General features: G+C 35.4%; 57 protein-coding genes (1 of these 57 running past the window's edge). 53 read left to right on the forward strand and 4 right to left on the reverse strand.

Annotation, left to right across the window (positions count from 1 at the left end; genetic code table 11):
* Positions 1 to 289 precede the first annotated feature (289 nt).
* The 4 genes from T513_RS0102740 (at position 290) to T513_RS0102755 (ending at position 2,354) form a co-directional block, all read left to right on the forward strand.
* Positions 290 to 688: an aldo/keto reductase gene (locus T513_RS0102740; RefSeq protein ID WP_051654362.1), complete on the forward strand. Its 399-nt coding sequence runs from the start codon at positions 290 to 292 to the stop codon at positions 686 to 688.
* A gap of 79 nt (positions 689 to 767) precedes the next feature.
* Positions 768 to 1,388 (forward strand): TetR/AcrR family transcriptional regulator, encoded by a 621-nt coding sequence (locus tag T513_RS0102745; RefSeq protein WP_031588812.1) that lies wholly within the window; start codon positions 768 to 770, stop codon positions 1,386 to 1,388.
* Between the two features lie 15 nt (positions 1,389 to 1,403).
* Positions 1,404 to 1,943 carry a flavin reductase family protein gene (locus tag T513_RS0102750; protein ID WP_031588813.1) on the forward strand — a complete coding sequence of 180 codons (540 nt, stop codon included), beginning with the start codon at positions 1,404 to 1,406 and terminating at the stop codon, positions 1,941 to 1,943.
* An 81-nt stretch (positions 1,944 to 2,024) separates the two neighbouring features.
* On the forward strand, positions 2,025 to 2,354 hold the full coding sequence (locus T513_RS0102755; RefSeq protein WP_031588814.1) for a putative quinol monooxygenase: 330 nt from the start codon (positions 2,025 to 2,027) through the stop codon (positions 2,352 to 2,354).
* 23 nt (positions 2,355 to 2,377) lie between these two features.
* Here T513_RS0102755 and T513_RS0102760 read toward each other — a convergent pair whose 3' ends face one another.
* On the reverse strand, positions 2,378 to 3,259 hold the full coding sequence (locus T513_RS0102760) for a LysR family transcriptional regulator (protein ID WP_031588815.1): 882 nt from the start codon (positions 3,257 to 3,259) through the stop codon (positions 2,378 to 2,380).
* 110 nt (positions 3,260 to 3,369) lie between these two features.
* Between T513_RS0102760 and T513_RS0102765 the strand changes: the two genes are divergently transcribed.
* The 28 genes from T513_RS0102765 to T513_RS0102910 all read left to right on the forward strand — a co-directional run bounded on the left by T513_RS0102765 (position 3,370) and on the right by T513_RS0102910 (position 29,353).
* Entirely contained in the window at positions 3,370 to 4,371 is a 1,002-nt protein-coding gene (locus tag T513_RS0102765) for an alpha/beta hydrolase (protein ID WP_029072902.1), read from the forward strand.
* The gene (locus T513_RS0102770) at positions 4,371 to 4,715 is read left to right on the forward strand and encodes a cyclophilin-like fold protein (RefSeq protein WP_031588816.1); all 345 of its coding nucleotides are present in this window, start codon (positions 4,371 to 4,373) and stop codon (positions 4,713 to 4,715) included. The genes T513_RS0102765 and T513_RS0102770 overlap by 1 nt, the downstream gene beginning before the upstream one ends.
* A 589-nt stretch (positions 4,716 to 5,304) precedes the next feature.
* The gene (locus T513_RS0102780) at positions 5,305 to 5,904 is read left to right on the forward strand and encodes a DUF1349 domain-containing protein (protein WP_031588817.1); all 600 of its coding nucleotides are present in this window, start codon (positions 5,305 to 5,307) and stop codon (positions 5,902 to 5,904) included.
* 485 nt (positions 5,905 to 6,389) lie between these two features.
* The gene (locus tag T513_RS0102785; RefSeq protein ID WP_199849427.1) at positions 6,390 to 6,638 is read left to right on the forward strand and encodes a hypothetical protein; all 249 of its coding nucleotides are present in this window, start codon (positions 6,390 to 6,392) and stop codon (positions 6,636 to 6,638) included.
* Positions 6,639 to 6,746: 108 nt separating this feature from the next.
* Complete coding sequence (locus tag T513_RS0102790; RefSeq protein ID WP_201783584.1) at positions 6,747 to 7,349, forward strand: hypothetical protein; 603 nt, start codon at positions 6,747 to 6,749, stop codon at positions 7,347 to 7,349.
* A gap of 90 nt (positions 7,350 to 7,439) precedes the next feature.
* Complete coding sequence (locus tag T513_RS0102795) at positions 7,440 to 7,799, forward strand: DUF1304 domain-containing protein (RefSeq protein WP_031588820.1); 360 nt, start codon at positions 7,440 to 7,442, stop codon at positions 7,797 to 7,799.
* Between the two features lie 108 nt (positions 7,800 to 7,907).
* The gene (locus tag T513_RS0102800) at positions 7,908 to 8,342 is read left to right on the forward strand and encodes an LbetaH domain-containing protein (RefSeq protein WP_080703096.1); all 435 of its coding nucleotides are present in this window, start codon (positions 7,908 to 7,910) and stop codon (positions 8,340 to 8,342) included.
* Between the two features lie 2 nt (positions 8,343 to 8,344).
* Entirely contained in the window at positions 8,345 to 8,884 is a 540-nt protein-coding gene (locus T513_RS0102805; protein WP_051654364.1) for an LbetaH domain-containing protein, read from the forward strand.
* Between the two features lie 99 nt (positions 8,885 to 8,983).
* On the forward strand, positions 8,984 to 9,802 hold the full coding sequence (locus T513_RS0102810) for a 4Fe-4S binding protein (protein ID WP_031588823.1): 819 nt from the start codon (positions 8,984 to 8,986) through the stop codon (positions 9,800 to 9,802).
* A 152-nt stretch (positions 9,803 to 9,954) separates the two neighbouring features.
* Positions 9,955 to 10,242, forward strand: coding sequence for a co-chaperone GroES (locus T513_RS0102815; protein ID WP_031588824.1), 288 nt, complete (start codon positions 9,955 to 9,957; stop codon positions 10,240 to 10,242).
* Between the two features lie 18 nt (positions 10,243 to 10,260).
* The gene (groL, locus tag T513_RS0102820) at positions 10,261 to 11,871 is read left to right on the forward strand and encodes a chaperonin GroEL (RefSeq protein WP_031588825.1); all 1,611 of its coding nucleotides are present in this window, start codon (positions 10,261 to 10,263) and stop codon (positions 11,869 to 11,871) included.
* A 143-nt stretch (positions 11,872 to 12,014) separates the two neighbouring features.
* Entirely contained in the window at positions 12,015 to 12,239 is a 225-nt protein-coding gene (locus tag T513_RS0102825) for a hypothetical protein (RefSeq protein ID WP_029070575.1), read from the forward strand.
* Positions 12,227 to 12,967 carry an ATP-binding cassette domain-containing protein gene (locus T513_RS0102830; RefSeq protein WP_031588826.1) on the forward strand — a complete coding sequence of 247 codons (741 nt, stop codon included), beginning with the start codon at positions 12,227 to 12,229 and terminating at the stop codon, positions 12,965 to 12,967. The genes T513_RS0102825 and T513_RS0102830 overlap by 13 nt, the downstream gene beginning before the upstream one ends.
* A 139-nt stretch (positions 12,968 to 13,106) precedes the next feature.
* Complete coding sequence (locus T513_RS0102835; protein WP_155266060.1) at positions 13,107 to 14,231, forward strand: hypothetical protein; 1,125 nt, start codon at positions 13,107 to 13,109, stop codon at positions 14,229 to 14,231.
* Positions 14,228 to 14,485 carry a hypothetical protein gene (locus tag T513_RS0102840; RefSeq protein WP_031588828.1) on the forward strand — a complete coding sequence of 86 codons (258 nt, stop codon included), beginning with the start codon at positions 14,228 to 14,230 and terminating at the stop codon, positions 14,483 to 14,485. Before T513_RS0102835 ends, T513_RS0102840 begins: the two co-directional genes overlap by 4 nt.
* Before the next feature lie 329 nt (positions 14,486 to 14,814).
* Positions 14,815 to 15,612 (forward strand): ATP-grasp fold amidoligase family protein, encoded by a 798-nt coding sequence (locus T513_RS0102850; protein ID WP_051654365.1) that lies wholly within the window; start codon positions 14,815 to 14,817, stop codon positions 15,610 to 15,612.
* Positions 15,613 to 15,943: 331 nt separating this feature from the next.
* Positions 15,944 to 16,453 carry an antiterminator LoaP gene (gene loaP / locus T513_RS0102855; protein WP_031588831.1) on the forward strand — a complete coding sequence of 170 codons (510 nt, stop codon included), beginning with the start codon at positions 15,944 to 15,946 and terminating at the stop codon, positions 16,451 to 16,453.
* 12 nt (positions 16,454 to 16,465) lie between these two features.
* Positions 16,466 to 18,409, forward strand: a complete 1,944-nt coding sequence (locus T513_RS0102860) for a polysaccharide biosynthesis protein (RefSeq protein WP_274518081.1) — start codon at positions 16,466 to 16,468, stop codon at positions 18,407 to 18,409.
* On the forward strand, positions 18,402 to 19,613 hold the full coding sequence (locus tag T513_RS0102865) for a DegT/DnrJ/EryC1/StrS family aminotransferase (protein WP_031588834.1): 1,212 nt from the start codon (positions 18,402 to 18,404) through the stop codon (positions 19,611 to 19,613). Before T513_RS0102860 ends, T513_RS0102865 begins: the two co-directional genes overlap by 8 nt.
* A gap of 11 nt (positions 19,614 to 19,624) precedes the next feature.
* Entirely contained in the window at positions 19,625 to 21,241 is a 1,617-nt protein-coding gene (locus tag T513_RS12555) for a sugar transferase (RefSeq protein ID WP_031588835.1), read from the forward strand.
* A gap of 1 nt (position 21,242) precedes the next feature.
* On the forward strand, positions 21,243 to 22,145 hold the full coding sequence (locus T513_RS0102875; RefSeq protein ID WP_031588836.1) for an ATP-grasp fold amidoligase family protein: 903 nt from the start codon (positions 21,243 to 21,245) through the stop codon (positions 22,143 to 22,145).
* A complete protein-coding gene (locus T513_RS0102880; RefSeq protein WP_162176415.1) occupies positions 22,114 to 23,163 on the forward strand; it encodes a glycosyltransferase family 4 protein in 1,050 nt (349 codons plus the stop codon). The genes T513_RS0102875 and T513_RS0102880 overlap by 32 nt, the downstream gene beginning before the upstream one ends.
* Positions 23,164 to 23,168: 5 nt before the next feature.
* Positions 23,169 to 24,245 (forward strand): glycosyltransferase family 1 protein, encoded by a 1,077-nt coding sequence (locus T513_RS0102885; RefSeq protein WP_051654366.1) that lies wholly within the window; start codon positions 23,169 to 23,171, stop codon positions 24,243 to 24,245.
* Entirely contained in the window at positions 24,242 to 25,315 is a 1,074-nt protein-coding gene (locus tag T513_RS0102890; RefSeq protein ID WP_031588839.1) for an EpsG family protein, read from the forward strand. Before T513_RS0102885 ends, T513_RS0102890 begins: the two co-directional genes overlap by 4 nt.
* 9 nt (positions 25,316 to 25,324) lie before the next feature.
* Complete coding sequence (locus T513_RS0102895) at positions 25,325 to 26,455, forward strand: glycosyltransferase (protein ID WP_031588840.1); 1,131 nt, start codon at positions 25,325 to 25,327, stop codon at positions 26,453 to 26,455.
* Positions 26,440 to 27,966, forward strand: coding sequence for a lipopolysaccharide biosynthesis protein (locus T513_RS0102900; RefSeq protein WP_031588842.1), 1,527 nt, complete (start codon positions 26,440 to 26,442; stop codon positions 27,964 to 27,966). Before T513_RS0102895 ends, T513_RS0102900 begins: the two co-directional genes overlap by 16 nt.
* A 12-nt stretch (positions 27,967 to 27,978) precedes the next feature.
* Complete coding sequence (locus T513_RS11675; RefSeq protein WP_051654367.1) at positions 27,979 to 28,776, forward strand: DUF2334 domain-containing protein; 798 nt, start codon at positions 27,979 to 27,981, stop codon at positions 28,774 to 28,776.
* Entirely contained in the window at positions 28,760 to 29,353 is a 594-nt protein-coding gene (locus T513_RS0102910; protein ID WP_031588846.1) for a YveK family protein, read from the forward strand. Before T513_RS11675 ends, T513_RS0102910 begins: the two co-directional genes overlap by 17 nt.
* Before the next feature lie 13 nt (positions 29,354 to 29,366).
* Here T513_RS0102910 and T513_RS0102915 read toward each other — a convergent pair whose 3' ends face one another.
* Both T513_RS0102915 and T513_RS0102920 read right to left on the reverse strand, forming a co-directional pair.
* Positions 29,367 to 30,449: a GDP-mannose 4,6-dehydratase gene (locus T513_RS0102915; protein ID WP_031588847.1), complete on the reverse strand. Its 1,083-nt coding sequence runs from the start codon at positions 30,447 to 30,449 to the stop codon at positions 29,367 to 29,369.
* Positions 30,450 to 30,458: 9 nt separating this feature from the next.
* On the reverse strand, positions 30,459 to 31,925 hold the full coding sequence (locus T513_RS0102920; RefSeq protein ID WP_031588849.1) for a nucleotide sugar dehydrogenase: 1,467 nt from the start codon (positions 31,923 to 31,925) through the stop codon (positions 30,459 to 30,461).
* A 223-nt stretch (positions 31,926 to 32,148) separates the two neighbouring features.
* Between T513_RS0102920 and T513_RS0102925 the strand changes: the two genes are divergently transcribed.
* From T513_RS0102925 to T513_RS11400, 16 genes are all read left to right on the forward strand, one after another.
* A complete protein-coding gene (locus tag T513_RS0102925) occupies positions 32,149 to 33,519 on the forward strand; it encodes a Wadjet anti-phage system protein JetA family protein (RefSeq protein ID WP_029070595.1) in 1,371 nt (456 codons plus the stop codon).
* A complete protein-coding gene (locus T513_RS0102930) occupies positions 33,519 to 34,136 on the forward strand; it encodes a DUF4194 domain-containing protein (RefSeq protein WP_031588850.1) in 618 nt (205 codons plus the stop codon). The genes T513_RS0102925 and T513_RS0102930 overlap by 1 nt, the downstream gene beginning before the upstream one ends.
* Positions 34,105 to 37,359, forward strand: a complete 3,255-nt coding sequence (locus T513_RS0102935; RefSeq protein WP_031588852.1) for an SbcC/MukB-like Walker B domain-containing protein — start codon at positions 34,105 to 34,107, stop codon at positions 37,357 to 37,359. The genes T513_RS0102930 and T513_RS0102935 overlap by 32 nt, the downstream gene beginning before the upstream one ends.
* A 98-nt stretch (positions 37,360 to 37,457) precedes the next feature.
* Positions 37,458 to 38,543, forward strand: a complete 1,086-nt coding sequence (locus tag T513_RS0102940) for a glycerol dehydrogenase (RefSeq protein ID WP_031588854.1) — start codon at positions 37,458 to 37,460, stop codon at positions 38,541 to 38,543.
* Between the two features lie 56 nt (positions 38,544 to 38,599).
* Positions 38,600 to 39,151 (forward strand): GNAT family N-acetyltransferase, encoded by a 552-nt coding sequence (locus tag T513_RS0102945; protein WP_031588855.1) that lies wholly within the window; start codon positions 38,600 to 38,602, stop codon positions 39,149 to 39,151.
* 58 nt (positions 39,152 to 39,209) lie between these two features.
* Positions 39,210 to 39,677, forward strand: coding sequence for a GNAT family N-acetyltransferase (locus T513_RS0102950; RefSeq protein WP_035876495.1), 468 nt, complete (start codon positions 39,210 to 39,212; stop codon positions 39,675 to 39,677).
* 444 nt (positions 39,678 to 40,121) lie between these two features.
* A complete protein-coding gene (locus T513_RS0102955; RefSeq protein ID WP_155266061.1) occupies positions 40,122 to 40,610 on the forward strand; it encodes an LCP family protein in 489 nt (162 codons plus the stop codon).
* Between the two features lie 80 nt (positions 40,611 to 40,690).
* Positions 40,691 to 41,686, forward strand: a complete 996-nt coding sequence (locus T513_RS11910) for an Ig-like domain-containing protein (protein ID WP_155266062.1) — start codon at positions 40,691 to 40,693, stop codon at positions 41,684 to 41,686.
* 492 nt (positions 41,687 to 42,178) lie between these two features.
* Positions 42,179 to 42,919: a YveK family protein gene (locus T513_RS0102970; protein WP_031588861.1), complete on the forward strand. Its 741-nt coding sequence runs from the start codon at positions 42,179 to 42,181 to the stop codon at positions 42,917 to 42,919.
* Positions 42,919 to 43,602, forward strand: coding sequence for a CpsD/CapB family tyrosine-protein kinase (locus tag T513_RS0102975; RefSeq protein ID WP_035876497.1), 684 nt, complete (start codon positions 42,919 to 42,921; stop codon positions 43,600 to 43,602). The genes T513_RS0102970 and T513_RS0102975 overlap by 1 nt, the downstream gene beginning before the upstream one ends.
* Entirely contained in the window at positions 43,571 to 44,563 is a 993-nt protein-coding gene (locus T513_RS0102980; protein WP_031588864.1) for an LCP family protein, read from the forward strand. Before T513_RS0102975 ends, T513_RS0102980 begins: the two co-directional genes overlap by 32 nt.
* A 12-nt stretch (positions 44,564 to 44,575) precedes the next feature.
* A complete protein-coding gene (locus T513_RS0102985; protein ID WP_031588865.1) occupies positions 44,576 to 45,067 on the forward strand; it encodes a hypothetical protein in 492 nt (163 codons plus the stop codon).
* Between the two features lie 75 nt (positions 45,068 to 45,142).
* Positions 45,143 to 45,928 carry a CpsB/CapC family capsule biosynthesis tyrosine phosphatase gene (locus tag T513_RS0102990; protein ID WP_051654368.1) on the forward strand — a complete coding sequence of 262 codons (786 nt, stop codon included), beginning with the start codon at positions 45,143 to 45,145 and terminating at the stop codon, positions 45,926 to 45,928.
* Between the two features lie 91 nt (positions 45,929 to 46,019).
* Positions 46,020 to 46,802, forward strand: a complete 783-nt coding sequence (locus tag T513_RS0102995) for an AraC family transcriptional regulator (protein ID WP_051654369.1) — start codon at positions 46,020 to 46,022, stop codon at positions 46,800 to 46,802.
* Positions 46,803 to 46,859: 57 nt separating this feature from the next.
* Positions 46,860 to 48,134: an alpha/beta hydrolase gene (locus T513_RS0103000; protein ID WP_031588869.1), complete on the forward strand. Its 1,275-nt coding sequence runs from the start codon at positions 46,860 to 46,862 to the stop codon at positions 48,132 to 48,134.
* Positions 48,135 to 48,390: 256 nt separating this feature from the next.
* Entirely contained in the window at positions 48,391 to 50,187 is a 1,797-nt protein-coding gene (locus T513_RS11400) for an HAD hydrolase-like protein (RefSeq protein ID WP_035876498.1), read from the forward strand.
* A gap of 11 nt (positions 50,188 to 50,198) precedes the next feature.
* Here the strand turns inward: T513_RS11400 and T513_RS0103010 are convergent, their stop codons facing one another.
* Positions 50,199 to 50,729 carry an NUDIX hydrolase gene (locus tag T513_RS0103010; protein ID WP_029070608.1) on the reverse strand — a complete coding sequence of 177 codons (531 nt, stop codon included), beginning with the start codon at positions 50,727 to 50,729 and terminating at the stop codon, positions 50,199 to 50,201.
* A gap of 222 nt (positions 50,730 to 50,951) precedes the next feature.
* On the opposite strand from T513_RS0103010, the gene T513_RS0103015 reads away from it, so the two are divergent.
* The 5 genes from T513_RS0103015 to recD2 form a co-directional block, all read left to right on the forward strand.
* Positions 50,952 to 51,920 (forward strand): RluA family pseudouridine synthase, encoded by a 969-nt coding sequence (locus T513_RS0103015; protein WP_029070609.1) that lies wholly within the window; start codon positions 50,952 to 50,954, stop codon positions 51,918 to 51,920.
* Between the two features lie 162 nt (positions 51,921 to 52,082).
* Positions 52,083 to 53,003, forward strand: coding sequence for an ROK family protein (locus T513_RS0103020; RefSeq protein ID WP_029070611.1), 921 nt, complete (start codon positions 52,083 to 52,085; stop codon positions 53,001 to 53,003).
* Positions 53,004 to 53,079: 76 nt separating this feature from the next.
* Complete coding sequence (locus T513_RS0103025) at positions 53,080 to 55,695, forward strand: cation-translocating P-type ATPase (protein WP_031588873.1); 2,616 nt, start codon at positions 53,080 to 53,082, stop codon at positions 55,693 to 55,695.
* Between the two features lie 84 nt (positions 55,696 to 55,779).
* Positions 55,780 to 56,913, forward strand: coding sequence for a tRNA 2-thiouridine(34) synthase MnmA (mnmA, locus tag T513_RS0103030; protein ID WP_029070613.1), 1,134 nt, complete (start codon positions 55,780 to 55,782; stop codon positions 56,911 to 56,913).
* Positions 56,913 to 57,671: the 5' end (the start) of an SF1B family DNA helicase RecD2 gene (gene recD2 / locus T513_RS0103035; protein WP_029070614.1), read on the forward strand. Its footprint extends 1,443 nt past the window's final position; the window shows 759 of its 2,202 coding nt (coding positions 1–759); its start codon is at positions 56,913 to 56,915; the stop codon falls past the right edge of the window. Before mnmA ends, recD2 begins: the two co-directional genes overlap by 1 nt.

Genomic DNA, 57,671 nt, shown 5'->3' on the forward strand with positions numbered 1-57,671 from the left:
TAAGTGATGATTTGAAAAGTTTTGATATTGATAAATGTAATGGAAGATTTGAAAACTTCTATAGACTTCATAATTTAGAAGTAGACAGATTAACTGGCAAGAATAATTTAAGCAGTATCTCAATTTAAAAAGAGAATATATAAATAGGTTTTGACACGAGCCTTATGCTATCGCTAATGGATGCAATGGTATCTTTGGTAGTGAAAGTCTTATAGAAACTCATTAGTCTCATATGCTTTCGAGTATATTTGGAAGTGAATGTATATAAGAACCCAACGTGCTTTAGCCGTTGGAGTGTCAGTGCAAAAACAATCATATCTACTTCTTTGCTTATATGGTATTAGAACAAGGTGCCTTATCAGGAAAATATGATACCAAGCATCCATTCCCAGCAGGATCACAAAGAGCTGAGGTCTATAATCCAGTACTAGATAAACTTGAAATCATGAATAAAAAACTAAAAGAAATCGCTGATGAATTACATGTATCAAGTGCTCAGATTCCTGTTGCTTATGCAATAAAAAAAGGAACTATTCCTATTGTTGGGGTTACAAAAGTTAATCATGTAGATGATGTTTTATCTACATTAAATATCAAATTAACAGATAAACATATTAAAGAACTAGAAAATACAGCAGACCATCTTAACCTTAATCTTATTCGTATGTGGGAGAAAAAGATGGATTAATTTTTTATATTTAGATTGACACATTGTCAACTAATAGCTGCTTTGGTACAATGGTAATATATAGATAAAGGAGTATATCATGGCAGTTGAATTAAAAGAAACAATTGATAAGAGAAGAGAAGAAATCATGGATGCTTGCGATAAGCTTTATGAAGAAAAAGGTTTTCAGGATATTACTATTAAAGATATAAGTGCTGAAACAAACTTTTCAAGACCTTCAATCTATAACTACTTCCGTAGTAAGGAAGAAATATTTCTAGGATTGCTTACTAGAGAGTATGGAGAATGGAATCACAGTCTTTTAGAAATAGCTGAAGGCACTAAGACTTTAAATAAAGATGGACTTGCAAAAGCTATAGCGAAGTCATTAGAAAAAAGAAAAACCATGCTGAAGATTTCAGCGATGAACCTTTATGAAATAGAAGAAAATAGTCGCTATGAGTTACTTGTAGAATATAAAAAGGTATTCAAGGAATCATTAGAAATATTTGAAACCTGTCTAAAAAAATATATAAGTGATTTTTCTAAAAGTAAACGCGAACGGATCAGATATGCATTCTTCCCTTACATGTATGGCGTTTATCCTTATGTATATCCTTCCAAGAAACAAAAGGATGCAATGGATGAAGTTGAATTAGAGTATTCTTCAGTCACAATCTATCAGTTGACATACCAGTTTTTAAAATTAATGTTTGAATAACAGGAGAAATAAACTATGAAAAAGAATATTGGTGCACAGTTAGCCTTATATCCAGCTCCCGTCATTGTGGTAGGAGCTATGGTGGATGGAAAGCCTAACTGGACATTGGTTGCCCATGCGGGCACTGTGGCACATAGTCATCTGATGGTATCGATGGTACAGTCACACTATACGAATAAAGGAATCAAGGACAATAAATTGTTTTCAGTTAATATCGTTGATGAATCATGGCTTAAAAAAGCTGACAAGATGGGAGTTATCAGTGGAAATAAGGAAGATAAATCAGAGATGTTTTCTTATACATTAACAACACAAGGAACACCACTTATTAATGATGCAAAGATTTCTATTGAATGTGAATTAGATCATAATTACGAATTAGAACATTTTGATAACTTCATTGGAAAAATTCTTTCTACTTATGTAGATGAATCTATTCTTAATGAAAAAGGAAAGATTGATTATCATATCTTCAAACCAGTATTATTTGAATTTCCTACCTATGAATATTTTGTTACTGGAGAAAAGGTTGGCGATTGTGCAAAGATGAATTAATTAAGGAAAAGAGACATGGAAAAAAAGGAAAAGTATAGACATAACTATGATGAAAGAAACATATGAAATAGGAGGAAGACTATGAGTATTACTGTGAATTTACGTTACAAAGGTAAAAATGGTGTCGCCATGAAATTTGTGCAGGAAATGATTTCAAGCGGAACGGTTGAAGCTATTAGAAAAGAGAAGGGGAATCTTAAATATGAGTATTTCCAGTCAATCGATGATGCGGAGACAGTCTTGCTGATTGATAGCTGGCAGGATCAGGAATCTATTGATATTCATCATGCTTCACCAATGATGAAAACCATTATGGATTTAAGAGAAAAATATGATCTTCATATGAGTGTTGAACGTTATAAATCAGACGATTCAATGCCAGAAACAGATCATCAATTTATAAGAAAATAAAAGCTGGCTATACATCTGTATAGTCAGCTTTTTTTAAAGTTTTCAGTAATCTGTTTTAAGAAGAGTTCAGCGATAGGTGAAAAAGTCTGATATTTCTTCCATACAAGGTAAAGATTTGTTTCAAGTTGAGGATCAAGCGGACGAAAAACTAATCCACTTCCTGGTGATGTATCTATCAGCTTATCAAAAGTAAGAAGATAACCAAGATGCTCTTTTGCAAAAAGTGAGGCATTATAAGAAAGCTTGAAAGATCCTTCAAGATGAAGCTTATCCATCTTATCTTTTGCCCATCTAGGAATATCATTGATCCATGCCTGCCCTGAACAGAAAAGAGGAAGAGAAATAAGGTCATCGACATGAATCGTTTTCTTTTTTGATAATGGAACATCATCAGGCATCACAACACCCCATTTATCAGAGTAAGGGAAAATCAGAGATTCATATTTTGTTGTATCAGGAAGTTCTGCTAATACGACAAAGTCTAAGAGACCTTTATCTAGCTTTTCAAGCACCTGTTCACTATCTCCGCTTGAAATAGAATATTTAAGAGAAGGATACTGCTTTTTTAATGAACTGATCTCACGTGCAAGATATCGAATCTGATAAGATTCCGCTAAACCAAAATAAAGTTCACCACCGGTAATATCATCAAGTGAAATAAATTCATTTTTGATACGATCAGCCATTAGTACAAGATCTTCAGCACGTTTTTTTAAAAGGATGCCTTCATCAGTGAGTTTTATGCTAAAAGAATGTCTAGTAAAAAGCTTTTTTCCTAGTTCCTCTTCTAAAGATTTCAATTGTTTAGATAAAGCTGGTTGACTTATATGTAAAATTTCAGCAGCTCTTGTCATATTTTCTTCTCTTGCAACTTCAAGAAAGTATCTGAGTGTTCTTATTTCCATGGCATTCTCCTATGATATAACTAATAGTTATTTTATGATATTAATTATAACTATTAGTAAAGCTGTTTACAAGATGATAAAGTAATATTGAAAAAAAGGAGGTAGTTACTATGATTAAAAAAGAAGAACTTCAACTTACAAGTGAATGGGATAAAACATTTAAGAAGAGCGAAAAGGTCAATCATTCTAAAGTGACATTCGTGAACCGTTATGGAATCACATTGGCAGCTGATATGTATTGTCCTAAAGACGCCCAAGGGAAACTTCCTGCCATTGCGGTAAGCGGTCCATTTGGCGCTGTAAAGGAACAGTGTTCAGGATTATATGCACAAAATATGGCAGAAAGAGGATTTATCACTATTGCATTCGATCCTTCCTTTACTGGAGAAAGTGGGGGAACGCCAAGATATATGGCTTCACCTGATATCAATACTGAAGATTTCATGGCCGCTGTTGATTTCTTATCACTTCATGAACAAGTCGATCCAGATCGTATTGGCATCATCGGTATCTGTGGATGGGGTGGCATGGCTATCAATACCGCAGCCCTTGATACAAGAATCAAGGCCACTGTTGCCTCTACAATGTATGATATGACTAGAGTCAATGCCAATGGATATTTTGATTCAGAAGACAGTGAAGAAGCACGCTATGAAAAGAAGAAAGCTATGTGTGCACAGCGTCTAGAAGATTTAAAGAATAATAACTATTCATTAGCCGGTGGAGTTGTCGAAACAATAACAGAAGATATGCCTTTCTTTGTAAAGGACTATCATGCTTACTATAAAACAGAAAGAGGATACCATCCACGTTCTCTAAATTCCAATGGTGGATGGAACATCATTGGCTGTGAATCATTTATGAATCAGCCTATCTTAAAATACAGTCATGAAATAAGAAGTGCGGTATTGCTTATTCATGGAGAAAAAGCTCATTCATGTTACTTCAGTAAAGATGCTTATGCCAACATGATTAAAGATAGTAATTATGCGGATAATAAAGAATTGATGATCATTCCAGAAGCTGTCCATACTGATTTATATGATGGTGGAGATAAAGACTATATTCCATTTGATAAGTTAGAAAGCTTCTTTAGAGAATATCTAAAATAATGAAATTGTATATTAATAATAGTCCCCAACAAGTAGAATGGGAACATAATGAAAGTGTAGAAGCATTATGTCAACGCATTAAAGAAAAGCCAATCACTATTCAAATGAGAAAATATGGGACTTTTGAACAGGTAGGAACAATTGGAAATCTTCCTGCAGATGATCACTATATTTCAACATTGCCTGGTGATATTGTCTTATATAATCATAATCAGATAGTCATATTCTATGATGAACATGCCTATCACTACACAAGATTAGGAAGAATAATTGGTAAGTCAAAAGAGGAACTCTATCAATTATTAGGAAAAGAAGATATCCTGTTAACTATATATATAAATTAAGACACTGTATAAAACAGTGTCTTTTCTTTATGGAGGGGAATAACTTGAATAGAAATTTTATTATGATATGATTTTATAATGAAACAGGAGAAGATTATGATTGAAACAGACGCAAAAGATGTATTTGCCTATTTGCATGAACCAGAAGTGAATTGCTTTATGAGTATGAAACTTGATACATTGGAAGATGCGGTTAATGAATTAAAGAGATGAAGTGGTGAAACTGAATTTCATTTGGCTATAGTATTAAAGGAAACAGGGAAGGTCATTGAAGAAATTGAAGCTTATCTAGAACCAGATGACGACAAAAATAGTGATACTTTTAGCCCTTGTTGGATGTTAAATAAGAATTATCAAGGAAAAGGTTGCTTTTCTTGATTACTTGTCTACTAAAAAAGAGCAAGACGTATTTATGCATATACAGAAGATTATAATGTCGCAAGTCAACGTCTATGCAAGAAATTAGGTATGCGTAAAGAAGGAGAATTCAAGGAATTCATTTCCTTTGTTAAAAATCCAGATGGCACACCACATTATGAAAACACATTTCAGTTTGCGATACTAAAGAAAGAATGGGAGAAAAGATAATATGTTAGAAAAAATGAAGTGGACAAGAGAACCAAAAGAGTATTCTATTTCACCAGATAGAATAGAAATAGTAACAGAACCACATACTGATTTATGGCAGAGAACCTACTATCATTTTAGAAATGACAATGCCCCAGTTCTCCAGATGGAAACAGATGAAAAGTATTTTTCATTTATTGTGAAAACACATTTTGAAGAAAGTCATCATCGTTTTGATCAGTGTGGTATTGTCATGTATCTTGATTCAGAAAACTGGCTAAAAGGTTCTATTGAATATGAAAATGATTCATTCCAGCATCTAGGTTCAGTCGTCACTAATCATGGCTATTCAGATTGGGCAACAACGACAATTGATGCCAATATCAAAGAAATGTGGTATCGCTTTAGTCGAAGAGAAGATGACTACTGTATTGAATGCTCAACTGACGGTATTCACTTTTCACAGATGCGTGTATGCCATATGTGGGAAGGTGGCAGTACTATTCGCTTTGGGGTTTATGCATGCAGTCCAGAAGATTCAAGCTTTAAAGCGGTATTTACTGATATGCAAATAACTGAGTGTGCCTGGAAGGCACATGATGGGCAAAAGCCTGATGAATAAACATCATCTGATTTATAATCAGGTGATTTTTTATATATTGAATATATATCTTTTTAAAAAATAATAATTGTATTAAAATATATATAGTATTTATGTTCTATGACGTAACACTTATTTGCAGTATCAACATTTTTAAAGGGGAGGAATTTATAATTATACATTTTGATAAAAGTAGTGTTATTAAAATAGTACTGTATGCAATTGAAATTGCGTTACTAACATGGATTGTAAGTGATAAAACACTTACATCTAAATTAGGTATAGTAGGTAAATTTGTATTATATTTCTTAGTGCTTTATTTTGGTACACAGCTCAATCGTCGATTGTTTAAGAAAAAATATCATTAACCACTGTAGATCATAATTGCCCTCAGCAGTTTTAGTATTATTTAAAATTTAAATTGATTATTAAATGTTTCTATTGGATATCTTTAAATTCTTGTGAGAAGATGAGTATGTCAAAAATAAACACAAAGGAGAAATAAAATGACAGAATTAGAAAAATTAGTAGCAAGAGAAGAATTAAAGACACTGGTAGATAACTATGCTACTGAATCAGATAGAAACAATCAGGATTATTATGTGAATGTATTTACTGAAGATTGTCATGTAAGAGTCTGTTTCAATAATGAGTTAGGAATGGATTTAACAAATGTACATGATCTTATTAAAGCATACAAAGGATTTGGTGCTGCTAAAGAATCATTCCATATGAATGCCATTATAGGAAAGTAATTCAAGTCGTTGTTGAAGCATGAAAGTAGATGATGATTTTTCTATTATTTCTTCAATGGTAAAAGAACTCCTTTAGAAGATGCTATAATGATAAAAAGGAGTGATAACGTGAACACATTAAAAGCAGTACATACTGATATATCATGCGAGGATAATATCATCAGAGTAGTAAAATCAGAAAAAATCAATGAGTATGATGAAAATACTTATGCTAGAGTATGTGATCTTCATTTCCATGATGGAGTTATTGAAGTCGATATGTTAAGTAGACTATTGCCAGATGCCCCAGATTTTGCAAGAGGATTTATCGGAATTGCATTTAGAATCAATGAAGATGATACACAATTTGAATCTTTCTATATTCGACCAACCAATAGTGTCAATATGACAGATGATCATGTAAGAATTGCACATGGATGTCAGTATTTCTCTTATCCTAAGTATACCTTCGCTTATTTTAGAGAAAACAATATTACGAAATATGAGGCACCTATTCATAATGGACTGGATCAGTGGGTCCATCTTAAAGCAGTAATAAAAGGAGCACATGCTTCATTTTATCTTAACAATGAAGACACACCGACATTAGAAGTAAACGACATGTTCCATGGAAAAGAGGCAACAGGTGATATTGGTTTCTTTGTAGATATTGGTACAGAAGGGTTCTTTAAGAATCTTTGTGTAAACAATAAAAGAATTGATCTGTCATGAAATATCTGGTTTTCCTTATTTGAAAGACCTGATTTTTGATTATCTCTTTTTTCCTGTTGTATAATCTCTTTATAGAAAAGAGAGGATATTATGTCAATTATCATAAAAATATTAGCGACACTTGTCGCATTAGAATTCCTTTATATCATGTATCTAGAAACATTTGCGACAGTTTCTAAGAAAACATCGGAAGTGTTTGGAATGAGACAGGAGGAACTACAGCGTAAATCGGTTAATACTTTATTTAAGAATCAAGGCATTTACAATGGCCTGATTGCGGTATTGATTATCTTAGCTACATGGGTATTTGTAAGCAAGATGGCAGTAATGGTATTAATGGGATATATTATTCTTGTTGCGCTTTATGGAGGAATGACAAGTCATCCTAAGATTATTATCATGCAGGGTGGGTTAGCAATTTTAACATTAATTTTAAGCTTTATTTTATAATTCGCTTTGATGTTCAATAAAAGTAGTATAAAATAGCTATAGGAATATTTCTTGTAGGAGACTATGTCTCCTTTTTGGAAATATTCTTTTTTTATTGGGGAGGATAATATGAACAAGTATATTAAAAGTGATTTAATGAGATATTATGGAAAATATGATTTATTGACATGTATAAGAGGCTATTTTAGAAACAGTACTTTTAGATTTCAATGTGCATTAAGGCTGTGTCAATCAAAAGGGATGATGAAACTGCTTGGATATTTTTTATGGGCAATAAATTGTACAAAAAAGACGATTCAGATTTCTCGTCATACAAAAATAGGTTATGGCCTCTTTATTGGATATGGGGGTCTAATCATGATTAATTCCTCCGCTGTTATTGGAGATAATTGTAACTTATCGCAATTTGTGACGGTTGGCAGCAATCATAAGAAGGCGGCTACTATCGGTGATAATGTATATATTGGACCAAATGTATGCATAGTGGAAGATGTTCACATTGGCAATAATGTCTCAATTGGAGCATGGATGGATGGTGGATAAACTTGATCAATAATAAAAAAGAATTAAAAGAATGGCTGCGTTATGAACGTAATCGTTATTATATTAATCATTCTTTTCTTTCCATTTTTCTTCATTTAGCAGGAAGTGAAAAACATATAATCTGGGCTTTTCAAAGAAGATTGCGTATAAGCGAATATTATCATAATACACATAAGCCTATAAGAGAATGTATAAGCCATCTGTTACTGAATCATTATCGCAATAAATATGGATTACGAATTGGTCTTAATGTCTGCAATAAAGGATTACGCATTAAACATTTAGGATCCATTCTCATTAATGGAAATGCACGTATTGGCAAAGATGTCACTCTTCATATTCATACTGCAATTGTTGCTAAAGGAAATAGTGATGAAGTGCCTATCATTGGACATCGTTGTGTGATCGGAGTAGGAGCTACCATCGTGGGAGGCATCAGACTTGCGGATGGCGTTATGGTAGGTGCCAATGCTTTAGTATGTAAAGATGAATTACATGAAGATGTCACTATTGTTGGAAATCCAGCAAGACGAATTGTGTAAGTAAAGTAGTTTACAGCTCTGTTTTTATATTTGTCTAAACTGTTTATATCGAACTTCAAAAAGAAATATGATACGATAAAAATCAGTGGGGGAAATTATATGAAAAAATATCGTTTTTCAATATTGATGCTGATCATATTTGAAACAATTGCCATTTCCTTATGGCTTACTAAGAACAATCTTTTTTATCTTGTAAACTTTAGTTACATTGGCTGTGCTATCTCGTTAGGAATATTTCTATTTACAAGAAACTATAAACATGCAAGACGCGTCGTTCAGCTTCTTGTAGGTCTATATATGCTCATTTATTTAGGACTAATATCTCATGAAAATATGCAGATAGAAGGATTCTGGTATTACCTGTTTACAGGTGTATTTGAAGCAGCCACAATCCATTATGCGGTCGCTAAGATATTTGGTCCGCTGATTTTTGGAAGAGGCTGGTGCGGTTATGCCTGCTGGAGTGCCATGGTCTTTGATCTGTTGCCATATAAGGTACCGCAATCTCCAAGAAAAAAGATTGGATGGATCAGATATATCATGTTTGCATTATCTTTTCTCTTTGTGTCATTCTTGTTTTTAACACATGTCTCACACATTGAGAAAATCATGTTTTATGCTTTCATCATTGGCAATATCTTCTACTATGTTGTAGGTATCACTTTAGCATTTCTATTTAAAGATAACAGAGCCTTCTGCAAATACATCTGTCCAATCACCGTTTTTATGAAACCAATGAGTTATTTCTCATTATTTAGAATTACATGTGATCATGATAAATGTATTTCATGTGGAAAATGTAGAAGAGTATGCCCAATGGAAGTAGATATGCTTGATGATTCAAGAAAAAGAAAAAATGGGACAGAATGTATCTTATGCAATGAATGTGTTAGGAATTGTCCAAAAAAAGCACTATAAAAAGAAGCGTTTTAACGCTTCTTTTTATGTTTTATCAAAATAAATTCATTTTGACCCTTGATTTTCACTAACAACTGAGTACAATAACAATTGTGTTAGCACTCTACATGTTTAAGTGCTAACGGAGATATTTTCAGTTAGGAGGAATGCATATGAATATTAAGCCATTAGGCAATCGTGTTGTTTTAAAACAAACAAAAGTAGAGGAAAAAACATCTTCTGGAATCATTCTGACAGGAAATGCTCAAGAGAAGCCACAATATTTAGAGGTTGTAGCTGTTGGTCCTGGCATAAATGATGCCAATGGGAACAAGATTCCTGTAGAGGTGTCAGTTGGACAGAAAGTGATCTGTCAGAAGTATTCAGGTTCAACTGTGAAGATGGATGATGAAGAATATACAATCATTAATGCGGAAGACATTCTTGCGATTATTGAATAATATTGGAGGCGTATAGTTATGGCAAAAAGTATTAAATACGGTGCAGATGCAAGAAAATCATTAGAACAGGGCGTTAATAAATTAGCAGATACAGTAAGAGTAACCCTTGGCCCTAAAGGACGAAATGTGGTCTTGTCACAGTCCTATGGTTCACCACTTATTACTAATGATGGTGTGACTATCGCAAAAGATGTAGAGTTAGAAGACCCATTTGAAAATATGGGAGCAGCTGTCGTTAAAGAAGTAGCTACTAAGACGAATGATGTTGCTGGTGATGGTACAACCACAGCAACAGTGTTAGCACAATCTATGATCAATGAAGGAATGAAGAACTTGGCAGCAGGTGCTAATCCAATTGTTCTTCGTAAAGGTATGAAGAAAGCCACTGATTGTGCTATTGAATCAATTATTAAGATGAGTCAGCCAGTCAATGGTAAAGACCAGATTGCTAAAGTGGCCTCTATTTCTGCAGAAAATGAAGAAGTAGGAGAAATGGTCGCTGATGCTATGGAGAAAGTGTCTAACGATGGTGTCATCACTGTTGAAGAATCAAAAACCATGAAAACAGAATTGGATCTTGTCGAAGGTATGCAATTTGATCATGGATATTTATCTCCTTATATGTCAACAGATATGGACAAGATGGTTGCTGAACTAGATAATCCTTACATCTTAATGACAGATAAGAAAATCACCAATATTCAAGATATCTTACCGATGTTAGAAGAAGTCGTAAAATCAGGTTCTTCTATGTTAATCATCGCTGATGATGTAGAAGGAGAAGCCTTAACAACATTAATTGTCAATAAGTTACGTGGTACATTCAATGTTGTGGCAGTAAAAGCACCAGGCTTTGGTGATAAACGTAAAGATATGCTAGAAGATATTGCAACATTGACAGGTGGAACAGTCATTACTTCTGATTTAGGATATGAATTAAAAGATATGACTATTGAACAATTAGGTCGTGCTAAGAGCATCAAGGTTACTAAAGATACAACAACAATCGTTGATGGCTTAGGTGATAAAGATAAACTAGAAGCACGTATTGCTCATATTAAGTCACAGATTCAATCAACAACATCTTCATTTGATAAAGAAAAATTACAGGAAAGACTTGCCAAATTAGCTGGTGGAGTCGCTGTGATCCGTGCTGGTGCAGCTACTGAAACAGAAATGAAAGAAGCAAAACTTCGTCTAGAAGATGCCTTGAACGCCACTCGTGCAGCTGTAGAAGAAGGTATTATCGCTGGTGGAGGAACTGCCTATGTACATGCTATTAAAGATGTCCTGACTCTTTCTTCTACTCTTGAAGGAGACGAAAAGACCGGTGCTAAGATCATTGCTAAAGCAATGGAAGCGCCACTTTACCACATTGTAGAGAATGCTGGACTAGAAGGCTCAGTCATTGTCAATAAAGTAAAAGAATCAGATAATAAGATCGGTTTTGATGCCTACAATGAAGAATTTGTAGATATGGTAGCAAAAGGCATTATCGATCCAGTTAAAGTCACACGTACTGCATTACAGAACGCTTCATCAATTGCGAGCACATTGTTGACAACTGAATCCGTAGTAGCTGAAAAAGAAGCCCCAAAACCTCCTGTTAATAATATGAATATGTACTAATATAGATAATCCCAGCTTGATGCTGGGGTTTATTTTTTTCATTAAAACAAATGACCGCTTATCCGTTTTTCTTACCGTTAAGAGAAATAATATAGATAAATAACTATATAGATAATACAATGCTTGTGAAAGGAGATTTTATTATGAACAGATTAGAAACAAGTTTAGCATTATACCAATGTCAGCTTAACAAGAAGTACGAAGATACAGTAGAAAACAAATGGTTCTGGTGCGTCTTTGCAATTGTGGTTCTTGTGGCAGTAGCAGCTTATGCTTTCTATTGTACAAGTAAAGGCTACAATTTTACTGGTAAAGTGAAACTTCATTGGCCTAAGATCTGGGAAATGGGTATCGGATGTTCACGTTAAACAAGGGCGCATTAGACGCCCTTCATATTTCACATCTTACAAAATCCTATAAGGATCATAAAGTGATCGATGATCTTTCTTTTACATTCAATAAGAGAGGTATCACTATTATTGTTGGAGTAAATGGAAGTGGAAAAACAACACTTTTTAATTTAATCAATGATTTAGTAGATAAAGATGAAGGAACAATAACTTTATCCTCATTATCAGATGAAGATAAAAAAAAGGAATGCTTCTATATTCCATCTGACTTCTATCTGCCAGAGTATATGACAGGAAAAGAATATGTGGATTTTATTTTATCTCGTTATCCTTATTCCAATAAAGAAAATGTCAATTGGCTTATTCATCTTCTAGATTTTGATGAAGCCTATCACAAGCTTATTGAAACCTATTCTTATGGAATGAAAAAGAAAATACAGATTATCGCTGCAATAGCATCCAATACACACTACATTTTTGCAGATGAAGTTTTTAATGGGCTGGATTTTGAAACAGTGCTTCTTTTAGAAGAATTGTTTCAAAAGCTTTCAAATAAAAGAGCATTTGTGCTTATTACACATGAGATGCATCTTATTCAAAGATTTGATTGTGATTGTTACATGATGAAAGAAGGGAAACTTTATCATGTAGAAGATGATCCATTAAAGATGATAGAAGAAATTAAAGAAGAAAAAACATATCAGAAAAAAAGAGAACTTATTGATGAACACGTTATGTCTTTATAAGTTTTATTTTAAAGACTCCTTTCAAGGTATTTTATCCCATCCTTTTTTACGAAAGAAATATATACGTATAATTCTTTCGCTAGGATTTATTTTCCTCTATTTCTTCTATTTCTATATAAATGTAAAACAGGTCAATATTGTGAAAAATATTGCAGACTCTACAACTTTAAATCAATTGATGATTGCTAAAAGACAGACGCTTTCAAGTCTCTATAACTTGACAGGCTTATTAGCTGGTCTCATATTTTTGCTATTGGAATCAGGAGTACATTTAAATGAGAAGTCTCTCTATTTTACAAAAGCACTGCCATTTAGTAAAAAAGACATTATAAATAGTGAGAGACTCTTTTATTTAACATTGGCACTCATTTTATTTGAGCTCTATGTTTTTATCATAATACCCATGCTCGTTCTGATAACGACAAGACTCATAACCGCAATGATTATTGTGATAAGCGCACATTTCTTTTTTATTGGAATATTTCAGATGCTGCGTTTTATCTATTCCTGTCTTCATCATCGATGGGGGAGACGCATCTATCGCTTGATCTTGATTATTGTTTTCTACTTTCATTTTGTAGATATAAGATACAAGATCGATAGCTATATTGCCAATAAGCCCATTAATTTACTAGCAATCATGATGATATCAATGATAGTGGGAATAGCCCTTTTTCTCATGAGCTGGAGTATGCAGAAGGATCTTAATCTTTATATGAGAAGTGAATATAAGTTTATCCCTGCTTGTAGTCACTCTGTATATTTGTTGGCCCTTATTCGAACAAGATTCTTTAAGATTGTCTGCATTCTTGTTGCTGTTCTTTCTTTCTATTGTCATTTTGTTATTAAAGACAATGAAGGATTAAATTTCCTTCTCCCGTTCTTATCATTGATATTCTTGTATTATGGCAATACAACACTGTCATTAAGACGCATGTTTACACACTATAGAATCAAGCCCTTATATGAATTATTCTGGTTGACTCTGTTTATTTGTATTGCAGGAATACCTTCATTATTTGTTGGCATAATGACACACCATAACGTACAGGTATTTCTTTACGGTTTCAATCTTTCCTTATCCGCATTAATTTTAGGTATCCTTTTGCCTAAACGAATAAGCAATATGAATGAACTCATAACTTCTATAGTGATCATCTTATTGATGATGATCTACTTGCTCGCAAATACATATGTGCTATGCGCTATTCTTATGATCTTATGGATTATTGCATATTATACTTTGAAGGAGGCAACACAATGAAATATATGAAACAATTAAGCATCGCGTTAACAGTCTATCTGATTGTTTTCGTTCTAGATTTTATTCGCACATTATTTACTATTCAGCACTCAGGTGTTGTCTACACAATGTTGGGTATGCGCATTACTACAAAAATGACAGCACATTCTTTAGAGAATGTATTTTTATTGACATATAAGAGTGCATTAACTCTTATTGTATTTGTTGCAGTGTGGATGGGCGTGTATTTCTTGATAAATAGAAAACATGCTTAATCTTATTCTAGAGATTATAGTAGAAATCATAATCTCCATCTTATTGCATGAATCACTTCACTATCTTATTGCCCGTATGTTAAAGCTCAATCCTCAAGTCAAAATGCATAACCTTATTCCGTCCATTACATATAAAAACACCCACGAAGATATAAAAAACCTACTTGTCGGAGCAGCACCACTTTTGATGGTTACATTGATTTTTATCCTTCCTAATAATAAGTGGTTCGTATTTAAGGTCATGTGCTTTTGTCAGATCTTTAATATATTGCCCATATGCGCAGATGGTGAAGTTATTCTTTTATCCATTATTAATCTATTAAAAAAACATGAAAAAAAGTAAAGTAATTATTGGTATTGTTGTTTTCATTTTAACGTTGACACTGATTAATAGCTATGTCCAAAAATCAGAGAATGCCATTGCCTACAATGATCATACACCACGTATGATCAAGACATCTCCAAGTGATATCATGAAACGCATCAGAGAAAAAAAGCAGGGCATCTACTATTTTGGATTTCCTGAATGTCCATGGTGTATCGAATTGTTGCCGACGCAGTTTGTATTAAAATGTAATCATAATTCCGGATGTGGAATGTATATATGCAAAGATAAATCCAAGATGAATGTGAAGAAAGTCAAGCGAGCACTAAGAAAAGGGTTAAATCAGGACTACTATCTTACATGTAGAGAGTGGCCTTATAAGAATGTAAAAAGAAAGATTGTCTGTGAACAGTTTATGGGAGATTCCCTGATTGACTATAAGATTCAATGTATAAATGGTCATGTTGATCATTTCATGGTCTGTTATGGAAGAACAGAAACAAAGCTTCCTGATTTTTATTATTTTGATAAGGACTGGAATTTTCTTCCATATAATCCTTATCTGACGGAGCTCGTAGATTTTGAAACCATCAAGCCAAAACATATAGACGAAATGATTCGTATTGCAGAAATATTAGGGAAGGAATCACCTGCAATGAGGGTCGATCTTTATGAAATCAATGATCATGTCTACTTTGGGGAAATGACACTCTTTAATCACGGTGGCTTTGATGCAGAACTACCCTATGAAATAGATTTAATGTTAGGGAAGAAGCTACAGTTGCCTGAAAAAAAGAAATAATTCCATATTTTGAAAATAACAAAAGAAGTCAAATCTTCGATTAAATATTTATTTAATTGAAATATGTATATAGGAAAATGACTTTTTTATAATTTTAATAAGTTATCATAATAAAAATAATAAATAAAACTTAAAATCCTATCATTTTGATGGTTTGTGAATAAAAAAGACCTGTGATAGGATGTGAAAGCAACCGTTTTATAAGGTATTGCTTTTAAACAGATCCAAATGACTAATCGTCGCACTGTCGCGTTTTTCAAAAGATCATTCATAATCATTCAGTTCGCTTTTTATAGCGAACAGGCGAAGCACGTCTTAAGGGGGGATTTATATGTATGATAACTGGTATGTAATGCAGGTGAAGGTTGGAAAAGAGGAAAAGGTTGCTAATAAATGTCTTTCTTTAATTTCAAGAAATCTACTTCATGATTGTATTGTTTTAAAGTATCAATATAAAAAGCGTTATTTAGGTAGTTGGCATATCCTGGAAAAGATATTATTTCCAGGATATGTTTTTATTATTGCGGATGATATTGAAGAACTTTATGTCAAACTTGAAGAGATTCCTGAGTTTACCAGGCTTCTCAAGAAGAAAGACCTTCTTCCTATTCCTAAAGAAGAAGTCAATTATTTAATAGAGTATTCTAAGAATAATGTGGTAGAGATGTCCTATGGCTATATTAGTGATAATCACTTGAATATCTTCAAGGGACCATTAAAGGGACATGAAAAACAGATCAAGAAGGTAGATCGTCATAAACGATTGGCTTATCTTGATGTGGATCTTCTTCATACTACATCAAAAGTAAAAATGGGATTAGAGATAATCTATAAAAATTAAAGGGGTGTGTGTGTGTTAAAACAGCTTAAGAATAATAAAGTCTTTTTATTGTTACTGATATATGATATCGTTGTCGTTAATTTATCTTATTTTATTGCCTTAATGTTACGATTTGATTTAAGTTATTCACTTATTGAGCCAATCTATTTAAAGACATGGCTACACTTTGTTCCCATTTATACAATATTTTCCATAGTTGTTTTTATTTACTTGAATTTATATAAAAGTATCTGGCGTTTTGCGAGCTATATGGAACTTGTAAGAGTAGTAGGAGCCACGGTGGTGACTTCTTTTTTTCATATTACAATGACAATAATGTTATTGAATAGAATGCCTATTTCTTATTATCTAATAGGAGGTCTCTTGCAGTTCTTATTCATGATCAGCATTCGTTTTTCTTATCGCTTTATCTTACTTATACGTTCACGTACAAGTAAGCCAAGTCATCGAGTCATGCTCGTAGGAGCAGGGGATGCGGGAATGATGATCTTAAGAGATATCAGAAGAGCTAAGGAAGTCAATGAACGTGTTGTGTGCATCATCGATGATGATGAACGCAAGTGGGATAAATATCTTGAAGATGTGCCCATCGTAGGGGGACGAAATGATATTGTTGCCAATGTTGAAGCGTATGACGTTGATAAGATCTATATTGCCTTACCTAGTGCGAATGCAAAAGAACGAAAAGAAGTTCTAGAAATATGCAAGGATACTGATTGTGAAATTAAGGTGCTTCCAGGCATGTATCAGTTAGTAAGCGGAGAAGTGAGAGTAAGTCATATGAAGAAAGTCTCAATTGAAGATCTTCTTGGTAGAGAACCAATCGATGCTGATCTAAGTGAAGTTTTCTCTTTTATTAATGAAAAGACTGTCCTCGTTACTGGTGGAGGAGGATCCATTGGATCAGAACTCTGTCGCCAGATCGCTAAAAATAATCCTAAGAAGCTGATTATTTTTGATATGTATGAAAATAATGTTTATGATCTTCAGCAGGAATTGAAATATCATTATCCTGAACTTGATTTTATTGTAGAAATTGGATCTGTGCGAGATTCCAGAAGACTCTGGGATCTTTTTAAGACATATCGTCCCGATATCGTCTACCACGCAGCTGCCCATAAGCATGTTCCATTGATGGAAGTGAGCCCTAATGAAGCCATCAAGAACAATGCGATTGGGACTTACAAGACAGCCTATGCAGCAATGATGAATGGCTGTAAGAGATTTGTACTAATAAGTACTGATAAGGCTGTTAACCCAACCAATATCATGGGAGCTTCAAAGCGACTTTGCGAGATGATCATTCAAGCCTTTGATGCAAAAATCAAGCGCAATGAAGTGCATCAGATTCCTGAACTGTTTACACATTTTCAGGAAGATTTTGATGTCACTATTGAAGATGACTATGATCACATAGAAACAGAATTTGTAGCTGTAAGATTTGGAAACGTTCTTGGATCCAACGGTTCAGTTGTACCATTGTTTAAAAAACAATTGGAAGCAGGTGGACCACTCACCGTCACTGATCCAAGAATGATACGTTACTTTATGACAATACCTGAAGCGGTATCGCTTGTCTTACTGGCTGGAACATTTGCCAAGGGAGGAGAAATCTTCGTATTGGATATGGGTTCACCAGTTAAGATAGATGACTTAGCGAAAAACTTAATTCGCTTTTCAGGATTCAAGCCCAATGTGGATATCAAGATTGTCTACACCGGATTAAGACCGGGAGAAAAGCTTTATGAAGAAAAGCTGATGGCCGAAGAAGGTCTACAAAAGACAGAAAACAATCTTATTTTTATTGGCAATCCTATTCCATTTGATATTGATGGCTTCCTAAAACAATTGGAAACCATGATGAAAAAAGCATATGAGAATGACAGCAATATAAGGGAATATGTGGCTACGATGGTTAACACATATCATCCACGAAAGGAAACAGACAATGTATAACAAAAATAAATCACCACTCAATGAAAAAGTCTATCTGTCTTCTCCCACCATGCATGATCTTGAAATGCAATACATGGAAGAAGCCTATAAGACCAATTGGATGTCAACTGTAGGAGAAAATATCAATACGTTAGAAAATCAGATTTCAAAAATGACGGATCATTACGCTGTTGCATTATCATCAGGTACAGCAGCCTTGCATATGGCTATGAAACTAGCAACAGAACGTGCCTATGGAAAAGGGGAAACATTAAGAGGACATCGTGTCTTCTGTTCTGACTTGACCTTTGATGCATCCATCAATCCGATTCTTTATGAAGGCGGTATTCCCGTCTTTATCGATGTCGAAAAAGACAGCTGGAACATGGATCCTGACGCATTAAGAAAAGCCTTTGATACTTATCCAGAAGTTAAGATTGTCGCACTTGTGCATCTTTATGGTACACCTGCCAATATGGGAGAAATCATGAATATCATTAATGAACATGATGCTATTCTTATCGAAGATGCAGCCGAATCCATGGGAGCAACCTATAAAGGAAAGCAGACAGGAACATTTGGTCATTATGGATGCTACTCTTTTAATGGCAATAAGATCATCACTGGTTCATCAGGAGGTGTCCTTATCTGTAAAGATGAAGAAGATGCCAATAAAGCAAGAAAATGGAGTACACAGTCACGTGAAAATGCGCCCTGGTATCAGCATGAGGAACTCGGCTACAACTATCGTATGTCCAACGTCATTGCCGGCGTTGTAAGAGGGCAGATGAATTACTTGCAAGAACACATCAATCAAAAAAAGGATATCTATGAAAGATATAAAGAAGGATTAAGTGATCTTCCCGTGACACTAAATCCACTCATAAAAGAAGGACAGGCCAACAATTGGCTGACTTGTCTTCTGATCGATGAAGAGGCCATGTGCCCACAGATAAGAGATGATCATAATGTCCTTTATAAAAGCGAAAAGAACAAGACATGTCCACATGAAATACTTGATGCATTAAATGAAATTAATGCAGAAGGAAGACCTATCTGGAAACCAATGCACATGCAGCCATTGTTCCACCGTTATCCATTTATTACATGTACACATCTTGGAGAAGATCTTTTTAGAAGAGGACTCTGTCTTCCTTCTGACAATAAAATGACACCTGAAGTACAAGATTACATCATTGATGTCATACGCGCCTGCTTTGAATAGGGGGTGCTTTTTTGTCTCGTAAGAAAAAATACGCACTTGCATTAGGCCTTCTTGCCATTGTAGGTGTTCACTCACTAAAAAAACAAGCTCAGCGTACTAGCTATCAAGCAAAAGAGATTGAGCCGATTCCATTAAGAAAACAAGGATTCTATGAAAGACGCACTAAGCGTCTTTTTGATATCACCGCTTCTCTTCTTGCCCTTATCATCTTTTCACCACTCTATCTTCTTGTAGCTCTACTGGTAAGATGCAAGCTAGGATCTCCTGTTCTCTTTACACAAGAACGACCAGGATTAATTGATAAAGAAGGAAAAGAAACCATCTTCAAGATGTATAAATTCCGTACCATGACTGATGAACGAGATGAACAGGGACAATTATTAAGCGATGAAAAACGACTAACAAAGTTTGGAAAATGGCTACGTTCAACTTCACTAGATGAACTTCCTGAAGTCTTCAATATCTTAAATGGCACCATGTCAGTAGTAGGACCACGCCCACAGCTTGTCAGAGATATGGTCTTTATGAGCAAACAGGACCGTATTCGTCATAGCGCTAAACCCGGTCTTTCAGGATTGGCACAGGTCAATGGAAGAAATGCGATCAGCTGGGAAGATAAGCTTTCATGGGATCGACGCTATGTCGAAAAGGTGAGCTTTCTAGGTGATCTAAAGATCATCCTTTTAACAGTAAAGAAAGCCTTCATTAAACAAGAAGGCATCTCCATGGACAATCATGCGACCGCATTGGATTATGGAGATTATCTTCTTGAAAGTGGTCAAATAGAAGAAATGGATTATGACATCAAACAATTTGAAGCCAAGAAAATTCAAAAAAACAATGTCAGAAAAGGCATAGAAGGATTGGTCTCTATTATTATGCCATCATACAATACAGCCACTTTAATCAAGTCTTCTATTCAGTCCGTCCTTGATCAGACTTATCGTAATTGGGAACTTATCATCGTAGATGATTGTTCCACTGACCATACTCAAGATGTATTGAAAGACATTCATGATCCACGTATTACCATTATTTACAATAAAACCAATGAAGGGGCAGCGATGTCTCGCAATAAGGCCTTACGTCTAGCTAAAGGACAGTGGATGGCCTTTTTAGATTCAGATGATCTTTGGCATAAAGATAAGCTCGAAAAGCAGCTTTCATTTATGAACAAGAACAATTACAGCTTCTCTTATACCAACTATGAAGAAATCAATCATCGTGGAGGCAAGATGAATGTTGAAGTGAAAGGGCCAAAACGTATCACCATGAGAGGGATGTATCGCTATTGCTGGATGGGATGTTTAACGGTTATGTATGATGCCAACAAGGTGGGCGTCATTCAAATTGAAGATATCAAGAAAAACAACGATTATGCCATGTGGCTAAAAGTATCTCAAAAATGTGATTGTTTTCATCTAGATGAAACACTTGCCTCTTATCGAAGAGGCCGTCTTGACAGTATTTCTTCTAGTTCACTTTTAACATTAATAACATGGCATTATCGTCTTTTCCGCATTGCTGAAAAGAAAAATCCAGTTATGAGTCTATTGTGTACATTACGCAATATGATATTTGGATTCTACAAGAAAAAACGATATGTCAAGAAAGGGGAAAGGACATAGAATGGAACGTGATTCACTGCTTTATAAATTAAGAAGAAAGACACAGGTAGCTGCCAGATATGTCTTATCAGATGAAACCTTATCAAAGATCTATTACCGTCTTGTCTTAGGCAAGACGCTTCATCTTAAAGATCCAAAGACATTCAATGAAAAGATTCAATGGCTCAAATTGTATTATTATCCAAATGATAAAAATGTGATCAAAGCTACAGATAAATACACTGTAAGAGACTACATCAAAGAGAAAGGATATGGCCGCATTCTCAATAAACTCATTGGTGTATGGGATGATGTCAATGACATCAATTGGGAACAGCTGCCTAGTCAGTTTGTACTAAAATGTACGCATGGCTGTGCCTACAACATCGTTGTTTCAAACAAAGAAGAAGCAAATGAAAAGAAGATCAAGAAACAATTAAGAAAATGGCAAAAAGAAGACTTTGGCAACTTTAATATTGAAATACATTATTCAAAAATAAAAAGCCACAGAATCATCTGTGAAGAATTCTTAGGAGACGTCATCACAGATTATAAATTCTTCTGCTTTAATGGAGAACCACAATTTATATATGTATCCACAGATCTTATTCATGATCGACAGGCACAATTAGGCTTTTTCACTCTTGATGGAGAAAAGATTCCTTTAAAAAGAGATGACTACGCTGATATTGAACAAATGGAAAAACCATCCTTCTTCAACGATATATATATCGCTGCAAAAGATCTCAGTCAGGATTTTCCATTTGTACGTGTTGATTTCTTTATTGCCAACAATACCTTCTATTTTGCAGAACTTACCTTTACACCAGGAGCAGGCATGATGCCATTTAATCCTGATTTATATGATCAAGAGTGGGGGGAGATGCTTCATATTGAACATCTCATCAACAATGAAGACGCATAAGAAGGTGCTGATCATCGGACATTTTGCCCAAGGGCAAAATATGTGCGATGGTCAGACAGTAAAGACATTGACGCTTTATGAAGAATTAAAAAAGAAGTCTTCATGGACTATCAATATTGTAGATACCTATATGAAAAAGAATCCAATAAGACTTCTTTTTACATCATTAAAAGCAATATTGACGCATAAGCAGATTATTGTTCTTTTATCAGGAAATGGCATGTCCTTTTATTTTCCTTTGCTTTATTTTTTTACAAAAGTATTCAAGAAGGAGATCTATCATGATGTCATTGGTGGAAATCTTGATCAGTATGTCAAAGACAACCCAAAGTTTAAGAAGTACCTTAACAGTTTTGAAGTAAACTGGGTAGAAACCCATCTTTTAAAAAAGAAATTAGAAGATGTGGGTGTAACTAATTGTGTAGTTATCCCTAATTTTAAAAGACTGCCCATCACTCAAATTGAAGTGGCCTATCATCCGCTCTTTAAATTCGTACTCTTTTCAAGAGTCATGAAAGAAAAGGGGGTAGAAGAAGCGATTGAAGCTGTTCAACTTATTAACCTTAAAAATAAGGTCTGCCAATTGGATATTTATGGACCCATCGATGAACAATATAAAGAACGCTTTGATTTCGTTATGAAACATGCTCCAGAAGAAGTGAGCTATAAAGGTGTTGTCAATTTCAATGAAAGTGTTTCTACATTAAAACATTATGATGCTCTTCTTTTTCCTACAACATGGAAAGGAGAAGGCTTCCCAGGAACACTTATTGATGCCTTTTCATCCGGGCTTCCCGTTATAGCTTCAAGATGGGCAAGCAATGAGGAAATAGTGGTTCACGGACAAAATGGATGGCTTTATCCTAAAGAAGACATCATGACATTAAGACAGGCAATGCTTACTTTTATGTATGATACAGAAATCTTAACAATGAAAAAACACGCACGTGAAAGTGCGCAGCTCTATCAGCCAGATCGTTATATTCAGATGATCATAGATACACTAGAAAGGAGATGATTATATTGAAACGTTTACTTTGCATTGTCAGTTCACTCGATATGGGAGGAGCTGAAACATTTCTTATGAAAATCAATAGAAGTCTTCCTTCTTCTTATCGTATGGACTTTATCGTCTCTACTAACGAAGGCGTCTATGAAGAAGAAGTAAAAAAACTAGGAGGACGCATTTTTAGAATTCCACTTCGTACCTCTTCTCCAATAAAAAGCTATAAGGCGCTCAAGAAGATTGTCAGTGATCACCATTATGATTACGTACTCAAACTATGCGATACGCCCATTGGCTACTTCGATCTTTTAGCATGCAAGAAAGGTGGTGCAACACATTTATGTGTACGCTCCTGCAATGCGAGCAGTCAGGATTCATTTTTAAGAAAAACCATCAACAACATATTAAGAAAACCTTTCAATCGCATTGCGACTACCAAGATTGCACCTTCTTCATTAGCAGGTGAATATACGTTTGGCAAGAATGAAGATTTCCATCTTCTTCATAATGGATTAGCATTAGAACAATACCGATTTAATAAAGAAGAAAGAGAACGTGTAAGAAAAGAGTGGAATATAGAAAACACATTCGTCATTGGTCATATCGGAAGATTCTCTCATCAGAAGAATCATGACTATCTTCTAGATATCTTTGAAGAAGTCAGAAAAGAAAAAAACGCCAGACTGATGCTTATAGGGGAAGGCGAGCTTCTCTATGATATAAAAGAACGAGTCCAGCATTACAAAGATGAAGTCATCTTCTGCGGTCTACAAAAAAATATTCCATCGCTTCTTTCAGCGATGGATCTTTTTGTATTTCCTTCATTTTATGAAGGTATGCCAAACACCGTCATAGAAGCACAAGCCAACGGCTTGCCTTGTCTTATTTCTGACACCATCACAAAGGAAGTGCTTCTTACTGATTTGATAGAGATGGTTTCTATTGAAGAGTCACCATCTTTATGGAAAGACAAGATAAAAATGAATAGGGAAAGAGAACGTACACATTATGTGGAGGAACTAAAAGAAAAAGGCTATGACATTGAAGATGTAGTAAAGACATTTATCTCACTTATTTTTGAAGAGGAACTATGACAGTCTACTTTATCTTCTTCTTGATCATGAGCCTTATTTGGTTAGCTCTATTCCCCTATATGGAAATAACGTACAATTCTGTCTCTAAATTACAAAAGCAGGTCTTCTGCTTTATAGTTGCGATTCTTTTGATTCTATTGGCTGGAGTTAGAAAGACAAACATGGGGGCAGATACAACCGTCTATCTTCAGGCATTAAAGTACTATCAATCGCTTCCTAGAAATACGATTCTTAGTGCTCCGCTTGTTTATCCCTATGACTTTGAACCGGGCTTTTTCCTATTAACAAAAATAGCAGCCCTATATTCCTTTTCACCAACGTTCTTTCTTTTTGTCATAGCAGCACTTATCTATATACCACTTTGTATATTTATAAGTCATTATTCTGAAAATCCTTACATCAGCATTCTTGTTTATTTTGCATTTGGCTTCTTTGGCTATAGTCTAGGTATCTTTAGACAGCTGATTGCGATTTCTTTTAGCCTGATGGCTTTTCACTTTATTCATAAAAAGCAGCTGCTTCCTTATATAGTAAGCATCCTGTTTGCATCATTGTTTCACACATCTGCATTGATCTTATTGCCATTTTATTTCTTATCAAGATTAAATCCAGAAAAAAAACATCTCTTCATCATTCTGTCAATAGAAGCAATTCTTTTGGTATTAGGAAGACCGCTCGCTCTTTTTATCATTAACAGTCTTCCTTTATATGCTAAATACATTGGCGGTAAATATGACACCTCCGATACGAGCTATACCATGTTAATGATCTACAATCTTATTCTGATTATTTCTTTCTTTATCAAAGATAAAGAAAAGAATCTACAATATGCAAGAAATGCCTTATTGATTGCGATCATCATACTTTGTCTAAGCTATTCAATCACCATTTTAGGAAGAGCAGTACTCTATTACAGCATATTCCTAATTCTGCTTATTCCTGTCATTATTGATCGCATCATCGTCAATAACAAATTGTATTTTTATGGCATCTGTATTTTGTCATTAATATATTTCTTCTATTACATTACAAAAGGATCAATCATTGATCCTTATCGATTCTTTTTTTAAGGAGGGTTTATGATTAAACTCATGCATTTTATTCACGGATTCAATACCGGAGGAGCAGAGACACTCGTCAAGAACTATATGACACATATCGATCATTCTGTTTTTGATGTCACTGTCTTATGTATTGAACATTTTCCCGATTCTCCCTACGAAGACTATCTTAAAAGGCAGGGGATAAAGGTCATCTATCTTTGTGATAATATCAAGCACTTTGATAGTCGTCGTCTAGATCATCGTATCCTCAATCATATAGAAATCTATCTTCAAGTAAGAAAACTTATTAGAGAGGTTTCTCCTGATATTATTCATTTTCATCTGGCTTTACAAAAATATATCCGTTTCGCCAAGCCAAAAAAGAATACAATCATGTTCTACACGCAACATTTTGATTTCTCAAGAATGATTGAAGATCGTATCCAGATGACACATCTCAAATGGGTCATCAGCCACTATCCTACTGAAATTATCGCCTTGCATAGTCAAATGAAAAAAGAGATGTCTCATCTCATCTCTCCTCAATATATTGAGGTATTAAACAACGGTATTGATATTGATCAATATCAAAATCTTCCTTCAAAAGTAGAGAAGAGAAAAGCTCTTCATATTGATGAGAATGCACTTCTTATCGTTCATGTAGGACGCTTTGATAAGATCAAAAATCATGATTTCCTTCTTGATGTCTTTAATGATATTAAGAAGAAGCGTCCGTCAGCTTCTCTTCTTCTGATTGGTTCAGGAACAGAGGAAAAGGCGATTCTTGATAAGGTGAAAAGACTTCATCTAAAAGATGATGTCCACATCTTATCTAACAGAGATGATGTCAATGAATGTCTTCAGATGGCCGATGGGGCAATCTTCCCATCATTTTCAGAAGGTATGCCTATTTCACTTGTAGAAATGCAGGCAGCGGGTTTACCGATTGTCACGTCAGATGTGATTTCAGAAGAGATCAAGGTCTCTAATCTGATTACTTTTCTTCCTTTAGGAAATGCAGCACAATGGGCTGATACATTGATTGATCATATCGAAAGAAGAGAAGAAGTCATCTATGATCACTTGGAAGAATGGGATATTAAAGAGAGCGTAAGAAAGCTTGAACGATTATATTTAGAAAGGTATGAAACATGGAATCACGAATAAAGAATACAAAAAGAAATCTTGTCAGTGGTTTTTTAAGACAGGGTGCCAATATCTTATTGCCGTTCTTGACAAGGACGATGGTACTTTATCTTCTTGGGGCAAAATACCAGGGGTTAAGCAGTCTCTTTCATTCCATTCTTCATGTCCTCAATCTTGCGGATTTAGGTTTTACGACAGCGATTGTCTTTGTGCTCTATAAGCCTGTCGCTTTAGATGATCATGAAAGCATCTGCGCTATTTTAGCTTATTTAAGAAAGATCTATTGGATCATCGGTGCAGTCTTCCTGCTTGGTGGCTTGTTTGTCATGCCGTTCTTGCCAAGTCTTATTTCAGGAAGCTATCCACAAGATCTGAATATTTATTTATTATTTTTTATCTATCTTATTGATACAAGTCTTTCTTATATGCTTTTTGGCTACAAGAGTGTCCTATTAACCGCCATGCAAAGAGATGATGTTGTTAACAACATCTATACTTTCTCATCAACATTGTTGAGGATTGCACAGGTGATTATTCTCTTTATTGCCAAAGACTATATGTTATTTGTGGCATTGATGCCGCTTTGTACATTGTTAAATAACTTTTTGACGCAATACTTTGCCAATAAGTTATTTCCCCATCTTAAGCCGTTAGGACAAATTGATAAGACCACAAAAGAAAAGATCATGCGACAGGTTAAGGGAATCGTTGTCGATCGCATTGGCGATACAGCCCGCAACAGCATGGATTCTATTTTTCTTTCTGCTTATCTTGGTTTAACGACAGTGGCAATCTACGATAACTACTACTATATCTATAGTGCGCTCTATGGCATCACATTAATGATCATCAATGCGATGCAGGCCTCTGTGGGAAACAGTATTGTGAAAGAGAGCGTTGAGAAGAACTATCGTGATCTGTTTAAGTTTACATTTATCTTTGAATGGATCTGCGGCTGGATGGCTATATGCATGTGCTGTCTCTATCAGCCCTTTATGGCCTTGTGGCTTCGTGATGCAAAGATGATTTTTCCAAATTACATCATGGTTATGTTCTGTCTTTATTTTTATCTTATCACCATGAACAATACACGTAATCTTTATACCTCGGGAGCAGGCCTCTATTGGGAGATGCGTGTCTGGTATATCATTGAAGCTATCGGTAATATCGTACTTAATGCGACACTGGGTTATTTCTATGGTGTTACCGGTATTATTCTTGCGACGATCATTACGATCGTGCTCTTTAATTTTATTGCCCGCAATGCGGTATTGTTTGCGCATTATTTTAAGTGCAGTTCACGTGAGTTCTATGTTAAGCATGGAACCTATGCACTGGTCACGATTGTAAATGGGGGCATTACTTACTTTTTGACACGTCTTGTCCCAGTTGATGGTTTTATTGGTTTCATCATTATGATTGTACTTTGTGCCATCATCCCACATCTTCTTTATTATCTTGCTTATCGTAAAAGTGATAGTTATCAGGAGATGGTTGCTTTTGTAAAGACAGTCATCAAGGTGAAACATTAAGGAGGTACAGATTTGAAAAAAATACTTGTAAGATTTGATGATCTTTGTCCCACAATGAACAAAGAACAATGGGAAAAAGCGAAAGTCCTGTTAAAACAATATGATGTCAAGCCACTATTAGGGGTTGTACCAGAATGTCGAGATCCAGAGCTGCTTATTGATAAGGAAGATCTCCATTTCTGGGAAGAAATGAGATCCCTTCAAAAAGAAGGCTACACCCTTGCGATGCACGGCTGCTTTCATGAATGCATCCACCAAGGAAAGACCCTCGTGAGTGGACCAGGGTATTCAGAATTTGCAGGACGCAGCTACGAAGATCAATACGCAACCATAAAGAAAGGCAAAGAAATCCTAGAAGAACATGGCATACACACCACCATCTTCTTTGCTCCTCGCCATAGCTATGATCTTAATACATTGAAAGCTTTAGCAGCCAATGGCTTTACTCACATCTCCGATGGGAAAAGCCATACGGTGTGGAATAGGGAAGGGATCCTATGTGTACCATGTCGCTCAAGCGGATGCCCCGCCATTCGTTTTAACGGATACTATACAGCTGTCTTTCACGCCCATGAATGGGTGCGTGAAGACAAGGCTTTTGCCTATAAGGAATTTGTGTCTTTGTTAGAAAATCATCATCAGGATATCGTTGATTTTAATGAATTTGCATCACGTAAAGAAGGTCATCCATTTGTTCAGATGATAAGTGAAAAAGCATTTATTTTTTATGAAAACCATATTCGTCCAAAGCTCAGTGCTTTGCATGTCTTAATAAAGAGAAGGGGGAGAAAAAATGGAAGAAAGACTTGATCTGCGACAGCTTATTTCATATTTATTTTCATATTGGTATATATTATTAATTTCATTGATATTGGGAGTAACAGGAGGAATTGTCTATCATAAATTTCTGACATCACCGCAATATCAGTCAACAGCTACCGTTTATATTAGAAGCAATCAGAAAGAGATTTCCTATGATGATCTACAGCTAAGCAATAGTCTAGCTTCCGATTATCAGCATATTTTTACCGCTAGTCCTAATTTAAAGGCGGTGATGTCTTCATTGCATCTTTCTTATGATGAAGATGAATTATTAGAAATGATCAATGTAGAACATCCAGCCGACACACGTATTCTTAAGATTACAGTGACTTCCTCTGATAATGAAGAAGCAAAAAAAATAGCGGATGCTCTTGCGGAGGAAGGAATGAAGAGTATTCGTAAACTTGACGGACAAGTTCCTTATCTTGTTCAGCAGGGGAAAGTATCTCATATCAATGTGGGAGCATCGCTAATGGAACATGTCACTCTCTTTGTCATTGGTGTTGTTGGTCTATGTGCGTTGCTTATCGTATTTAAATTCTTTATGAAAAAACCAGGCGAGTAGCCTGGTTTTTTTATTATTCATAGAAGTCTTTATACCACTTGGCAAATGCCCGAAGACCTTCTCTAAGTGTTGTCTTTGGCTTGAAGTGGAAATCTCTTTCTAATGCGGATGTATCCGCATAAGTAATTGGTACATCTCCTGGCTGCATAGCGACAAGTTCTTTATGTGCTTCAAAGTCATAGTCTTCAGGAAGCACTTTAGCACGTATGAGTTCTTCTTGAAGAATAGAGACGAAATCCAATAGATTTTCTGGATGAGAGTTTCCGATGTTATAAATAGAATAAGGTGGAAGAGGAAGACCATCTTCACCGTTCTTTCTTTCTGGTGCACCTTGCATGATACGCTGTACTCCTTCAACGATATCATCTACAAAAGTGAAGTCACGCTTACAGTTTCCATAGTTGAAGATCTTGATTGTTTCACCTTTTAATAGCTTATTCGTAAATCCAAAATAAGCCATATCAGGACGACCTGCAGGACCATAGACCGTAAAGAATCTTAAGCCGGTGCATGGAATATTGTATAGCTTAGCGTAGGCATGAGCCATAAGTTCATTGCTTTTCTTTGTAGCTGCATACAAAGAAACAGGATTATCAACTTGATCATCAGTGCTATATGGTACTTTCTTGTTTGTACCATAGACACTTGAAGAAGAGGCGTAGACAAGATGTTCTACGCCTTTCTTATTATTGTCATAAGAATGACGACAAGCTTCAAGAATATTAGAGAAACCAATCAGATTTGATGAAATATAGGCATCAGGGTTAGTGATAGAATAACGTACACCAGCCTGTGCAGCTAAATTCACTACAATATCTGGTTCATGATCTTTAAAGATAGTATTGATTAACTGTGCATCTGATAAATCTCCTTTAATGAAAGTGTATGAAGAAGAAGGATGTAAAGAAGCTTCTTTTTCAATTTCTTTAAGACGCCAGTTTTTAATGTTTACATCGTAGTAATCATTTAAGTTATCTAATCCTACTATATGAATAGAAGAAATTGTTTTTAATAAAGAAAGAACAAGGTTGCTGCCAATAAAGCCAGCTGAACCTGTTACGAGAACAGTCTTTCCATTTAATTCTATATGTTCCATAAAAACCTCCTAGTCTCTTCTAAATAGATCTCGTGTGTAGACTTTGTCTTTTACATCATCAAGACATGAATTGTATCTATTGGCAATGATGGCCTGTGAAATGCGTTTGAATTCATCTAGATCATTGATAACCTTGCTGCCAAAGAAAGTTGAATGATCAGGAAGAGTTGGTTCATAGATAACGACTGTTGCCCCTTTAGCCTTGATTCTCTTCATAACTCCCTGAATAGAAGATTGTCTAAAGTTATCAGAGTTAGATTTCATTGTTAAACGATATACCCCAATGATAACCTCTTTTTCTTTACTTTCATCATAGCTGCTGTTGGCTTCATAGGCACCTGCGATTTCAAGAACACGATCCGCAATGAAATCTTTTCTTGTCTTATTAGAAGCAACAATGGCTTCAATCATGTTCTGAGGAACATTTTCAAAGTTTGCTAACAATTGCTTAGTATCTTTTGGTAAGCAGTATCCACCATATCCAAATGAAGGGTTGTTGTAATGTGAACCGATACGAGGATCAAGACAGACACCGTTGATGATCTCTTGAGTATTTAAGTTCTTGCTTTCTGCATAAGTATCTAATTCATTGAAGTAGGAAACACGTAGTGCTAAATAAGTATTTGCAAAAAGCTTAACGGCTTCCGCTTCAGTGAAGCCCATAAATAATGTATCGATGTTTTCTTTTAAAGCACCTTCATTTAATAATTCCGCAAAGATTTCAGCTTCTTTTCTGCTTGATTCATCGCATCCTACAATAATACGAGAAGGATAAAGGTTATCATAAAGAGCCTTTGATTCTCTTAAGAATTCAGGTGAGAAGATAATACGATCAGTGTGGAATTTTTCTCTAACAGTGTTTGTATATCCAACTGGAATGGTAGATTTAATAATCATTGTCGCATGAGGATTAACTTTTAATACTAAAGAAATAACATCTTCTACAGCTGATGTATTAAAGAAGTTTTTCTTTGAATCATAGTTTGTAGGTGCTGCAATGACCACAAAGTCAGCTTTGCGATAAGCTTCTTCTCCATCAAGAGTTGCATGAAGATCTAATTCTTTTTCTTTAAGATATTTTTCAATATAGTCATCTTGAATAGGTGATTGATGATTATTGATCATATCTACTTTCTCTTTAACAATATCAACAGCTTCTACATGATGATGCTGAGATAAAAGCGTAGCGATGGATAATCCTACATATCCTGTACCCGCAACAGCGATATTATAGTGTTTATTAATTGTTTTCTTGACTGATCTTTTTTCTTCAAAAAGATCAGTGATATCAAAATGAAGCTGTTCAGATAGTTTTTCAAGCTGTTCAATTGAAGGAACATAGTCCATCTTTTCTGCACGGCTGATCATAGCACGGTTGATGCCAGTTGCTTCTGAAAGCATTTTTTGTGTAAAGTTTAGTTCTTTTCTTTTTGAGATAAGCGTCTCACTTAGGCGCTTCTGGGATAAAGTTTTCATTACAGTCCTCCTTATGTTATTTTAAATAACATTTCATAGAAAATATTATACATTATATTTAAATTAAAATCAATTTTAGGATATAAAAATAAGCTGCTTCATTACAAATGTTATTTAAAATAACAAATATAAAGTTTTAGACATAAAGTATGAAAAAAGCCATAGAATAAGGATGAAAACTTTTGTATAATAGAAATCACGTTTAGAAAAGAGGTGTTATGCGATGAATTTCTGGAATCTATTTGATACCTTTGATAATGAGAAATTCTTTAATCCCTTAACAGGAGAAAACCGTACAATCTATTTTCAGATCATTCAGGCTTTAATAGCGATGGCTAATAGTAGAGAAGATCTTTATGAACAGGATGCTAAAAACAAGATATTTGATTATCAGTCTCTTCTTGAAGAAGAAGCAATGGGAAGCACACCTAATGATATATTAAAATATTTTGAAGAATGTGGATGGATCCGAAGAGAACAGTCAAGAAACGGATTAGAATACTATGTTCGTATCACATCTGAGTGTCGTATCCTGATGGATGGATTGATGAGTGTAAGAAGAGGGGCTGACAACAGTAAAGGCCATATCTTTGCCATGTATGAAATTGTCAGAGCGGCAAGCGATGATACATTTGGCTACCGTCGATTAGAACCTTACAAGCAGATTCTAGAGCCATTGGAAATGCATAAGAATGCCTTGAAAAATGAACTTATTGATTTACGTGATAATATCCTTGCATTAATCAAGAAGCTTCTTGATACCAATGAGCTTTCTCATATGGGACATCTTTTAAGTAAAGAAGAAATGATCAAGGATTTCTTTAACAACTACTTTAGATTAAAGAATGATGGGAATGTATTGGCTTTTATTCCTGTCATCATCAACTATTGTAGAAAGCTAGAATATGAAGATGATGCCTTAATAGAAAAGATGGTCTATGATGCACCACGTGAAGATCATGTCAACCAGGAAACAATTCGTTTAAGACTCAGCAGCATTATAAGCTTTTTGGATTATAGCTATGAAGATAATATGAACATCATTGAAAACCGTATTGATGAATATTATGTACTTGCTAATCAGCGTATACGTATGCGTTTGACTTATCATGATAGTCTTCATCCAGCTATAGAACGTTTCTTCCAGATTGTAAACAACCATCCTGATCTAATGGAAGAAAGTGTAGAGAATATTAATAAGAAATGTATCAATATTGTCAATCAGTCTTTTATAGCAAGACAGTCATTTGATTTAAAGAAGAAAAGAGATATGCATAAAGGACGAGTAATGCCAATTAAGCCCATTGTTATTGATGAAGATACAATCAAGAAAGAACAGGAACTATTATCTCGATCAATAAATAGAGCCTACTCTAAACATAATGTCGCAAAATATATGGATGGATGGCATATTAAGGAGAAGGTACATATCAATAAGGACATGATCAAGAATAAGAAAGATGTCTTAACCTTGATTGCTGCACTGATGTATGTAAACAATGAAGATTTCCCATATGAAATCAATATTACCGATCAAAGATTAGTGACTGATTTTTGTGAAATGCCAGATATGATTATAAGGAGAAGAAAATAATGATAGTAGATGAAGAGATGTATAAAGTTGCTATTAGAAAACTATTAGGTTCAACTTTTATCATGCGAAGAAAAGATAAGAAGGTCTATGACTACATTATGGATAATGAACATCGAGAATTCATTATGTCTAGACTAGAAGAAATCGGCTATGGATTAGAGTGGAATGAAGAAGATGAAATTGTTTCATTAATCGATCTCTCTTTACAAAATGGAGAAGAGACTCCTTATAATTTCCATCGTTTTTCTCCTCATACCATCTATATGCTTTTTGTATTGATGCTTATTTATGAAGAAAAGAAAGCCAATTGGGTAGAACGTATTATCGTAAACTTTGAAGAAGTACAAGATCGACTTCAGTCATTGCATCTTGACATTACGCCATCTGAAAAAAGAAATGCCTATAAGCAGTTTAGACGCTATAATTTGATTTCAGTTAAAGATAGAGATCTTCGTCTTAATGTAGAAGAAGGAGGAACACTAGAAATCTATCCTTCTATTATGTTTTGTATGAAAGAAGAACAGTTTGCATTGGTTTTAAAAGATCTAGAAGAAAAAATAAAGGAAAGGGAAGAAGGTGAAGACAATGATTACAATGACGAGAACATGGCTGATTAACTGGTATGGATTTGAAAACAGCATTGATCGTGTCGGATTAATGACCGATATTACCGGAAACAATGGATCAGGAAAATCTGCCTGGCTTGATGCGATCAAGTATGCCTACATCGGTGATACTGGATTCAACAGTTCATCTGATGCGAAAGGTACAGGCTCGAAAAAAAGAACAATTGATTCTTATGTAAGAAAGCTTATCAATGCATCAAGAAATGAATATGGCAGACCGGTTTCTCAATATAATGAAGTCTATGCCTACATCATGCTTGAATGGTATGATGATCTCAATGATCAATATTTAATTACCGGATGTATTATCAAAGATGATGCAGCTAACACTACAGAAACAAGATGGTTCAATATTGAAAATATGTCACTCGATGATATTCATCCATTAAGTGAAGACAATATTCCTTACACTTTTCAGCAGTTTAGAAAAGTCAATGACATCAGCTATGCGCCTAATAAAGATGAAGCATTCAATGAAGCAATGTCACTATTGGGATTAAAGATTTCTACTTACAATGAAGGAAGAAAGAATTATTTAAGAAAACTTAAATCCATTTTGACTTATGATCCAAAAGAAGTAGGAAAGATCAGTGATTTCATTAAGAACTATGTTCTTGATGATGAAAAGAAAGTTGATATTTCTAAATTAAAGAAAACCAAGGAAGACATTGATGAACTTAATCGTACATTAACACGTTTAGATGAAGAAATCAGTTTTATCAAAAAGATCATTGATCAATATGATCAGTATCATCATTATGATCATATTCTTCTTCTTGATGAAATCAAGAATGCCTACAAGCGAGTTGTAGAAGCAAAGAACACTATTGAGGATATCAATAATCAAATTGAAGAAAATAAAGAAAAAAGAGCAATTTGTGAAAAAGAAAATGAATCCTTAAATGATGAAATACTTCTTCTTGCTCAAGAAATAGAAGGATTAGATGAAACATTGGATGAATGGGATGTCACTAAGTCACTTCATCATTATAAAGATAGAGAATCACAGCTTGAAGAAAAGAGAAGACAGCTTCAATTTAAAAAGCGTGATCTAGAAGAGCTGATGGGACAGCTTAGCTATATTGAAAAGAAGATCAATACATTTAGTGAAGAGAATCATCTAGATGCACTTGATCATAAGATCATTTCTCAAATAAAGACAAAGAAAAAAGAAGCAATCTTTAACTTGCGTCGTATTGTTGAAGAGTGTGCTTCTATCAATAATGCGAAAATACCACTTCTTGAACAAAAGAAAAGAAATGTTCATACACAAAGTGTGGAAGAAAAGGATATTATTGAAGCCTTATCAAAGAATAAGTTTGTCTACCATGAAGCAAAAGAGAATCTGGCTTTAATTAAAGATATCAAGGATGTCTTTAAAAAGAAAAATATTGATTCACCAGTAGAAATGGTCTGCAAGTATGTTACTGAAATAGATGAAGAGTGGAGAGCGGTTATTGAAAACTATCTTGGATGGAGAAGATATGATATCATCGTTGATCCTTCTTATCTTGATATTGCTCAACAGGTAAGAAACAAGGGAAATTATCCTCATGCAAGATTGGTCAATACGTATCAGCTAAAAGATTTTGAATGTGTAGAACAGTCATTGATGGAAAAGCTTTCTGTCAGCAATATTCATGCTGCTCGTTATCTTAAGTTCCTTCTTGGAAAGATTGTCGCTATTGAAGATGACAATGTAAAAGAATATCCACGAGGCATGAAAAAAGATGGGACTGCCAGTCTTAATATGACAATCTTCTCTTTAGATTTTCATCATGTGAACGATTATGTCTTTGGAGAAAGTGCGTTATCTTTAAATATAGAGAAACATGAAAAACATTTGAATGAATTGATGGCATGTCTTTCTTCATTAGAAAAGAATCAGCAGTACGCTCAGGATTTCAAGAATGATTTCCAGGCAATGCTTTCTATTTTGCATGATCAGTATGATTTTGATATTGATCTTCATATAGAAGAAAACAATGAGGCATTGCTTGCATGTCAAAGTCATGTTGAAGAACTGACAAGACAGATGCATGAAAATATTGATTTTGAAAACATCCGTCATCAAAGAGAATTAGCTCTTGAAAAGAAGAAGAACAATGAACAAAAAGTAGCGAATAATCGCTATGAGATGGACAATATTGATCGACAGATCAAGAAGCTGAAGAGTGTGCTTGATACACGTAAAAAAGAAGTAGAAGAAGCAAAGCTGGCATTAGAGGATGCAAGAGAGAAAAATGAGATTACTGCCAATGAGGCTATTAATCAATATGAAGATTATCTTTCTTCTCATAAAGAAGGCAATGTTCTTCCTGAAAGCAAGGCAAAATCTCTTCATAAGAAAAGAGAACAGCTGGTTGCAGGCATTATGGGATTACAGGGAGAATTTGGTGGAAAGTATTATTCTGAAGCCACTATTGTCAATACGTTAGAAGCAGAGAAGATGTTCCGTCATCGTTATAATGATATTCAGATGGGCAATATTGAAATGATCAAGACAGATTTGATTGAAAAGAAATCTCATTATCGTGAAAACTTCAAGAATGAGTTTGCCTTAAAGATCCTTAAGTTCTGTAATGATGCCATGATGGAATTAAAACGACTTAATAAGGAATTAAGTGAAACAGGCTATGATACACAGTATGTCTTTGATGTACATTTTAAAGATGATTCATCAGATTATGCATCAATCATTCGTTTTGGTAAGACATTAAGTGAAGGTCTGCTTACTTTTACATCAGGTAATGTCAATATTGAAGAATTAGATCAGGAAATGGATCAGATTGTAGATGATATCATCAATTCTGATGATATTGATGACTACGCTGATTATCGTAACTACTTGTCTTATGATATTCTCTTCAGCAATGATACAATCAAGCAGGGAAGCTTATCTAAGCAGATTGGCAGCAACTCGGGTGCCGAACTGCAGATTCCTTATACTTTGATCTTAATTTCAGCTTTATTGATGATCTATAATCATCGTGATAATTCATCACGTATTCTCTTTATTGATGAACCATTTGAAAAACTTAGTCCTGATAATGTCATGAAGATGGTAAGATTCTTCAAGGAAAAGAAACTGCAGTGTTTCTTCTGTTCAGCAAGCAATCTTGGCGATATTGGACAGGAAGCAGATGTGATTTTACAGGCTATAAAATATGGAAAAGACAATAGCATGAAACTATTGCCATATCATTTTAAATAGGAATCTTCGGATTCCTTTTTTCAATATGTAATAATTTTAATACAAAGCTTCTATTGTGAACTATAATATAGATATCGCAAAAAGAAAGGGTGATACATATGAAATTATTGCGTGCAATGAGAGAACCTCTTAAATATGTACAAGGAAGAGATGCGACTTATCATTTTTATGATGAAATGCACTATATGGGACATAGATGGCTGTTTATCTGTTCCAACAGTGGATATAAGGCTTGCCATGATGCATTAGAAACAAGCTTTAGGGATCATGATGACTATCGTCGCTATGAAGTATTTGGTGGTCTTTCAAGCAAAAGTGAAATTGAAAAAATGAAATCCATCGTTGAAGAAGACCATATTGACGTTGTCGTTGCAGTTGGTGGGGGATCAGCTGTCGATACAGCGAAAGCAACTGCTTATTATACAGGTAAACATATTGTCATTATTCCAACTGTAGCAGCAACTGATGCCCCATGTACTGGTCTGTCAGTAATTTATAATGATGATGGCAGCTTCAATCAGTATTTATTCTATCCAACTAACCCTGATGCGGTGATGGTAGATAGCCAGGTGATTGCCAATGCCCCAGTGCGCTTTTTGATTGCTGGTATGGGAGATGCCTTAGGTACTTATTTTGAAGGTCGTGCATCTTATCGTACTGAATCGTCAAGTCTTGAAGGAACAGGTATTACAAGAACCGGAATGGCGATTGCGAAAACTTGTTATGACACATTGCGAGAATATGGCTTACAGGCTGTTCGCTCTTGTGAGGAACATGTGGTGACACCAGCTTTGGATGCTATTATTGAAGCGAATGTCTATATGTCAGGAGTAGGTGCGGACAATGTCAATTGTGCAGCAGCACATTCATTCTATAACGGTGTGACTTCACTTGGTGGACATAGTGCTGATCACGGATGCTGCGTGGCTTTTGGGACTCTTGTACAGCTGATTCTTGAAGGTGCTTCAAAAGAAGAATTTTATGAAGTGCAGAACTTCTGTAAAGAAGTAGGTCTTCCTACTACTTTATTGAAACTAGGCATCACGAATCATGAAGATGTGCGCACTATTGCTAAAAATGCATGCGTTGAAGGAGAAACGATTCATAATCTTGCAGGTGATGTCACTCCTGATGAACTTTATGATGCTATTATCTTAGCAGATGCCTTAGGACAAGAACTCTAAAGATTGACTTCCTCTTTCTTGTTGATTAAACTTGAAAACAATAAGGGGGAGAATATATGCATATTAGAGATGCCAAAATTGAAGATGCAAAACGTCTTATTGAAATCTATAACTACTATATTAAAAATACAGCCATCACATTTGAATATGATGAAGTGAGTGAAGATGAGTTTATTGATCGTATGAAGGAGATCATGTCTTTTTATCCTTATCTTGTCATTGAAGATGAAGGTCAAGTTCAAGGATATGCTTATGCTCATGCCTTCTATCCTCGTGCCGCCTATTCATGGTCATGTGAGCTAAGCATCTATCTTGATCACCACGCTAAAGGGAAAGGCTATGGACGTAAGCTTTATGAAGAGATAGAGAAGGCATTATTTAAAATGGGGATGACCAACCTTTATGCTTGCATTAGCGTTCCTGAAGTTGAAGATGAGACATTAACTAACAACAGTGCACAGTTCCATGCACATTTAGGATTTCATAAAGTAGGTACATTTAAAAACTGTGGCTACAAGTTTGATCGCTGGTATCATATGATCTGGATGGAAAAAATCATTAATGAACATGTTATTCATCCATCAATTAAAGCGTATAAAGATATATAATCCATTTTTCACAGTGATTTTACTTCCTTTTTCTATAATGAAGAAGAGGAGTGAAATTATGATTGCGATAAAGCAATTGACAATTGAGAATGTAGATGAACTACTTAAGATGAGAAAACTCTCATTATCGCAGGTCTTTGAAGAAGAAAAGAAAGAGATGAGCGATGAGGAATGGTCAAGTCTTGAGAAAGAGACGAGACTGTATTATTTAGAAGAGCTTGTAGCCAATAGACATATTGCAGTGGCAGCTTATGAGGGTGAAGAGTTATTAGGATGGGGCGGTATGTGTCTTCATCGAGAAATGCCTTCACCTGATAATATGAGTGGTCAAAGTGGATATCTTATGAATATCTATACAAAAAAACAACACCGTGGAAAAGGTGTTGGTAAAGCCATCTGTCGTCATCTTATTCGTCTTGCAAAAAAGATTGGTATTGATAAGATCTATCTTGAAAGTACAGAAGAAGGTAAGCATCTTTATCGTAGGCTGGGCTTTCAGGATACGGAAGACTATATGAAACTATAAAGCAGGGAGAATTATCTCCTTGCTTTTTTGTGTTCAATAAAAATATAAAACAAAAGTGAGAAAATAAAGAAAAATGCAGATAAGATGCTATAACAAAAAAAGAAATAGTCAAATATTGGGGAAGTTTCAGTTACGAACGATATAATGATAAGAATAATTAAAAGAATGCTGTTTAACGTAAGAATTCGTTGTATTAATCTGTTCATTGTTCTTTTCTCCTTGTATGTATCTTATTCTATCATCTGTAAAGATACTTACAATATTTATACATTTAAAATAATGTTTTGAAGAGACATCTGAATAGTAGCATTATTTTAATGTGTTATTGTCAATAAACTTTTAAAAAAGTAAAATTTGTAATAAAATTAACATGGGATTGACTAATAAATGACATTAAGTTGATTCACGCACACAATATGGATTTTAAGGGTGTGGATTCATCAGTTGAAACAAAAAAGTATTTTGATGATGAATATCCCAATTGCACATTATGGATCAATGGATCTTGATTCACTTGAAATGTTGCAGGATATTGTTGGTACATTGCAAGTAAAAGTGCCAAATGATTCACTTGCAAAAGTAAGCGGGATGAAAAAAAGTGACGTTGTTACGATTACCAAAGACAATGTTGAAGAATTTGTTAGAACTAGAGATACAGACAAAGATTATTATGCACAGAATCGACCTGCTCGTCAGCAGGTATACAATGAAGCTTTCTATGCGAAGATTAAATCGATGCTTGAAGATGATTTTGAAGAAACTGTTACTAAATTATATGGATTTGTATCGCGTATTGTTACCAATGTATCCTATCAGGATATTGTTGCTTTTGGTAATATGATGCTCGAATATAAATACTCATCTGATCAAAATTATGTCTTGCCAGGAAAGAATGGCAAGGATAGTGATTATGATGCATATTACCTTGACTAATCATCTCTAAAAGATATGATTGTCAAAAAATAAACTAAAGGAGGTTATCATTTGATGAAAAAAAGAAAACAGGAAGGAGAGTGCTGAGCTTTTTGCTCACGCTGGCAATGGTTGTCGGGCTATTGTCGGGGATGAGACTGACTGCAATTGCAGCAGAAAACAGTACAGATTACACCCTCACCATCCCGTCCACGCTGACGGTTGCGAACAGCGGCTGGAACGCCACGGACGGCATCAGTGCCACGGGTTCACTGGCCGACGGCAAGAAGCTGACCGTGACCGCAAGCTCCGAAAATAGCTGGGCGCTCAAGTCCGGCGACAACTCCGTGGGCTACAACCTGGCGACTGCCACGGGCACTTACAGCGGCAGCGCAACACCCGCCTCTTGGGAGTTCACCGAGCTTTCCAATACCGCAGCGACCAAGCCCATGGGCATCATCGTGGAGGATTACACCAACAAGCCCGCTGGCACCTATCAGGACACCGTGACCTTTACGGCGAAGGTGGAAAACACGGGTATTCCCGTATCCAGCGTTACCATCAACAACGCCCCAACGGAAGCCCTTTTCGTCAATTCTACGGGAACGCTCACGGCAACCGTTTCGCCAAATGACGCGACGGATAAGACCGTCACATGGTCGAGCAGCGACCCCGACTATGTGAGTATCAACGAGACAACAGGCGAATACACGATCATGGGAAAAAAAGGCTACGGCTCGGCTACTATCACTGCAACGGCAGGTGATAAAACAGCTACCTGCACCATAACAGGAAAGGTTCACCATACCTCACTGCAAGCCGGAGATATAATCCGTGTAGGAGAAACGATTTATACTGGCGGTAGCTGGTCTGTTAATATTAAGCCAGTTACGAGCTTTGGGACTTATGCCGGAGTAATCACATTGGTTGAAGATGAAACAAATGGTAAATTATACTATAAATTTAGTCGTGGAAGTAATAACTCTATGCCAAACTGGACAAGCTTTAGAGTAACAGATAATACTGACGGGCTTTATATAGTAAGTGGTACAGGTACAGGTTCAGATAGGTTTGTATTTGGAGTCCATACGAAATAACACCATTTTATTATTGAGCCCAAAATGTCCATTTTGTAAACAGCCTGAAAAGCAAGGAGAAATTATCTCCTTGCTTTTTTGCGTTCAGTAAAATAATAAATGATGATAACAGCTATAAAATAGCTGGCAGAAGCTATGCTGTAATAAAAGAAGAAAATGTCAAATAAATCAGATGTGTTCATTAAAATAGCAATGCTGATGAAAAAAACAGTACGAAACAGTTTGCAATAAGAATACGATGCAGAACTCTATTCATGATTCACGCTCCTTTGTTTTATTCTAACAGTTATATGATGTTGACAAGACTTATGCTCTTGAACAAAAAGAGATACTGTTTTTATAATTATAAGATTATTCACGTACTACCGTTCGGTAGCTTTTTTCCATTTTTTTTAATTTGATCTTCTTTTAAAAAGTAATTTTTATGTTATAATATTTTTATATTTTACAAAAAATGCCGTTTATCAGTATTTTGGTTATAGGAGGGGTAGTGTGAATTCAGCAAATGAATCACTTAAACAGTTTAACGATGATGTCTATGAGATTGATCTTAAAGCTTTGTTTATAAAGATCAAGACATTATGGTACTTTGTCGTTGTATGTGCATTAGCAGGAGGTATCTTAGGATTATCTTATTTTACATTTTTGTCAACACCACATTATCAGTCTAGTTCGATGGTGTATTTAAGAAGCTCGGATAAAAAGATTTCATTGGAATCTTTACAGTTGAGTTCTAACTTAACATCAGATTATGAAATTATTTTTACATCGAGACCTAATCTTGAGGCAGTTATTAATAAGCTTTCATTAAAGTATACAACAAAGCAGCTTAATAATATGATAAAGATTGAAAATCCTCAGGAAACACGTATTTTAAAGATTTCTGTTACTTCTGATAGTGCTACAGAAGCGATGAAAATCTGTAATGCTCTTGTAGAAGAAGGAATGGATGACATTCGTGAGATTGATTCACAGGAACCATATCGTATTGAAAAAGCAATTGTTAATAATGAAAGAGTAGGACTTAGTCTTTTGAAATCAACTGCTTTAGGTGGCTTAATTGGTATGCTGCTTTGTTTAGGATATATTACATTGCGTTTTGTACTTGATGATGCATTTACGAGTGTTGAAGATGTGGAAGCAACACTTGATCTTCCAGTATTAGCGGTTGTAGTAGACGATAAAGCATTGCATTATGTCAAGAAATCTGGAAAGAAGAGAGGTAAGAAATAATGGAAGAGAAAAATTTTATTGAAATTGAAACACAGATCATTACAACTCATTCTTCTTCTCTTGAATCATTTAAGAAGCTAAGAACAAATTTAATGTATACGGATAATCTGAAAGTGATTTCATTGACATCTTCTATTCCTGATGAGGGAAAGACTGTTATTGCCTTTAATTTAGCATATGCTTTTGCTCAGATGGGCAAGAAGGTCTGTCTTGTGGATTGTGATTTAAGAAGATCATCTTTAAAAGAGTATCTAATGCTTACTAAGCATCATGATGGTGTTTCTGAACTTTTAACTAATCAAGGAAAAGATGGTCTAAACAGTACTAATATCGATAATCTCTATATCATGTTGGCAGGTAAGACACCGCCAAATCCATCAGAGATTCTTTCGTCTTCTCATTTTACAGATATGATTGAATCTTTAAGAGAACAGTTTGATTATGTGATTATCGATACACCACCTGTAGCGGCTGGATCTGATGCAACTGTTGTATCACGCGCAGTTGATGGAACTGTATTCGTTTTAAGAAATGAATTCACTTCAAAGAAGGTTGCCAAGCGTGCAATTGGTGAATTAACAAATAACGGAGGAAGAGTTGTAGGGGTTGTCCTGAGTCGAGTAAAAGCTTCTTCCCAGGATTATGGCCGCTATGGCTACTATGGATATTATGGATATTATTAAAGAACAGAAACGAAAAAAGTTTGCGTTCTTTCTTATCGGATTATTGTCAGTCGCATTGTGTATTGGACTTGTTGCAACTTATCATAAAGGTGAAAGTACTAAGGTTAATAAGGATTCTGATTATCGTCATATTAGTTATCATGGAAAGAGCTATAAGTACAATACGTCAATCATTTCAATTCTTTTGTTAGGAATTGATAAGACGGAAAAGAACCCGGAAACAGAAAATGAACTTGGACAGTCTGATGCAATGGGATTATTGGTTTTTGACCGTGCAAAGAAGCAGGTGAAATTGATTTCTATTCCCCGTGATTCTATAACATCAATTGAAAAGACTGATTTTGATGGAGAATCATTAGGATGGGAAAAAGATCATATCAATCTTGCTTATGCTTATGGTACGGATGAGAAATCTGGATGTATGAAAGCCATGCGTGCTGTCTCTAAGATGATGATGGATATTCCGATTGCTCGCTATGGGTCAATGGATCTTGATTCCCTCAAACTGCTGCAGGATATTGTTGGTACATTACAAGTAAAGGTACCAAATGATTCACTTGCAAAAGTAAATGGAATGAAAAAGGGCGATGTTGTGAAAATCACAAAAGAAAATGTTGAAACATTTGTCAGAACCAGAGACACAGATAAGGATTATTCTGCACAGGATCGACTTGCTCGTCAGCAGGCATACTATGAAGCTTTCTATGCAAAGATAAAAGCGATGCTTAGTGATGATTTCGAATCGACTGTTGCTAAATTGTATGGATTTGTATCACGTATCGTTACTAATGTGTCCTATCAGGATATCGTCACATTTGGCAATATGATGCTTGAATATAAATACACATCTGATCAAAACTATGTCTTGCCTGGAAAGAATGGCAAGGATGGCGATTATGATGCATATTACCTTGATCAATCATCTCTAAAAGATATGATTGTCAAAATATATTATGAATAGGAGGAGAGTATTATGAAAAAATTCATGATGGCATTTGTGCTTGCGTTCGCAATGGTTTTCTCTACGTTCGCAGGTGTCAATGCGGCTGGATCAAAGACAGCAAGCTTAGCGCTTAAAAAAGCAAGCAAGAGCGGAGTTGCTTTATCTAGCAAGATTACTTCAAAGAAAGGGGTAGCTGCTAAGTATAACAAAAAATCTACTTCAGTAGCTAAGGCACTTAAGGGACAGAAAGTTGTTAAAGCTAAAGGCGTTAAATTAAGCAAGTTGAAAAAACTTTCTAAGATGGTTCGTATCTATAGAAAAAAGAATAAATCATCTAAGAACACTAAAGTAACTCTTAAAGTACCTAACCTTTCTAAGAAAGTAAAGAAAGTTTATGCATTACATTACAATGCAAAAGCTAAAAAATGGTACATCACTAAGTTAACTATTAACCGTAAGAACAAAACTGTTACTGGTAAATGGAACAGACTTGGTACTACTGCATTAGTTTATACAGCTTAATGTAATAAAAAAGAGATAATCCTCTATGGGATTATCTCTTTTTTTATGGTAAAATGACTACTAGAGGTGATTCAAATGGGGTATGTAGATATTCATGGCCATTATGCATGGGACATCGATGATGGAATCTCTACAAAAAACGAAGCAGAGCAAGCTCTTGCTTTAGCTCGGGAACAAGGAATCTCTGACATAGTTGCGACACCACATTTTACAAGTGGCTTCATGAGCAGCGATATCAAAGACATTGCGTTAGATCGCATCAATGAATTAAAAGAATTAGCAAGACAGTTTGATATCAACGTCTATAGTGGATGTGAACTGATGCTTAATGAAAACAGTACTGAAGTTGTAGAAAAAGACTTATTTCTTCCAATAGAAAATACGCATTATGTTTTATGTGAATACAATGTTATCAAGCCAACAGATAGCTTTATGGAACATTTTGATGATTATCTACGTGCAATCATTAAAAAGGGCTATATTCCCATCGTGGCACATATTGAACGATATTTCCATAGCGTATTAGACATTGATTATGTACAGTATCTCATCGATTTAGGATGTGTGATCCAGGTCAATACTACAAGCATACTTGATAAGCAGTCTCTCCATCATAAAAATGCGATGACATTACTTGATCGCAATATGGTACATGTGATCGGCACTGATACACATAGAGCGCAGGGAGGACGTATTCCTAATATGCAAGAATGTTATAAGTATCTTGTAAAATACGGATATCCTAAAGCATATTGCCAGTTGTTAATGGATGAAAATGCGCATCAGATTTTATTGGATAAGCCTATTACTCATCCAAAATATAAAAGACATTTAATCAAGAAAATGCTTCATCATAAATAGTGCTCATAAAAAGCACTATTTTTTCGTTTTGTGAAAATGAGGATAGAATAGGGAGTTTCTCATGTTAACCTTAATATAAAGGGGGGCTCATATGAGAATATCATCTTCGGATTATGCTATTGAACATTGTTTTTTCACTCATCTCGATGAAGTACGCCACTACCATGATTCCTTGAAGATCAACTACATCTTAAAAGGAAAACTAAAATATACGGTAGAGGGAGAAGAAACTATTGTAGAGAAGGGTGATCTTTGCCTCGTTAATAATAATGTTTTTCATGAAGCGATTTTACTTGAAGACACAGAAATGCTTTCTTTGATAATCAATCATCGCTTCTTGTCATGGATGCTTAATCATAAGTATTTTGGTTTTGCGATAAGAAAAAATCCGTATCGCACGCCAGAGCTTATACTTATTCTTTTGAAAGTCTATTCTTATCATAAAAAAGATAGGATGCTTGAAACGTATTTATTATTGTTGAAGATGATAAAGATTTTAAAAGAAGAAACAGGAATAGTATCTACTGATTCATTTTCTTCTAATGTTCTTCTTTTTGTTCAGCAATATATTGATAGACATTATCAGAATCATATTAATCTGGAAGCTCTATCTGAATTGACGCATTATAATGAAAGCTATCTTTCTACACAGTTCAAGAAGACGTTTGGTATTGGCATCAATGAGTACTTAAGAAATGTACGTATGGAACATGCCTTATTGGACCTTATGGAAAGTGATAAGAAGATATTGGAGATAGCTTTTCAGAATGGCTTTGAAAGCATTCAGTCTTTTAATAGAATCTTCAAGAAGCTTTATGATGAGACACCTAAGAACTATCGTGAAAGAAGTAGAGAAATGGTATGTCCTTCCTAGAAAACTGGGAAGACATGTCATTCTCTTTTTCTTTACAATAATTATAAGGAGGGCATTATGATGAAAAAGATAATGACTATTGTACTATCTGGCATAATGATGCTTTCATTTATGATTATGCCAATTCATGCCTCTTCATCATACCAGGCACAGCTTTATGCGAGCGTTACTGATGCAGGTGAAGTGGTCGATCGTATTGTTATTGATTTTCATTCCTTGAAGTCCCTGAAAGGTATCACTAAGAACAGTTTTACGATCAATGCGAAAAGCATTGTGGATTTTGGAGTAGATAAAGGAAATGTCTACTATGATACCAACAGAACCATCGAGAAAGTAAAAAAGATGGGCAAGAAAGTGATACTGTATTTAAATCAAGGAGAAGGCTCTACATTGACATGGCTCACTGAACAGCGTAATTATCCTGGTAAGCTGATTTATACGATTACGCTTAATCATGATTTGTATTCTATCAAGAAGGAGGATGTGAGATTTATTATTAAGAAGAAGATCATCAATGAAGAAACATCCAAGTTCAGAAGTGTCAAAGGACACTACGGATTGAATTATCAGTTCTATAATGCCAATAGCAGACGTCTTATAGTGTGGTTCCACGGCAATGGAGAAGGAGATATCAAGGGACAGACTCATAATAATGTCGCACAGATGCTCGCTAATCGTGGAACTGTTGGATGGGCTACAAAAGAAGCACAAAGAACATTTAAAGGCGCTAATGTGATGGCATTCCAGGTACCAGATACTTGGTATAATGCTGATAGTGAGAATCTGCTTGAAAGGGCCTATAAGGAAATTATATTTGTAGCAAAGAAATATCGTATCAATAAGATCATGGTATCAGGAGCTTCAGCTGGTGGCTATATGTCAACACGCATGATTATTCGCTATCCATGTCTCTTTGATACAGGTATCATCATTTGTCCAGCAATTGTCAATCAAGTCTCAAATGAGGATATTTTGACAATGAAGAAGGCCAAGACTTCCATATGGCTTGTTCAGGGAGAAACAGATGCATCTGTCGATCCTAAACAAAGTTCTAAGCGTATGTGGTCACTATTAAGTGAAGGACAAAGAGTACATCAGCGTACTGATCGCTTTGGCTATACAACATATGAAACTGCTAATGACAGATTGAAGCTGACGCTCTATAAGACATATGATGGAAAGATTAAAGTGTATGAAGACTATAACTATGATCATAGACGAGAAGCTGTCTACTACAATGATCATTGGACATGGATCTATGTCATGAGAAATCATCCACGTAGTGTTAAAGGAATAAGTATCTTTAATTGGGCATCACGTTATATGAAGTAAAGCGCAAGAATTTGCGCTTTTTTCTTTTTAGAAGATAAAACTTTCTATATTGATTTGAAATATGTTATCCTTAAAGAAAGAGTAACAGATAAGTATTGCAAAACCTAGGAAGAAGTAGGAAAATATAAAGGTAGTTTAGTTCATGATGATTTAGAAAATAGCAACACGCATTTACGATTATTTCTATAAGACTTGCTTTTTTTTCTATAACGTAATATATTAATATTTGTTATAATAGGCAAAAGGGGATGGATTTATGGCAGGACAGAATGTCAGTGATTTAAAGCTTGTAATAATTGAGCTAGATGGATGTATCTTTCCATTAAATCATTATCGTTATAACTTTTACAAAAACTTATGCAAGAAACAAAAGGTCGCAATGGATCGACAGACTTTCTATAATGCCTTGGGAAACATGTTTACCATGTATGATTCATTGCCTCTATCTAGTACGACGAACTCATCTTCGTTTAACCAGACTGTAGAAAAAGACCTATATGATTATCTTGAGGTGAAAGGCATTAAGCCTAATGATGGCGTAATGGAACTTTTGGAATATCTTAAACAGAAAGATATTAAGATTGCGGTTGTTTCAACGCATAAGACAAAAGATGCTATTCGTTATCTTGAAAAAGGAAAACTATATAATAGAATCGACTACGTTATTGGTACAGATACTAAGCTTCAGCCATTCCCATCAACGGACATTATCGATTTTCTCATTGAAAAATATGGCGTAAATAAGTCTCAGACATTGCTTATTACTTCTATTGGACAATTGTTGGATTCAGGACATGCAGCTGGCATTAATCTTATTTATGTAGAAGATCTTGTAAAGGCTGGAGATAAGGAACATACAATCTCTTACGAAGTATCTAAGAGCATGTATGAAACATTGAATGACATTATCTTTGGACGCTATGAAGACTTCTCAATGTATCAGTCCATTCTTGGAATGGATGATAATATGTCACCAGAAGAGCTTCATTCCGTAAGAGGACATCTTGCAGATGTCTACAGTGGAGATAATGACTTGATGGATATCGTCAACAAGACATATGAATGGCGACTTTCAGAATTGAATGTTGATCCGGTAGCTTTAGATGATGAAATCTCTAAGACACAGCAACTTAAGATCATCAAGCAAGAAGAGCTTGAAAAAGAAGCACAACGTCTTGAAGAAGAAAAACGTCAACAGGAAGAAGTTCCTGAGGAGTTACCAGCTGAAGAAGAGGAAGAACTTCCACTTGATGATACTGAAGAATCAACATCAGAACTTTCATTGGAAGATGAACTTGCAGGTCTAGAAGACATGCTTTCAGCTATTGAACGTGGTGCTCAGGAAAATGAAGAAGCTGCTGAAGAGTTAGTTGAAGATGAAGAAGATGATCTTGAAGCAGAACTCAAGGCTCTTGAAGATTCTCTTCCTTCACTTGATGAAGAGGAAGAAGAACCTGCAGAAGAAGATGAAGAATTTGTTGAAGAAGAAGCAACTAAGGAATTTAAGCCAGTTGATAAGCCTAAAGAATTTTTCTTCCCAGATGATGATGAAACATCATTGTCTTTAGATAAGCAGGCTACTGGTGAATTGGATTCTGTTATTGATAAGATCTTTAGTGAAGAAGAAAAAGAAACTGAAGAAGAAAAAGAAACTGATAAAGAAGAACCAAAGAAAAAGAAAGTTACACTTGAAAAAGTGGGATCTGCTTTAATGAATATTCTTTATACATTCTCTCTTTCACTTGTTATTCTTGTTGTTGGATTATTGATCTATACAAGTTTACAGGCATCATTTGAACATGGGGTACTTTCATTTGTGAAAGATATCTATCTTGTTTATAGCAATATTGCCAATGCTTTCATGTCAGCAATCTTAACAGTGCTACATGCCATTATTCCACCAATTCCAAGCTATGCGAATTGGATGAAAAACAATGGTGTTATCTCATCAGCTGCTGCTGGTGTCGCAAATGTGTATTTCTTCAATACTTTCATTATTGCGATTGTAGAAGTTGTTGTTTACTTTATTAACAAGAAAAAAGATAAAGAATAAGACCGCTAAGATTAGCGGTCTTTATTTATATAGGCATATTGAATTGCCATGATTGTCTTTGCATCCATTATTTCAGATGTAAGGACTTTTTTATATGCTTCATCTAATGGCATCTTAATAAGATTAATGAATTCATCTTCATCTTGAGGAAGAGAATCATCTACTTCCTTAAAATCTTTTGCTTCATAGATATAAAGCACTTCACTACAATATCCCGGAGTAGGGAGAGCCTTAAAAATCAGATTCATTGAAGAAGCACGTCTGTTTGTCTCTTCTTCAAATTCCCTGAAGCAGGCTTCATCAGGATTTTCTCCTTTTTCAAGCTTTCCGGCAGGAATCTCTAAAGTATCGATGCCATTCGGATAGCGGTATTGTTTAACAAGAAGGATACAGCCATCTTCAATGGCAAGAATGCCCACACCTCCACGGTGAAGCACCACTTCTCTTAAGGCAGTATTGCCATCAGGAAGTCTTACTTCATCATGAGTAACAGTGATGACTTTTCCTTCAAAGATTGTCTTAGAACGCAATTTTTCTTCCATAATATGTACCTCGCTTTATAAATTATAACATAAAGAAAAAAGAAAGTAATGCGGGGGATGCATTGCTTTCTTCTAAGATCACACAGAATGTGATGTCTAGAGGGCCATATTATGGTTTCTACCCATAGTTATGATAACAAAACATAGTTTTGATGTAAAGGCTTTCATAAATATTTTTTATTTTTGTCAATCGGATATGCTATAATGTTGGCGGTGGTAAAAATGAAGAAATTAATTATTGATCAAAATAACGAAAATCAGCGTATAGATAAGTATTTAAAGAAGCTTTTGTGTAAAGCGCCATCTTCTCTTGTCTATAAGATGCTAAGAAAAAAAGATGTCAAAGTAAATGGGAAACGTGTCAAGGAAAACCATATTCTTCATCTAGGAGATGAGGTTTCTCTTTTCTTATATGATGATAAGTTTAAAGAATATACTTCACCCCTTACAATTCACGATCTTCCAATCACATTTGATGTAGTCTATGAAGATGAACATATCCTCATTGTCAATAAGCCAGCAGGCTTACTAGTGCAGCCGGATATCAATGAAGATATGAACACACTTTCTAATCAGGTGCTGACATACCTTTATCAAAAGGGCGAATATGATCCTGAAGCTGATCTTGGCTTTACGCCAGGACCAGTTCATCGTCTTGACCGCAATACCAGTGGATTAGTCATGTTTGGTAAGGATATGCGTGCCTTGCAGGATCTTAATGAAATGATGAAAAAACGTCATTGCATTGAAAAGACATATCGCACAATTGTAAAAGGCTATGTAAAAGATCAGGAACTGATTGACTATGTTATCAAGGATGAAAAAGAAATGAAGATGCATATTGTCCCTTCGACAACACCTAACAGTCTAAAGATGCATACAAAGGTGCACGCTCTTATTTCTACAAAAGACTACTCCTTGATTGAAGTAGGACTAGTCACTGGTCGTACACATCAGATTCGTGTGCACTTGTCTAGTATCAATCATCCCTTGATGGGTGATAAGAAATACGGTGATTTCGAATGGAATAAACAAATCAAGAAAGAGTTCCATCTTAATTCACAGCTGCTTCATGCTTATTCATTATCTTTTGTAAATCCAATTGGCAGCATGAAGTATATGAAAGGAAAGACAATCACATGTCAGGTTCCTCAGAAATTTAAAGAGATTCAAGAAAAATATTTCAAATAAATTTATATTTTCTCTTAAATGACATAAGGTATTTTGTATCTATCTCGATTGTTTTATTGAAAGAGAACATTGAGTAGAGAATTCATAAAAATACTTTAAATAACCTCTTCTCAATAAATTATTTCACAGGTATAATAATAGAATAGAGGAGGAAATAAACTGATGAAATTTTATATCGGAGTCGATCTAGGTGGTACTAATGTACGTGCCTTATTAGTAGACGAAAATGGACAGACATACAGCGAAGTAAAAGAAAGCACAGAAAAAGAACATGGTGTAGATTATGTCTGCTCTAAAATTTCAAGAATGATCCGTACATTGGATTATGATGCTTGCAATGGTTTTGAAAATGTAGAAGGAATCGGTATTGGAGTTCCAGGCCCAGTAGATACTGTTAAAGGCGTTATGATTATGGCAAGCAATCTGCCAGGATTTGAAGGTTATCCAATCGTAGATAAACTTAAAGAAGAATTCAATAAACCAGTATTCTTAGATAATGATGCAAATGTAGCTGGTTTAGCAGAAGCTATTCTTGGTGCAGGTAAAGGATATCCTACTTGTTACTTTATTACTGTATCAACTGGTATCGGCGGTGCCTTCATCGTTGATGGTAAATTAGTTTCTGGTGGTCGTGGACATGCCGGAGAAATTGGAAACATTATTGTAAAACCAGGTGGATATAAACAGGGGGCATTAAATGCTGGTGCAGCTGAAGGTGAATGTTCAGGTACTGCAATTACTAGAAAAGGTGTTGCCGCCCTTGGGGAAGATAAAGTAAAACATGCAGGTAATGTCTTTGATTTAGCAGCAGCTGGAGATGCACAGGCTAAAGCAATCTGTGATGAAGCCGTTGATGAATTATCTACTTTATTGGCAAACATTGCACATACAGTAGATCCACACTGCTTCGTTCTTGGTGGCGGTGTCATGAAAGCTAGAGATTATTTCTGGGATACATTAAACGAACAGTTCAATGCTAAAATTCATGCAGGTATGAGAAATCATATTCCACTATTATTAAAGAAATTAGATGACTGTGGTGCTATTGGAGCAGCAATGTTGCCAATGTCTCAGTTAGACTAATAAGATGGGATTATTCCCATCTTTTTTGATATAATGAAATATATATTAAGGTATTTTCATACCTCAGGAGGTTAATATGAAAGACTGGTATCAGATGAATGAAGAAGAGCTACTAAAATATCTCGATGCTTCTCTTGATGGACTTAGCAGCAAACAAGTGCAGGAGCGTATAAATAAGTATGGAGAAAATAAGCTTGAAGAATCAAAGAAGGATTCTATCTTCATGATTTTTATAAAACAGTTTGCGGATCTTCTTGTCGTCATCTTGCTTATTGCGGCTATTATTTCCTTGTTCACTAAAGATGTAAAAAGTGCTGGTGTCATTATTGCGGTTCTTATATTGAATGCAACACTTGGTACATGGCAGAGCGTTGTTGCTAATAAATCTCTTGATGCCTTGAAGGCCATGTCTTCACCACATGTCAAGGTCAAGCGTGATGGCAACATTCATCAGCTTGCATCTAAGGAGATTGTACCAGGCGATGTTGTTTTGCTTGAAGCGGGGGATATGATCTGCGCGGATGCGCGACTTATTGACGAAGCTTCGCTTCAGGTCAATGAAAGTGCCTTGACTGGCGAGTCTTTACCGATTGATAAGAAGGTGGATGTTATTTCTAAGGCGTCTCTTGCAGATCGTATCAATATGGTTTATTCTGGTACGCTTGTAACGGCGGGAAGAGGAGAAGCTATCGTGGTGGCTACTGGAATGCAAAGTGAGCTTGGAAAGATTGCCACCTTGATGAATGATACAAAAGCTAAACGTACCCCTTTACAAAAGACAATTGATCGCTTCAGCAAGCGTCTTGCGATAGGGATTCTCTTGATATCAGCCATCGTCTTAGTTTTGCAGCTTTATCGTGGTACACCACTTATGGAGGCTCTTCTATTTGCGGTTGCTTTAGCGGTTGCCGCTATACCGGAAGCATTAGGTTCCATCATCACAATTGTGCAGGCAATGGGCATGCGCAAGATGGCAGAAGAACAGGCTATTGTAAAAGAACTCTCAGCTGTTGAGACATTAGGAAGCGTTTCAGTCATCTGTTCAGATAAGACGGGAACATTGACACAAAACAAGATGACAGTGGCGGATGTCTATCTTGATCATGAACGCATTGATCCTAATAATCTTTCATTAGAAAAGAAAATTCATCGACGTTTTCTTTATGCCTGTGTTCTTGCCAATGATGCAAGCATTGTCGAAGGAGAAGGAATAGGGGATCCAACGGAGTATGCACTGATTGATATGTATCATCATGTCAAAGGCATTCGTCATCCACAAAGTGGGCATCTGTTAAGTGAAGGAATGGTACGTGACTTACTGCCACGTATTGATGAAGTTCCTTTTGATTCAGAAAGAAAGCTGATGTCTACTAGACATAATATGAAAGGAAAGATGACAATCTTTACTAAAGGGGCAGTTGATGTTCTTTTAAATAGATGTAAATCCATCATGACAAGTGAAGGCGTAAGAGCTATTACAAAAGAAGATATTGAGGCAATCATGAAGATGAATCATTCCTTCTCAAATGATGGACTTCGCGTTCTTGCTTTTGCCTATAAAGAATCAAAAGAAAAACTCACGCTCTCAAGTGAAAATGGCTATACCTTCATAGGTCTCGTCTCATTGATCGACCCGCCACGCCATTCAGCCTTAGAAGCGGTGGCGCAAGCGAAAGCGGCAGGCATCCGCACGGTGATGATTACCGGTGATCATAAAGATACAGCGGTAGCGATTGGCAAAAAGATCGGTCTATTTAGCGAAGGCGATAAAGCTGTCACAGGTGAAGAGCTAGATGAAATGAGCGATGAAACACTGGCTAGGGAAATAGCCACTATTTCCGTCTATGCCAGAGTCTCTCCACAGCACAAGATTCGCATTGTCGAAGCTTGGCAGAAAAGTGGACAGATTGTCTCAATGACAGGGGACGGCGTGAATGATGCACCTGCACTTAAGAAAGCAGATATCGGTGTGGCCATGGGCATCACTGGTACAGAAGTATCAAAAGATGCAGCGTCAATGATTTTGGCAGATGATCATTTTGCGACAATCATCAAGGCGGTACGCAATGGTCGTGTTATCTATGACAATATCAAAAATGCCATTTTGTTCCTGTTGTCAGGAAACCTGTCCGCCATCCTTTGTGTGCTTATGACCTCGCTTTTATCTTTGCCATTGCCATTTTATGCGGTACAGCTGCTCTTCATTAATCTTGTGACAGATTCTCTTCCTGCCTTGGCTATTGGGGTGGAACCTGGACATGAAGTGATGAACAGAAAGCCGAGAGATCCGCATGCTTCACTGATGGATAAGGTGTTTATTAAAACGATGATCATACAAGCACTACTGCTTTTTGTATTTGTGATGTCATCTTATTATGTTGGCTTATCTTCATCGTTCGCACATGCTTCATCCATGGCTTTCTTGACATTGACATTAGCTAGACTTTTTCATGGTTTAAATTCAAGAGGAAAAGAAAGTCTTTATCGTTTAGGATTAAAGAACAAGTATTGTTTTTATGCGATTGGGGTAGGCATTGTGCTTGTGTTGGGCGTTTCTTTAACTGATTATGGAAGAATGCTTTTTAAAGTAGAAAGACTATCCTATATGCAATGGGGAGCAGTCATATTGTTTGCATTGTTGCCGACAATATTGATACAATTATATAGGCTTATCAGGGAATACCAGTCTTAATAGGCTGGTATTTTTTCTCTTGATAAAAGCTCTTTTTTTATATTTACAAATGTGTTAGAATGAGGGACGCAAGGAGGATAAGATATGAGTCAAAGAGTTGTATTAGGTTTAAGTGGGGGAGTGGACAGTGCAGTTGCTGCTTACTTGCTTAAAAAACAAGGATACGAAGTTATTTGTGTCTTTATGAGAAACTGGGATAGTTCTCTTAATAATGATATCTTAGGAAATCCAAATAATGATGCATCTGTATGTCCGCAAGAACAGGACTACAATGATGCCTGCAAGGTAGCAGAACATCTTGGTTTAGAAATCAGAAGAGTTGATTTTATTAAGGAATACTGGGATTCAGTTTTCACTTATTTCTTAGAAGAATATGCTAAAGGAAGAACACCTAATCCAGATATTCTATGTAATAAACATATTAAATTTAAGGCATTCTTAGATTATGCCAAAAAGATTGATGCTGATTATATTGCGACAGGGCATTATGCACGTGTTGAACATCATGAAGGTGAAGACAGCGTAATGCTACGTGGTGTAGATAATAATAAAGATCAGACATACTTCTTATGTCAGTTGGCACAGTTCCAGCTAAAAGAAGCTTTATTCCCAATTGGAGAATTGACAAAGCCTGAAGTAAGAAAGATTGCCGAAGAGCTTGATTTACCAGTTGCTCATAAAAAGGATTCTACTGGAATCTGTTTTATTGGGGAAAGAGATTTCAAGGAGTTCTTAAAGAATTATATTCCTGCTAAGCCAGGAAAGATTGTCAATTATGAAAATAAGGAAGTCATTGGTGAACATCAGGGTATCATGTATTATACAATTGGACAAAGAAAGGGTCTTAACATTGGTGGAAAAGGTGGACCTTGGTTTGTCATTGGTAAAGAATATGATGATAATATTCTTTATGTTGCTCAGGGAGATTCCAATGATTGGCTATTGTCAGATGAAGCATTGATTACTGATGTAAACTGGATTTCTTCAAAGAAAGTAGAAGGAGACTTTGACTGTACTGCTAAATTCAGATACAGACAGAAAGATAATGATGTCTCTATTCGCTTTATTGATGACACTACAATCTATGTGACATTCAAGAAACCAGTTAAGGCTGTGACACCTGGACAGGCCGCTGTCTTCTATGATGGTGATGTATGTCTTGGTGGAGGAACTATTGAGAAAGTCTATAAAGACAACAAGGAGATTGAATATTTATAATGATTGCTTATTCTGGAACTATTACCCGTATTATATTTTATAGCGAAGAGACAAAGTTCATCGTGGCACGTTTTGATGCTGATGAAGAAGATAAGCCATTTGCAATTACTGGCAATATGTCCTATGTCAATACTGATGATCGCTACCGTATTACCGGAGATTTTGTCATTCATCCACGCTATGGAAAACAGTTCCAGATTCAATCGTATGAAATCTTGCTAGCGGATGATCATGATGAGATCATCCGCTATTTGTCTTCTCCGTTGTTTAAGGGGATTGGCAAAAAGCAGGCTGAACTTATTGTAGATACTTTAGGTGAAGATTGTTTGAATCAGATCAAGAAGGATCCTACTTGTCTTCATATTGTAAGAGGAATGAGTGAGAAGAAGGTTAAGACCATTGTGGATGTATTAACTAATCAGGACTATGATCAGGAAGTTCTCTCTTTCTTTATGGGACATGGTATTTCTACGAGACATCTTTCATTGATACAGGGATTCTATAAGGAAAAGACATTGGATGTCTTAAAATCAAATCCCTATCAGCTGATTGATGATATAGATGGTATCGGTTTTAAGAGTGCTGATACATTAGCGATGAAGATGAAGTTTGATCCTAAATCACCATATCGTATTAAGGCAGCTATTGCGGATGCATTAATGCAAGCATGCTTTAGAACGGGATCTACGTATTCTGATATTTCTACATTACATCGTATTTTTCATCGTTTTCTTCCAGAAGTGGATAATGAGACATTT

The organism is Kandleria vitulina DSM 20405 (assembly GCF_000702065.1).
Lineage (GTDB): Bacteria > Bacillota_I > Bacilli_A > Erysipelotrichales > Coprobacillaceae > Kandleria > Kandleria vitulina.

Excerpts from the sequence above, each read along its gene's own strand:
- T513_RS0102745 (WP_031588812.1), top strand. The coding sequence starts at position 768 with ATGGCAGTTGAATTAAAAGAAACAATTGATAAGAGAAGAGAAGAAATC.
- T513_RS0102750 (WP_031588813.1), top strand. The coding sequence starts at position 1,404 with ATGAAAAAGAATATTGGTGCACAGTTAGCCTTATATCCAGCTCCCGTC.
- T513_RS0102755 (WP_031588814.1), top strand. The coding sequence starts at position 2,025 with ATGAGTATTACTGTGAATTTACGTTACAAAGGTAAAAATGGTGTCGCC.
- T513_RS0102760 (WP_031588815.1), bottom strand. The coding sequence starts at position 3,259 with ATGGAAATAAGAACACTCAGATACTTTCTTGAAGTTGCAAGAGAAGAA.
- T513_RS0102765 (WP_029072902.1), top strand. The coding sequence starts at position 3,370 with ATGATTAAAAAAGAAGAACTTCAACTTACAAGTGAATGGGATAAAACA.
- T513_RS0102770 (WP_031588816.1), top strand. The coding sequence starts at position 4,371 with ATGAAATTGTATATTAATAATAGTCCCCAACAAGTAGAATGGGAACAT.
- T513_RS0102780 (WP_031588817.1), top strand. The coding sequence starts at position 5,305 with ATGTTAGAAAAAATGAAGTGGACAAGAGAACCAAAAGAGTATTCTATT.
- T513_RS0102785 (WP_199849427.1), top strand. The coding sequence starts at position 6,390 with ATGACAGAATTAGAAAAATTAGTAGCAAGAGAAGAATTAAAGACACTG.
- T513_RS0102795 (WP_031588820.1), top strand. The coding sequence starts at position 7,440 with ATGTCAATTATCATAAAAATATTAGCGACACTTGTCGCATTAGAATTC.
- T513_RS0102800 (WP_080703096.1), top strand. The coding sequence starts at position 7,908 with ATGAACAAGTATATTAAAAGTGATTTAATGAGATATTATGGAAAATAT.
- T513_RS0102810 (WP_031588823.1), top strand. The coding sequence starts at position 8,984 with ATGAAAAAATATCGTTTTTCAATATTGATGCTGATCATATTTGAAACA.
- T513_RS0102815 (WP_031588824.1), top strand. The coding sequence starts at position 9,955 with ATGAATATTAAGCCATTAGGCAATCGTGTTGTTTTAAAACAAACAAAA.
- groL (WP_031588825.1), top strand. The coding sequence starts at position 10,261 with ATGGCAAAAAGTATTAAATACGGTGCAGATGCAAGAAAATCATTAGAA.
- T513_RS0102825 (WP_029070575.1), top strand. The coding sequence starts at position 12,015 with ATGAACAGATTAGAAACAAGTTTAGCATTATACCAATGTCAGCTTAAC.
- T513_RS0102830 (WP_031588826.1), top strand. The coding sequence starts at position 12,227 with ATGTTCACGTTAAACAAGGGCGCATTAGACGCCCTTCATATTTCACAT.
- T513_RS0102840 (WP_031588828.1), top strand. The coding sequence starts at position 14,228 with ATGAAATATATGAAACAATTAAGCATCGCGTTAACAGTCTATCTGATT.
- T513_RS0102850 (WP_051654365.1), top strand. The coding sequence starts at position 14,815 with ATGAAAAAAAGTAAAGTAATTATTGGTATTGTTGTTTTCATTTTAACG.
- loaP (WP_031588831.1), top strand. The coding sequence starts at position 15,944 with ATGTATGATAACTGGTATGTAATGCAGGTGAAGGTTGGAAAAGAGGAA.
- T513_RS0102865 (WP_031588834.1), top strand. The coding sequence starts at position 18,402 with ATGTATAACAAAAATAAATCACCACTCAATGAAAAAGTCTATCTGTCT.
- T513_RS0102875 (WP_031588836.1), top strand. The coding sequence starts at position 21,243 with ATGGAACGTGATTCACTGCTTTATAAATTAAGAAGAAAGACACAGGTA.
- T513_RS0102890 (WP_031588839.1), top strand. The coding sequence starts at position 24,242 with ATGACAGTCTACTTTATCTTCTTCTTGATCATGAGCCTTATTTGGTTA.
- T513_RS0102895 (WP_031588840.1), top strand. The coding sequence starts at position 25,325 with ATGATTAAACTCATGCATTTTATTCACGGATTCAATACCGGAGGAGCA.
- T513_RS0102900 (WP_031588842.1), top strand. The coding sequence starts at position 26,440 with ATGGAATCACGAATAAAGAATACAAAAAGAAATCTTGTCAGTGGTTTT.
- T513_RS0102910 (WP_031588846.1), top strand. The coding sequence starts at position 28,760 with ATGGAAGAAAGACTTGATCTGCGACAGCTTATTTCATATTTATTTTCA.
- T513_RS0102915 (WP_031588847.1), bottom strand. The coding sequence starts at position 30,449 with ATGGAACATATAGAATTAAATGGAAAGACTGTTCTCGTAACAGGTTCA.
- T513_RS0102920 (WP_031588849.1), bottom strand. The coding sequence starts at position 31,925 with ATGAAAACTTTATCCCAGAAGCGCCTAAGTGAGACGCTTATCTCAAAA.
- T513_RS0102925 (WP_029070595.1), top strand. The coding sequence starts at position 32,149 with ATGAATTTCTGGAATCTATTTGATACCTTTGATAATGAGAAATTCTTT.
- T513_RS0102930 (WP_031588850.1), top strand. The coding sequence starts at position 33,519 with ATGATAGTAGATGAAGAGATGTATAAAGTTGCTATTAGAAAACTATTA.
- T513_RS0102935 (WP_031588852.1), top strand. The coding sequence starts at position 34,105 with ATGATTACAATGACGAGAACATGGCTGATTAACTGGTATGGATTTGAA.
- T513_RS0102940 (WP_031588854.1), top strand. The coding sequence starts at position 37,458 with ATGAAATTATTGCGTGCAATGAGAGAACCTCTTAAATATGTACAAGGA.
- T513_RS0102945 (WP_031588855.1), top strand. The coding sequence starts at position 38,600 with ATGCATATTAGAGATGCCAAAATTGAAGATGCAAAACGTCTTATTGAA.
- T513_RS0102950 (WP_035876495.1), top strand. The coding sequence starts at position 39,210 with ATGATTGCGATAAAGCAATTGACAATTGAGAATGTAGATGAACTACTT.
- T513_RS0102975 (WP_035876497.1), top strand. The coding sequence starts at position 42,919 with ATGGAAGAGAAAAATTTTATTGAAATTGAAACACAGATCATTACAACT.
- T513_RS0102980 (WP_031588864.1), top strand. The coding sequence starts at position 43,571 with ATGGCTACTATGGATATTATGGATATTATTAAAGAACAGAAACGAAAA.
- T513_RS0102985 (WP_031588865.1), top strand. The coding sequence starts at position 44,576 with ATGAAAAAATTCATGATGGCATTTGTGCTTGCGTTCGCAATGGTTTTC.
- T513_RS0102990 (WP_051654368.1), top strand. The coding sequence starts at position 45,143 with ATGGGGTATGTAGATATTCATGGCCATTATGCATGGGACATCGATGAT.
- T513_RS0102995 (WP_051654369.1), top strand. The coding sequence starts at position 46,020 with ATGAGAATATCATCTTCGGATTATGCTATTGAACATTGTTTTTTCACT.
- T513_RS0103000 (WP_031588869.1), top strand. The coding sequence starts at position 46,860 with ATGATGAAAAAGATAATGACTATTGTACTATCTGGCATAATGATGCTT.
- T513_RS11400 (WP_035876498.1), top strand. The coding sequence starts at position 48,391 with ATGGCAGGACAGAATGTCAGTGATTTAAAGCTTGTAATAATTGAGCTA.
- T513_RS0103010 (WP_029070608.1), bottom strand. The coding sequence starts at position 50,729 with ATGGAAGAAAAATTGCGTTCTAAGACAATCTTTGAAGGAAAAGTCATC.
- T513_RS0103015 (WP_029070609.1), top strand. The coding sequence starts at position 50,952 with ATGAAGAAATTAATTATTGATCAAAATAACGAAAATCAGCGTATAGAT.
- T513_RS0103020 (WP_029070611.1), top strand. The coding sequence starts at position 52,083 with ATGAAATTTTATATCGGAGTCGATCTAGGTGGTACTAATGTACGTGCC.
- T513_RS0103025 (WP_031588873.1), top strand. The coding sequence starts at position 53,080 with ATGAAAGACTGGTATCAGATGAATGAAGAAGAGCTACTAAAATATCTC.
- mnmA (WP_029070613.1), top strand. The coding sequence starts at position 55,780 with ATGAGTCAAAGAGTTGTATTAGGTTTAAGTGGGGGAGTGGACAGTGCA.